Consider the following 46,192-nt stretch of genomic DNA (forward strand, 5'->3'; position numbering starts at 1 on the left):
TCATCTTATCATATAGTGGTTTAAAAATTTCGTTTTCACTAAAACTAGTACTTTCTAATTCATTAAAATAGTCTTTAATATTTTGAATTAAGAAATTAACTGCTTTATCGGAAAAAACTTGTAATGCAGACACATTTTCTGCAACATTGTAAATACTTGATATTTCAAAACTAGCATACATTTGTTTAAATTTTAACTGAATTGTTGCTTTATAATCAACACGAACTGCTGAAAATAATTCTGGCTTAACACTAGCCGGAAATTTATCTCGTAAATTTTCAACATCAATATAAGTTACTTTTATAACGTTTCTTTCATCATCTAATGTTAATGGCATTTCATTAACAAAGTAATTTGAATATTCATTTTGTAAATCACGATTAACACTATCAAAAATTCTTGTAAAATCGCTAATGAAATAAGTAGCTAACTTATTATCTTCCGAATTGCTTAGTTTTAATTGATAAGGTTCTGTATCTCCTTTGTTTACTTTGGAATAGATTTTTGATAAATTATTTTTTAAACTATCAACATACGTATTACTTTTTATTTTTTGATTAATTTTTTCACTTGCCTTAGTTTGAATCTCATTAAAAACTTCAAGATCTTTTGCACTAATATCAGTGCTATTAGTGATTTTTTTGTTATGACATGAAATAACATTTGGTGTAACAGTTCCAACTAATGTTATTGCCCCCAAAATACTTAATAGTTTTTTCATTTTGTTTCTCCTCTCAACATTGTAATCTCCAATTTTTTAAATTAAAGTTTACAAAAATTTTATTTAAAATTCTTATTAATTTTTTTAATAGTAAAAAATCAGTATTAAATTACCGATTCTTTATAAAACGTTCTTTTTATTATTTTAATTTTATTTCAGATATGGTTTATAATTTTATAGCAGTATTTTTAATAGCTCTCAACATATATATTTTTATTTTTTATTAGTTTTTGTTTTAATTTACTTATAATTTAAAATAACTTCGAGTTAATAATTGCAATAACAATATTACACCTCATATTTTTTATCCCAAGATATAATTTTTATTTGCTTTTGGTTCAACACCAAAAATAAGCCCATTCGCCGGGTTACCATCATAGGTACCATCGCTTGATGCAATTGAATAATATAAGCCTGTATTAAATTCTTCACCAAAAGTGAATAACACGGCTCACGGTTGTTTTCCTAAACTGTCTCAGAATAAACGACGATTAATTATAATGCCTGGATATTTTTTGGGTGTTTGGGGATGAACCATAAAATTAAATAAATCAAGATCTTCTAAATCTTTTGCATCATCAGACCCTTTAAAGTCATCAACTAAAAGTTTAATAACATCTTTTAATCCATTTTTTTGGTTTTTTCGCGATATTTCTTTAAAAAGTTGGTCGGTAACACCAAAAATGTTTTTTACACCATCAATGGTTTTACCCCCATAATATTTGATAAATGTGATAATTATTTTCCCTCAATTTGATAATTTCTTGTCAATTGCTGGTTGAGAAAGATTTATAGTAGCGACTAAATCTTCTCCATCGGTAGTTTGAACATTACCTGATAGGCCCATTCCATAAATATTAATGTAATTTCAATTTATGATAAATGAACCTAAACTTAAATCGGTTGAATTGTCTTGACTAAAGATAGTTCCAACATTGTCGCGATAAAATTTGACAAAATCACTAGTGCTAATCGCAAGATCTTCTCATCCATTTGTTTGTGCTCCAATTCAATTAGATAATGTTAACGCTTTTTGTTTATAGTTATCTGTTATACCATCATAGCCTTTATTTTTACTATTTAAATCTCCTTCCGCTGATTTTGTCATTAAATCAACGTCATTATAAGTTATTTCAATGTCTTTAAATTCTTTTTTACTAGCAAGATATTCTTTAAATGAATGTTTTAAAACATCATCTAACTCCTTACTACTTTGTGAAAAGTCTCATATTCCTTTATCGTACAATGATTTAAAAATTTCATTCTCACTAAAATCAACCGTTTCTAATTTTGCAAAATACTCTTTAACATTTTCTAATAAGAAAGTTGTTGTATTATTAGAGATCGCTTTTAAAGCAGTAGGGTTTTCCGTTACATTATAAATTGTTGATAAATCAAAACGGATAAATAAACCTTTATATTCTAAAGAAATCGATGCTTTATAATCAACTCTAACTGCTGAAAAGGATTCCGGATTAATACCCACCGGAAATTTCTTTTTCAAAGCATCTACATCTATAAAAGTGACATTAATATCATTACGATCATCATCTAATGTTAATGGCAATTTATCAGCAAAATAATTTGAATATTCATTTTGTAAATCATTATTAACATTATCAAAAACATTTTTAAAATTATTAATAAAGTAAGTACCTAATTTGTTATCCTCACCACTGCCTAATTTTAAATGATACATTTGACTAGTGCTATTAACTTTTTTGAAAATATTTTCTAAATTATTTCGTGCACTATCAACATACATATTTGATTTAATTTTTTCAGCAATTTTTTTTGTTGCTTTTGCTTCAATTTCATTTAATACTTCAAGATCTTTAGCAGTCCCAGCATCATCATTATTGACAACTTTTTTGTTATGACATGAAATAACATTTGGTGTAACAGTTCCAACTAATGTTATTGCCCCCAAAATACTTAATAGTTTTTTCATTTTGTTTCTCCTTTTTTAAAATATTTTTACCTAGTTTAAAAAATTATTGGCGGTGCAATATCAATTATTGTCTCTTAAATTTTAAATTTTTATTATTTAATTCTTGGTGGAGCATGTCCTTTTTTAAATTGACTAATATACTTAGAATTGCGAAAATTAGTAAATAATAACTCAATTCGAAATTTAAAAATTCTTGATAAAAAAATATTTAAAATAATTGCTAATGTTATTTGATTTCTAATCGCCAAACATTGGAAGAAAAAAACTTGAAATTGTTCAGTACTTTTTTTAATATATGTAAAAAGCTCAATCTTAGTTTTAAGACAACACATAAAAAGAAACATTATAACTGATGAATAGTAAAGATGATTATCAATTGCTAAATCATCATCAAAAACGGTTGAATTGTAAACAACATAAATAACAACCAAAATAAAATATAAAATTAAATACCCTTTAAATAATTTACTTTTCATTAGTTTTTCTTCCCTTTTTACTATTTATTATATTTATAACAACTATTTTTAAAAAAACAAGGGCAAAGGGCTTTTTCTGTAATAAGTGGGAAAATATCAGAAAAAACTTAAAAAATAACAAAATAAAAAATCTAAGAAAATCTTAGATTTATACTTCATTAGCATTAACTTGTTCTTGAATACTCATATGATTAATTTTATAAGTCGAAATCCAATAAGTAACTAAGTAGATCGCTGCCATTAAAATAAAGGTAATTGGTAGTGCTATTCATGGGAAACCAAACGGAATAATTATTTTGGAAATTGAAGTAAAACCATAAACTCCCAACCACAAGATTAATCACATAATAGCAACCCCTAACATTCATGCTAAGAAAGCAAAAGGAGTAAAAATACCTAATGTTAAACTGTTAATTTCACGGTTTGAATAACCCAATGCTTTCATTACTGCAATAAATTTTAAAAATGTATTAACAAAAGATTCTGTCATAATATAGACAATAATAACCGCAGTAATAGTTGTAATTACAACAAAAATGACCGATAAAATACTTGAAATTCAAGCAAGTTTTTGGATAACTTGTGCTTTAATAATTAAATAATCAGTGTCACCAACTCCGCCACTTAACTGACCATTCATAAAGTCAATCATTGAGTAGGAACCATCTGGTGAAGAAAGATTAAAGCGTGTTGTTTGGTCAACTTGATCTTGATACTTACTAAATTTGCCATTAAATCATAATAATGGATTATCATTTGTTTTATCATACATTTGACTACTATTTGTGGCAAAACCAAGAATGTTATTAGCTAAAACTTGGTTAACATATGCTCGTGGTTCATCATAGGAATTTTGAATTCCAATGATTTGATATTTAACATTTTTAGTTGTAGTTCCAATTTTTAACAAGCCCTGTCGTAGTGCTTCACGATATCAATTAGTTGGAAAACCACTAGTTAAATCACCAATCCCATTAATCTCCTTATCAAATTTATTATCAAATGGATGAATAATATAGTAATTCCCAGTCGGACTTAGTTTCACTACTTGCTGGTCTTTTTGTGCCGGGTTAGGATCCAATAATCCTGGTAAAGTTCGTCCTGTTGTAACAGAAGTTGTCGTATTTAAAAATTCTCCTGGTTTAAAGGCGTTAACTGGCAACTTTAACACAAAATTTTTAATATTATAGTAATCTTGCACTGTACCATTTTTACCGGTAAAACCAAAGCGGTTTTGTTTACCAACTGTCAATTTTGTTAAATCAAGTGTAAACGGATTAATATTATCATCAACAAAACCAGTTGGAAGCTCATATGATCATGCTGTAATAGGAACAACACAATCATTTGCATTCTCACAGTACTGTAATTGTTTAACATTGGTTGTGGTGTTAACGATGTTATTTACTTGTAAATTATATTTACTCTGCGCAGCTTTATTAACAATCATTGGAATCTTATCAGATTTAACATTTAAATTTTTACTATCATCCAATGCTTTTTTAAGTTTTTGATTAGGAAAAATAATTGTTTTATTATTTGCATTAATTCCATATGTTGAAAGACCAAAACTTGAATCTAATATTTTTGCCGTATATCCCGTATAAACATCCTCATTTTTAGAATTATAAGTTGAAGTTCCAAAAGTAAAATTAAATTGTTCTTTTGCTAATTCATTTTTTAATCACATCGCCCTAATTTTTCCAGGCATAATATCACTTGTCGCATATTGAGCACAATAAGTTCAGCGATCAACAATATTTGGATCTGTTGGATGAACTGGTTGTTTTCCGAACGCACGAGGCATTGTCGAACATAATAATGTATCAATTTGATTTCCAATATCAACATTTTGACCATAACGATTATACATATCATAAAAGGTCCCAATTGATAAACTAGCTCCCTTCCCAACCATAAAATTAAAAATAATCATATTATTTAATTGTTGCGCATATAAGTGCGCATTATCAGCATTAATATCATTTGCTGTTGAAAGTCAATTCCCATTATACAGATAATCACTAACTAAAGAGTTTTTTGCAAGTGGATATGCTGGACTATTAGAATACTCTGGACCATTTCAGTCATACATTTCATAACGACTAAACGGAATGTTACCAACAACATTAGTATAATTATATTCGTTGTTATAATCTAAATTAGAATAATAATCTTTACTAAACTTATTGATTGCGGTTGGAATTAAAGTTGCAAATGTTAATGAAAGACTAGCAATAAAAAATGTTAAGAAGAACCAACCAATCTTTTTCATTGATACTGCCATCATGACAAATCGAAACTTAGTTGTAAATTTTTTGAATGAAAAACGATTACTAATTGAATTAACTAACTTTGAAGTCTTAACATTCTTATTTGGATTTAATAAATCTAATGGGCTAATAATTAACTGACGAATTGCTGTTGTCAAAATTGATAAAGCACTAACCACGCCAATTATTCCAAAACAAATGGCAAACGGAATTAATGAAAATGAGTAGTTTGTTGGAATAACAAAATAGTTATTAAAAACACTCATAATTGGAAATTGGAGAACAACACCAATAATTCAACCAAGAGGAACACCAATTCCTGTAACAACAATTGCATGCGCCAAATACGAATTTGCAATTGTTAAACCACTGTAACCGTTTGCTTTTAAAATTCCATTTTCAATTTTTTGCTGGTTAATAATTTTTTTAATTAAAATTACTAAGGTAAAAATTAAAATAATCAAGAAAACTGCTGATAAAATAATGGTAATTGTTCGATAAACACTAATTGCTGTCCCTAACAAACTATAACGAAGATAAACTAATTTTGTTTCATCACGGCTTTGCAAACCGGCATTTTTATCATTTGGTTCATTCAAACTTCGAAAATCAGCTGCTAAAAATTTTTTAAAAGTTGCAACATCTGTATTTTCATCTTTTCCTGTATGTGTAAGATACAAAGTTGAACTTTCATCAATCTCTGCATTTGCAATAATACTTTCTCCCCGATAAATATTTTCAGAAACATAAATAATTCCATCTGTTTTTGGGTCAGGAAAAATATCGGTGTCATAAATTGTTGGATAAATGTTAGCGGGATCACCACCAATTGCTCCAACAAAGAAATTAGAATTTTCACCAATTTTAATTGAATCCCCAACTTTTAACTTTTGACTACGTGCAAATTGTGGTGTTATAACAACATAAACATCATTAGTTGGATTGGCGGGATCAAATGATGAATATTGTTCAATAATTTTTAATTGATTATACTCTAACAATGGTTGTCAATTAATTATTTTATACTTAATATTAGAAACTAAATCTCAATATTCATATTCTTCACGCAATTGGTGTGAAAAATTAGAAACTTTTGCAACTAAAGCATAATAAGATTTTGTAAAACCATCGGGTCCATATGGTTGATTTTTAAAAAGATTATTCTTATTATTTTGATTATAAAAATCATTAACACTAAAAACAGCATTCCCAACATTGTTATTATATCCAACATCAAGATTATTATTGGTAGTTGGTGAATAATAAAGATTAATTTTAATTAAAGATTGTGATGTATCTTTTGTTAAAAAACTTAAATCACCATTTAATCCGTTAGTAAATAATTGTTGTTCAATATCTTCTCTTTTTGGAATATTAAGTGGATCACCTTGTTGCAAATTAACATCCTTATCTCATTGTTTCGTTCCAGTATTAACAAAGTTAAGAACTGCTTGTTTTAATTTTGTTGAACCCTCACCTTTAGGATTAATAAATTTTTGATTTAAATAATCAATAATTAAATTTACTGTATTTTGAGAAATATCACTATGTGTAAAATTATTCATAAATGCTTCAATTAAACCTAAATTATTATGGTCAAAAAGATTACCGTTTTGATCATATAATTGTCCAATTAAAGATTTCTGAAAAACTTCACTTTGATAATTAAAACGATATAAGCCATTATTTAAAAAAACAGGTGCTCTAGAATCTAAGTTCTTAAATTCAATACTACTAATCTTATTTGTTGATGCATAATTAAATGTAACTTCAACATCGTTATCATCTATTGCTTTTAAGGCTCCATCTAAGCCAAGATGCACATATGGTAACGTTGTTTTTTCACCATTAACATCAGTGATTAAATGATAATCATTACTAAAAGCAAATCAGGGTGTAATTGTTTCAACGTTAGACCCCGTTTTCTTTTTACCATTAAACTTTAATAAATAATCATAGTTAAAAGTTCCTTGTCCCATAAATGAATATGCATCCGTTAACCGAGTGTTAACAATTCATGATGAAGTGGCTAACAATGTTAAAAGAGCAGCTAATACTATAAAAATAGTTAGCTGTGCTTTTTGTTTAAACATACTTTTTAATGTTTGCCAAAATAACAGCATTTTTTAACCTCTCCTTCTTTCGTTTAACTACTAATAGTAACGTGTGTTGTTATAGTATCAGGCAAAATCACTTAATAAATATGAATTCTTTGTCAAATCATCTTTAATTCCTGGATTGTATAAAAAGCGGGCCTGATTATCAAATTCAACAACATAACTATATTTAATATTTTCACTATTTTCTAAATAAGTATCCCCTAACCCATCATAATCAAATCAGTCTTGGTCAGCTCATGTTTGCCCTTCGGGCGCAATATTATGACGTTTTGTTGGGTCATTTTGTTGTGCAACATATTCTGGTGAATTTCCTGATGCTGGATCACTATATCCTAACGGTTTCGTATGACGAGCTAACTTGGTTGAAGCGTCTTTTGGACCGTAATAGTCTAACTGATATCTAACTCCCGTTACGCGTCCGTCAGTTATTACTGCCCCTAATGTTTTTCCATCAGCACCTTTGCCAGAAGCTGTAATATATCATTTTCGATCCAAAAAGATATTATCAAATCAATCATCCGCCATAACTTGATTAATTTGGTTTGTTAGTACTCCAATATAACCATTTTGCGAATCTAAAATTTGAGTAATAAATTTATGCATGGCTTCATGGTCAGGATAAGTGTTATTCCCCCCATGTGATCAAGTATTAATCATATCAAATAATGACCCTGATTTATATTGATTTGTTTGTTCATCAAAACCATAGTTCTCTAAAATAAATTTAGCATATTCACTTTTTTTATCAACAGCCATTAAATCATCACTATAACCAGCTTTCTCAGGACCTTTATTGTAAACATCATCAATCTTCTGAACATTTTCAACATTTAAATTATAATGTCCCTCATCATCACTAGTATAGAATCAGTTTGCAAATCCAGCAATACCTTTTAATAAATTAAACATATCAAAATTGCTTGAATTTAACATTTGTAATAATGTTCGCATTAAGGCAACAACAGTGTCTTCTGCAAACAATCCTATTATGTTTTGTAATCCTTGAAGACCTTTATAAACTGTTTTTGACATTACTGTATTAAATTTTTTTACATCAAATTTTGAGCCTTCTTTTGCTAAAGCTGCTGTGAATCAATTGCCTAATACTGAGTATCATTTTAAAAAGGCATTTTTGTGATCTTTATTACTACTTGTTAAATCCAAATATTGTGGTGATTGGCTTGTAATAACTTTCATTGCTGTTCCCATAACAGGACTTGATAAAATATCATATAAATTCATATTTTCAATCGTTTTAGTAGGATTATCAACCTCACCATCACTTTGTGCTTCAACTTTTAGCATTGTCTTATCAATCGTATCACGATCAAATACTTCTAACAATGGACTACCATCTTTAACTTTTCCAGTACTAGAATCAAATAATTCACCTTTAATGGTACTTAAAATAACAAAAGGAGCAGCTAAAAAAATCCCTGCCGTTTTTTCACCATAACGATTATTTTGAACAATTGGCAATAATTGTGCTAAAGAATATGAAACTTCTAATTCTAAACCTGGTCCAAATTGCCCTAACATTGTAATTGCTTCATCAAAATATTTTAAACCAAACAAGTCATATAACGAACTTGACTGGCTCGCGATTGCTTTTCCAAATTTAGTTTCTGTTCCACCATCTTTATATGAAAGTTCTGATGTAGTTGGTGGATTACTCAAGGAATTATGATACAGAATATTTGACGCATATGGTCCTGTTGATGAATCATAATAATTACTTCATCCTTTGGTTCTCTGAATATAAGCCTTAACTGAATCTGACTTTTGTGATAAGATGTTTGCTAACGCCCCAGTATCATATTGAGCCCATCCTAAATTTTGATTTACTTCAAATTCAGGATAACGATTAGTTTTTGGGTCTTTATCTTTATTAGGGTGTCCTTGATTTTCTTTCGTGTTTCATTTTGCAAAATTTGTCATTGCAACAAGAGAAGACATTAAATTATAATTATTTCGCTCTGGCTCATAACTTGTATTTCTTGCACTTCAAGGATTATAAAAAATATTATTTAATTTCTTATATTCTTCAACATAATCTTTGATTTGAACTTCTTTTCCACTTTTTGTTTTAAAAGTACCTTTTAAATTTTTCCCAATATTATTTAAAAAATATTGTAAAGTTGGAAAAGCATATGTATTCATATTCTCATGACGTGAAGCAATTAAAATTTTTGCAATTGTACTAGTATATTTAACCTGATTCCTAATTGTTGGATCAATTTTATTAATTTCGCTATCAAAATAATCATTATTTATTCCTGTTTTTCCTTTTGAACAAGCAGCCACACTAAAAACGCTTGTTGACGTTAATGTTGTTACTCCTAAAATAGAAAGTAATTTTTTCATTTTTATTCACTCCTTTTTATTGAATTGTTACAATTATTAAAATAATAAATTTATTAAAAATTAATATAAAAGATTAAATTGTTAGAACCTGCTTATAACCATTAAGAATAATTGTTGTGTATTTAATTGTTTTATTCATTATTAAAGTATCATTTTTAATTGCCAATACAAAAAACTTTAAATTCTCTTCACTTTGTTTTTCATTTTGAACCTCTGAATCGTTACTTTTCATCAGCACAACATGTCAACCTCAAATTCAAAGTAAAATAAACATAAATATATTGCTAAAAATTGTTGACAATTTAATATCTTTTGTATTTTCAATAAATTGAAAATTTAAAATTAAGATTAATAAAATTAAAATAAAACCAAAAAATAAACGACGAAAAATTTGTTTTAACTCTGTTGTATTGTTATTAATAATGATAGTACCAATTAAGGCTACATACGAAAACACTCATAATATTAAATAAAATAAATGGTGTTTTGTTTTCACTATTGTTTGAAGAATTAAGATAAAAATAATTGGGGCGAAAGCGACTAAGAAGAAAACAGCAATAATCTTATTAAAAATTACAATAATATCAAAATATTTTGTTTTTGTAATAATAAAAAATAATACCAAACTAGAAAAAATAATATTCAATAAAACAAGTGTTGACCCTGATACTCAAACTAGATAAAACTGTGTAAGGATATTAAGAACACTTAAAATTAGAATATTACTAATAAAAGTAAAAATAAAAGCAATAATTTCAATTCTATTAAAACTATTATTAAGAGTTTTAAGAGATTTTGCTTTTAAAAAAGTAATACGAATAAAAATGCTAATACTGAAACAAATAAAAATTCAAAATGCTATTGATGAAAAAATATTATTCATTAAGGTAATAAATTTATAAAATTTACTATTAAATAAAAAATCTATTAACATTTCTATCGCTCCCATTTATACATAATATAATTTTACAAAAAAAAAAAAAAAAAGCAAAGGGGTACCCCTGCTTTATTTTAATAAAATTAAACTATTTAAGTTCAACTGAAGCACCAGCTGCTACTAATTGTCCTTTAATTTCTTCAGCTTCTTCAGATTTTACTTTTGATTTAATTACTGCTGGTAGTTTATCAACAATTGCTTTCGCTTCCATTAATTCTTTTCCAGTAATTTCTTTTACTAATTTAATAATTGCAACTTTACTTGCTCCTGGATCTGTTAAAACAATATCAACTTCTGAAGGTCCGGCTGCTGCCCCACCTTCTGCTGGTGCTGCAGCAGTTGCAGCAGCAACAACTCCAAAATGATCTTCAATTGCCTTTACTAATTCATTTAATTCTGATAATTTCATTTCTTCTAATGCTTTAATAATATCATCTTTTGATAATGCCATAATATTTTTCCTCCTCGTTAAGAATTACATTTTTATAAAATATTGAATAAATTAATTACTCACTTTTCACTTTAGCAATTTCTTTACCTGCTATTGCGAACATACGTAATGGGTATAATAAGCTTGATGCAAACATTGCAAGTAATTCGTCTTTTGTTGGTAATAAAGCAATTTCAATAATTGCTTTTGTATCCAAGACTTTACCCTCATAAATTCCGGCTTTTAATTTCAAAGCTGGATGTTTTTTTGCAAATTTTGCCAAAGTTTTTGCGGCAGCCATCTGTTCTCCTACACCAAACGCAAAAGCATTAGGACCCGTTAAATATTGATCCAATTCTGCAAATCCCGTTTCTTTGGCAGCCAAGCTCACTAAGTTATTTTTATATATTTTAATGTTTACATCTTCTTTTGTAAGCATTCTTCTTAGTTCTGTAAATTCAGCAACTGTTAATTTTTGATATTCAACAATAACTGCTGAGTTCGCAGTTTTAAAGTTATTAGCAATTTCACTAACAACTGCTGTTTTAATTTTCATTGCTGGCTTCATTCTTCGCCTCCCTATAATAATTCAATAAAACAAAGACAATTAACCAAATAGATTAATTGCCTGAAACATTATTTTAATAATATAAAAACATATAGTTGTTCTATATATCAATAATGCCTCGGCAACATAATTAAGATTTAAGAAAATCCGTTGCTGTCTCTGGTATTTTGATGACTAAGGTACAATACCAATAATTATCATATTATAATTTTGCTTAAAAGTCAAATAAATAATATTATAAATATATAAAAACTATACACGTTTAAAACCACTAAATTCTTTAATAATTATTATACTATAAAATAAAAATAATTTTTAAATTAGTACTTATTAAATAACTTTATTATTTTCGCCGGTTCTTTTTATAACGATACTTATTTCATAAATATGTTCCTAAACAAGATAGCCCAACAGCACCAGAAGTACCCAAAAACACATAACCTAAAACCTTCGCAACCACCATATCTTTTTGTTTGACAATTGGATCAGGAACAATTGGGGGATTATACACTTGAAAGATAAAAGGACCTTCATTATTACTAACAAAAATATTATCTTTAGCATCAATCGCAATCGTTTGAACTTCTCGGCCAAATAAATTAGTTTTAATAACTTGGTTTTCTCCCTTTTTTAAAAAATAAACACCATCTAGAAAACTACAATAATAAATATTATCTTTAGCATCGACCGCAATCGAATATATGCTGCGATCCCGTAAATTAATTTCTTTCAACTCATTTGTTTTGGTTTGATAAATATAATTTCCTAAATAAATATTATTAGTCTGGTCAATTGCCATTGCATAAATTAATTCATTTAAATTTTGAATTAATACTAGCGGATCATCTTTACTTTGTTGGTAAGAAAAAAAGTCTCGTTTATTAGTTGTAAAATAAACATCATCTTGATGATCAATTATTAACGCAAAAACAACATAATCACCTCAATTAACTTTTTCAGCAACAGTTTTCCCTGCTGGCAAATAATAGATTCCAGCGAGTGTTCCTAAATATAAGTTATTCATACTATCTAAAGCAAGCGCAGTGACATCAGCATCAGCAACAAGTCCCTCAATTTGGACAATTGAGCTATCGTTTTTATAAATAAAAATATCATTATCTTCTGTTGCAAAATAAATGTTATTATGTTGATCAATTGTTAAAAAAATAACTTTATCATCAATACCTTTAATTTTAGTTGCTTTATTATCACCATTCATTAAAACATAAAGACCACGTGAAGAACCAAAATAAGTTTTTTCCTTACCAAAGATAATTGCGTTCCGAAAAATATTTTCAACCCCTTCAATTCTTGTTTGAACATATTGTTTATTGTTAAAAGGAAAAGGAACATTTTGAAGAATATTATCTGGTCCTATAAAATTATGAAAAAAAACAGAACTTATCATTACTACTCATATACATATTCTTTTCATCTTACCTCTGCCCACTTTGCTAATAGTATTTTATTAAGAACGACTTTACAACAATAACTATATAATTAGTTTAGCAAAAAATAATACATTATATAAAATTTAATAACTTTTTAAGAAAAAATGTTATCCAATTTTAAAAAATGGATAACATTTGGTTTTACTCTAATGTAATATTTACTAACTTGTTTCTCTTAATTTTTCAAATTCCAACCGCAATCACTAATAATAGAATTATTCCAATTGCTAATGTTGCAATTGAAACAACATAAAAGGAAAAGGAAGGAATTAAAAGCATTCCGGTGCTTTTAAAGACCACGTTAGCAATTAAACTTCATAATAATTGTGCAATCACATAACTTAAGATATAACCAATAATAATTGCTAATAGATAAAATCCTAATACAATTGAAATAATTTTTCATGTTGGATATCCAAGTACTTTTAAGGTTAAAATTGTTCGCCGGTTTTCATCAAGCACCATTGAAATTAAAACTGCAAGAATCAAAGCAACAATTACAATTGTTAATCCTTCTAACACATTAAGAACATCACGGACCGTTCGCATTCCTTGCGAATAATTTTCCCGTAATGTATCAAATGGTCAAATCTTATTTAACCCATTTAATAATTTTAGATTTGTTCGTAAATCAAGGGCATTAGTAAAATCAATTTTTTTATTATTATCAAACATTGTAAAATCATAATTATCCGTTAATGAAAATGCTGACATAATACGATAAGGTTGCAAAGACATTCCACTTGGGCTAGCGCGAGAAGCAACGACATTATAATATGAATTAGGTGCAAACACAATTCCCTTTCCGGTTGCATTAACTCATTGATTCATAACAGTAACTAAGGAATCTTGATTCATATAAATATTCCCCGAACTAATATCAGCATCATCTGAACCAACTACTTTAAAAGCAACAGGAACATATCCAATGGCATTCGTAATGCGAACATTTAGTTTAAAAATATCACCCGGATTAATGTCCATTGCTTGATAAACTCGTTTTGCCAAAATAACTGGGATTGGTTCATTAATTGGCATATTCAAATCATGTGCTACTGGGTTCTCACTAATTTTATAACCAAAAACCTCTTTTTGAGCAACATCAGCGGAAGTATTTTGGGAACGATAGTTTAACAACTGGTTTCGTTCTGTTTCATTGCTTGATAAACCAACAACATTTAATTGTGAAACAGGATTTTTAGCATTCTTTGTATCATCTGGACTTCAACCAGCTGACAAAAAGACATATGGAAAATCATAAACTGGATCATACACCATATTTGGTCCTAAATAAATATCGGGATATTGTCCATTGGTTGATGAACCCAAACTATTAATCATATTAATTCCAGTGATAATAGTTTGAATATCTGCTTCGGTTAACCCTTGACTAATTAAATTCGGCTTTATAATATTTATTATTTCAATTAATCGATCTCACCCATTAATTCATTCCCCAGTTTTGCTATCTTTAACTTTATAGTTAACAATTGCCTTAACTGTTTCAGCATTTAAATAAGGGTATTTATTAGTTTTGGCATCATATTTAATCTTACTTTCAACAAGAGTTGGACCACTTGGATCACCAACAATATTCAACAAATCACCACAGCTTTGTTTTACACCAGTAGGATTAGAACTTGATAATTTTAAAAAACACATTAATGGATCTGGAAAATTAAAGGTTTTATCATCATCTAAAACTTGTGCGCGATAATAATGTTGGTCACGTTCATCTGTTGTAATTCAATTATATGGTTTACTATTATCGGCCTCTTGAACAATATCTTGTTGATCAGAAGATGCAATTAAATATGATTTTATATCATCTTTAAAATATCGGAAGGAATCATTAACAATCCCTTGTGCCATAACTCCAGCATCTAATTGAAAGATTAATAAGAAGGATGAAAAAGCTAAAACAACTAACACTGTCACTCATTTTCCGAATGATTTTAGAGCAAAGGTAAACGATAAATGAATATTAAAGGACAACCCAAAGTGTGCATATTTTCTCCCCCTTCTTACTTTTTTAACTCGGAAATTTAAATTTGATCCTTTTAAATCATAAATTAAATCTAATGCTGTTCTGCTCAAAAGAATAAATGAAATCAAAAACGCCATAGCAATAAAAATAAGGGGAATAATAATTGTTGCTGTAATAAAAATAATCGGATTAAAATAAAAGAGTGATAATGGTAAACCAATTGAATATAGGTTTGAAGAAGTAAAATACATTTGTAATGGTAAACTTAATGCTCATCCTAATAGACAACCAATTAAAGTCGTAAATACAATATTAAAAGTAAACACAAAGGACAATTCATATCGACGATATCCTAGTGATTTTAAAACTCCGATTTGTCGTTTTTGATGAGTAATATCCTTTTTAATGAAAAAGGCAATAATAATTAAAATAATAATTGAACAGGCAATAGCAATTGAAGTATTAATAATAAAACCGGTATTTGTTAACATTACCACTTGCCCTGGTAATGATGATTCAAAAGCAACAATAGCATTATCTGGGGCAACAAAATAATTACTTAAAACCTTACGCAACAATGCTATTTTTTGCGGATCAGTTAAATCACCATTAACATTAATAAATCCTGTAAACTTTTCTTCACCATTAGAAAAGTTTTGTTTAATCGTATTATAATTTATGTCATTCATAAATAATAATGAACCATTCCTTAAATCAATTATTTTACCACCACTAGCAATTGTTGATAAACTCGCTAAACTAGGATAAATATTACTATATTTAGCACCATAACCAGCAATCTTAAATTGTAAATTTGAATTATTTCCTAAATTAAAATTACCTCCAACATTTAACAAATTATAGTCCGCATATTGCTTACTTAAAATAATATTATTTTTACCTAACTCAGTAACTGCTTCTCGACTTGTTACATCAAAAACACGATTAAATGGAGTATAAAAAACATTATTTCCTCTTCAACTATCACCATTAAATAGCAAATTTTTATCTTTGCTAACGGCAACAGCATTAAAATACTGCGTATCTTTGGCCAAATTATTAGCAACAAACTGATAACTAACATCATAACTAAGATTTAAAGTAATATTGTCATCATCAATTAAAGCTCTTAATTGGCTTTGGTTAGGATGATGAACAATGTAACTTAAAAATGCTGAAGAAATATTACCACCAAAATTTTTAACTAAAGCAGTAAAAGATGCTGTCCCTGTTTGCTTATTCAAATATGGTGGCTCTTTTGATCATGTACAAATTTGATTATTTGTTAAATCACAATTTAAACCTAAAACATCCGCTCTAATATTATTAAAAGTTAAGTGATTATTATCAATTTTAGTTTCATCATAAAATTGTGCTAAAAAAGCTCGATTGTTTTCGTTTATTTTTCAATTCGGATTTCTTTTATAAACATTATTATCAATGTTCAAACTATCCATTCGAATTTCATAATGATAGGGAATACTGTTTTTCTTAACATCATTTAACCCATTTTTAACTTGAAAAACAGTCGAAAAAAGTGCCGTAAAAGTTAATAGTGCCCCAATGATGAACAAAATTAACCCAATAAACTGAGTTATTTTTTTTGTAAACCCTCGCGTAGCCTCTTTTGCAAGATTTAACATATTATCCACCCATTCTAAATATATATTAAGTTTATTATATAAGAAAAATAAAATATTTTTTAAAAATATTCCAAATCTTTAATCAACTAAATAAGCGCAACTAAATCGTTTGATTTGATAAAGCATCCGCACTAATTCAAATCCAACATCTGTTAAACGATAAGAAGAATATATTACATTGTTTTTAGGATACATCTTTTTTTGAATAATATTTTTTTCAATTAAATTATTAAGGGTTTCTGTTAGCACTTTTCTAGTACATTCCTTTAAATGGTTATGCAATTCATTAAAACCATACTCTTGCTCATTCAAAACATTAATTATTTTTAAAGCTCATTTTTGTGAAATAATTTTAACAAAACTTTTAATTGTTGCCACGTCATGATCACAACAACTACTCTCACAACGACAATCAGCCCCACAACAAATTTGATCCTTAATAACACACTGTTTCATTATATTTCACCACTTTTCACTATCTATATATTATAAACCTTAATAAGATAATTTACAATTATGTTTTTTTGACTAAATAAAAATACTTGCCTTAAAAGCAACTATTTTATCGTCCAATGAATTTACGAACACCATCATAAGCCAATAGCAGTAACAATGGTATAACCATCATTCCCAATGATATAATTGACATTTGTCAAGATAATAATGGCGACGTCTCAAACTTATTTTCATTAGCTGTTGATAAAAAGATTAAATTTAACCCTGGCGCATATATTATTAAAAAGTTTAATGCTAAAGCAATTAATGATGCTCCTAATAAATAATAATTGGTTGGTTCCATTTTATGATGGGCTTTAATCTGATAGTTTGGTAATTGAATTGCAAAAGCAAAAATAACCGGTGAACATGCCATCACTAAAATTGTCGCAATTTTAGCATCTTCAACATTATTAAAAACTTCTTTTCCAATAAAAAATGTTGCAATAACAGTTCCCGCCGTAACAAATGCTAAATATAAAATCGTTCCTAAACTATTAGTAAAAAAGGACTCTTTTTTATTTCGTGGTTTATCTAACATTAGACGATTATCGTTATCTCCTAAACCGATTGGAATTGCCATTAATGTTTCAACAACCAAGTTAAATCATAAAATATTAACTGAATCAAATGGCTTAATTTGCGTTGAAACAGAAATAATAATAAATGCCAAAACATTAGCTAACTGTGCTGCACAAACAAAAGCAATTGCCCGTTTAATTTTATGATAAACATTTCTTCCTTCTTCAACACCACGAATAATAGTTGAAAAATTATCATCTTGCAAAATAATATTTGCTGCTTCTTTTGAAACATCAGTCCCAGTAATTCCCATTGCTACTCCAATATCTGCTTTGCTTAAACTTGGAGCATCATTAACACCATCACCCGTCATTGACACAACATAATTCATTGCTTGTAAACACTCAACAATTCTTGTTTTATGATCAGGATTAACTCTTGCAAAAACCGAAACATCTCTAAATTTCTCTTGTAATTCTTTATTATTCATACTATCAATTTGATGACCAGAAATAACATTCGCTTCTGAAGTTGCTAAATTTAAATCTTTTGCAATCGCCAAAGCTGTTGCTTTATGATCTCCTGTAATCATAATTACTCTAATACCAGCTTCATGTGCTCTTTTAACCGCTTCCACTGCTTCTGGGCGCGGCGGGTCAATCATCCCAACTGCACCTAAGAAAATCAAATCACTTTCAATTTTTTTCTTATCATATTCTTTAAAAGCAAAAGCTAATACTCGTAATGCTTGACTTGATAATTCTAAAGCTTTTTCTTGTAATTCTTCTTTCATTGTTGCAGTTAAAGGAATAATTTTATTATTTAAATAAATCTTATGGCAATGTTTTAATAATTGGTCAAGTGCACCTTTTGTATAAACAAACTCTTGTTTATTAACCCGATTAACAGTCGACATTAATTTTCGATCAGAATCAAACGGAACTTCTAAGATTCGAGCATACTGTTCACGATATTTAACTTCACTAATCGTAAACCTTCTTGTAAAATCAATTAAAGCAATTTCAGTTGGATCACCAATTCGTTCTTTTTTAACATTAATAGCATCATTACATAATGTTAAACAATTAATAAAATGAAATGCTGCTCGATTGTCTGTTTCAAAACGAAAAGCACTTTCTTTCATAGTTTCATTATTAAAAATTACTTCTTTAACTGTCATTTTGTTTTGAGTTAAAGTTCCTGTTTTATCTGAACAAATAACATTGACTGACCCTAATGTTTCAACAGCATCTAATTTTTTAACAATAACATTAACACGAGCCATTCGTTTTACTGACAATGATAAAATAACTGACACAATAACAACTAATGACTCTGGAATAACAGCAATAGCAATTGTGACTGATGTCATTAAATTGATTGGTCAACTATTTTCATCAGTCAATAGAAAGAAAACAAAGACAAAAATTGCTAATAAAATGGCAAAAATACTTACTACTTTTGTTAATTTTGTTAGTCTGATTTGTAAGGGTGTTTTTTCTTGTTTGGCCTTAACGACTCCTGCCGCAATTTTACCAATTTCACTATTAACAGCATTAGCAACAACAATCCCGATTGCTCTTCCATTTGTAATAAAAGTTGACATAAAAGCCATATTAGTTTGGTCAGCTAAAACTAATTTTTGTTTTGTTAAAACAATACTATTTTTTTCAATCGGAACTGATTCACCAGTTAAAGCAGCTTCATCAATAAACAAATTACTTGCTTCTAAAATACGAATATCCGCTGGAATATATTTTCCAGCTTCTAAAATAACAATGTCACCAACAACCAATTCGTTGGCTGGAATCTCGATAATATCACCATCCCGTTTTACAACCGCAACTGGAATTGTCATTTTCTTTAATGATTCTAATGATTTTTTTGCTTTCACTTGTTCAATTGTTTGAATAAAAGCATTTAACAAAACAATACATAAAATTACAGCAAAATCAATTACATGAATTTTATTATTAACAACCTTCTGAATAACAACCGAAGCAATACCAGCAATAATTAGAATAATTGACAAAGGGTCTAATAATGAATATAAAAAAATTAAACTTCAATGTTTATTTTTTGGCTTTGGCAATTCATTTTTACCATTTTTAACTAATTTTTCTTGTGCCTGTTCTAATGATAAACCCAAACTTAAATTTGTTTCAAATTCTTGTTCCAATTCTTTATCTGTTTTGTTAAATCATGTCACTTATTGCCGACCTCACTTTCTATTATTGTCTAAAACTAAATTTCTTAATTTCTATTTTGCTTTATAAATTAATTTTATAATATAAATAACTAAATTGTAAGACTAATTAAAAAAATAAAAAAAGTTTTAGAAACTTTTTTTATTTTAAAAATTTATCTTTTAACAACATCATAACGATAACTACTTCATAAATAATAAAACGGCATATAATAAAAGTTTGAACTTCCAAAAACAAAACTGGCGTCACGTCCACCACCATTAAACCAGAAAAGATTATTATTTTTATCATAATCTATTTCTTTAGAATACCAACCGGTTACTTGCTTAAAAGCAACCAAATCTAAGTCTACTAATTTTTGATTGATTACATCTTTATCGCTAGTAAATTCTTTAAATAAAGTTACTGGTAATGAATAATTTGTTAATTTATTAGCCAAATATTTTTCTACTAAATTATTCCATATATTGGTAGAAACATTAAAATGATAACCTCCTTTAAAATTTACTTTGTAATATTTTAAAAAGGCAATAATAATATTAGCAAAATTAGATATTTTTGTTTCCAATTTATCTTTTGTTAAAATAACTGTCGATATAAAGTCAGTATTACTAGCATTAAAATAGCCAGATAATGTCATCCCAAAAATATTAATATAATCTAAGGAAAATTTAAATTGTCCTAATTCAAGTTTTGAATCAGCAGCAAATTTTGGGACTACTGATTTAATATATAAACTAACAAAGTCAACTGGTTTTGCTTCCTCAACATTATTGTCTTTGACTCATTTACTTAATAATGATGCATCAGCTATATCATTACTCCCATTATTATAATAAAAACCACGATCATAGTCACTATTAAACAAAACTGTTTGACTTTCCAAAAATGCTTTATCTTTGTTATAAGTAATCATATCCTTTAGATTTTCATTGGCTTGAATAAAATTAGTTAATATCTTTTTATAAATATTGTCTATTGTAGTTAAATCTTTCTTATAATCAAGATTAAAATTATCATATAAAGTTTTAAAATCACCAGTAGTTACATCAATTTGATCTTTATCGTTATAAAAATCAATGATATTTTGATTAAAATAACTTAAAGCACCCCCTTTAACTAAATTAAATTTTTTCAAATCTGTTGTCATATTAAACGATGCATAATATTTATTATCACTTACTAAATCTTTAAATTTAACTTCGTATTTAACATTAAAATTAATTGCAACTGCTTGTAATCCATCCATATTTGGTAATCCTGACAACTCAATTAATTTTTCAATATCAATAAAATTTAACTCTATCATAACATCGTTTTCACTAAAGGAAACAGGCTCACTATTTGGATAATAATTTGAATACTCATTCTTAATTTCACGATTAACATTATCAAAAACTGCACGAAAGGTTGTTAGAAACTCATTCTTAATTGCTAAATCATCTTGATCTTTATCATTTAATTGATAGGTTTTTTTGCTATCAGAAACTCGTGTATATGCTACTAACATATAAGGGTTATTTCGTTCAATATCTTCTTTAAATGATAAATTTTCAAAACTCGTGCTAACTTTCTCACTAATTTTATTTAAAATTTCAACATCTTTATGACCATCATTAATTTCTTCTGTGCCATCACCATTCTCATTATTTGTTTTAGGGGTACAACTTACAACAGTAATTGCCCCACTTGTGAGCAATGAAAAGACTCCTAATAAATTTAATAATTTTTTCATTTTTTCCTCCAAAAGTAATATACTTTTTCTTTTTTATTATAAAAAAAAAAAAAAAAAAGCAACAAATTTGAAAAAAAACTTAAAAACCTTTTCTAAGATTTTTAAGAATTTTTTAATTAAAAATTATTTTTTTGCTTTTTCAGCTAATTCAATTTCTTGTTGCAATTCTTTACTCATTAGCTCTTTAGTTAAATACTCATCAGTTGTCGGTAACTCTAAATCAATTTTTGAAAAATAAGATATTTCAATAACACCTGTTTCTAATAGAAAATCAAAAATATGACCACCAGTATCTTTTTCCGTACTAATAAAGTGCGAATGAAAACCATGCACTCCCAAAGTATTTGCAAAAGCAGGTGTTCAAAATCCAACAATATCTCCTGTTACATTTTTACTTTCAACAACCGCTTGATGAGCAGTTGCTTTTAATAATGTTGGATATGGTTTTTCTTGACGAGAAACTGTTCGTGTTTTCATTTCTAAAAAGGAACCATTAATCTTAATTCCATAAAATAAATTAGAACTTGGTAAATTCTCAAGAATAATTTTTTGTACTGTTTCATAATTAGATTGTTGTGAAATAACAATTTTTTTATGTTGTTCAAAAAAAGCTACTGAAGCAAAAGGTGTTGTCATATCTAAATTAACTAAATTAACCTTACCATCAGCTTTTAATTGATACGCAACACCATCTAAAACAACTAGTTCACCATCTAAGTGATCAAAAGTTCCTAACCCAAAATCACCTTGTTTTAACAAAGCACGAAAATCAAGAACTCCATCAAAGTTACCAGCTGCTAAACTTGCAATTGTTGAAAATTGATAAATTTTTCCATATTTTTGCATCATAACTAATAAATCTCTTTCTCTAATAATGTTTTTCCTAATAAAATATTTTCACTATAATCAACGGGGATATCAATAACAACAGGTTTGTTAGCAGCAAAAGCTTTTTGCAAAACATCTTCTAATTCACTTGGATGATTAACTCGCATCCCAATTGCACCAAAACTTTCAGCATATTTAACAAAATCAACTGGTCCTAATTCAACTCCTGATGTTCGATTATACTTCATATTTTGTTGAAAAGCAACCATATCAAAAGTTCCATCAGTTCAAATTAAATGAATAATTGGTAAATTTAAACGAACAGCCGTCTCTAATTCCATTGCTGAGAACAGAAAACCACCATCTCCTGACATTGAAATTACTTTTTTACCAGGCCGAACTAATGCGGCCCCAATTGCTCATGGCAGAGCAACTCCTAATGTTTGCATCCCATTACTAAATAATAATGTTCGCGGTTCATATGAACGAAAATGACGAGCCATTCATATATATAATGAACCAACATCAACAGTTACAGTCATATCATCACTAATTAATTTTCGAACAGTATGAATAATATGCAACGGATGTGTTAAATTAGCTTTTTCAATATGTTTTATATTTTGCCCATCTTCTAGTTTTGATTTTAAATCATCTAAAATCTTATTTTCGTTTGATGCTAATGCCAACTTATCAAACCCAGCCGCAAATTTTTGTAGCGTCTTAGCAATATCACCAACAAGTTCTAATGTTGGTTGATAATAATTATCAATATCAGCAATCACTTCATCAATATGAATAATTTTACTATCCTTATTTTTATTTCATACTTTTGGATCATATTCAACCGGGTCATAACCAATGGCAATAACTAAGTCAGCATGGTCTAATAAGATATCTCCTGGTTGGTTTTTAAATAGTCCAACACGACCATAAAAATGTTGTTCTAAATCCCGTGAAATAACTCCTGCTGCTTGGAAAGTTTCAACAACTGGTAATTTTGTTTTTTCAACAATTTTACGAATTGCCGCTGTTGTAACTGCATCAGAAGAACGCATTCCTAATAATAGGACTGGTAATTTAGCTTGATTAATTTCAGCAATTAAATTAAGAACTTTTTCATCACATGCTGATCCTAAATCATAATTTGATGAAAGCACCAATGCCTCATGTTGAATGTCTTCAGCATTAACAATATCTTGTGGCAATGAAACAAAAGCAGCACCTTTTCGTCCCGTTGTTGCTTCCCGAAAAGCATTCGCCAATGCTTCTGAAATATTATTTGGATGAACTACTTCTTTACTATATTTTGTAATTGGTTGAAACAAAGCAGCATTATCCATTGCCTGATGTGTTCTTTTTAAACTATCTTCTCGACCAACATTCCCAGCAATGGCAACAACAGGATCGCCCTCAGAGTTAGCTGTTACTAAACCTGTTGCAAGATTTGAAGCGCCAGGACCACTTGTAACCAAAACAACTCCTGGTTCACCAGTAATCCTTCCAACTGCCGCTGCTATAAAAGCAGCATTTTGTTCATGCCTTGTTAAGATTAATTTTGGGCCACGATCAACTAATACATCAAAAACTTTATCGATTTTAGCTCCTGGGATCCCAAAAATATATTTGACATTTTGGTTGATTAAAGTGTCCACCACAATGTCAGCACCCGTTTTTTTATTTTTACTCATTTTTATTCCTCCTGAGTTCTATAGTAAATACAACATTAACATCATTTAAAAATGAAATCTCAGAAAAAAACATTTCAATTTTGAAATGTTTCCTAAACTTTACCTTTGCAACCAAATCATGTTGTTAACTCATCAAATGTTGCTTTGATTGCTTCATAACCTGGTTTCAATAATTTACGCGGATCAAACCCTTTCCCATTTTCCGGTTTGTCTTTTCCCGCTTCAATATATTGCCTTGTTGCCGCAGCAAAGGCAATTTGTAATTCAGTATTAACATTAATCTTGCTAATTCCTAATGAAATTGCTTTTTTAACTTGTTCTTGTGGAATGCCACTTCCACCGTGTAAAACCATTCCAATTTTAGCAGCAGCTTGGATATCTTCTAACGCTTGAAAATTTAATCCTGGTCATCCTGTTGGATATGGCCCATGAATGTTCCCAATTCCTGCTGCCAAGAAATCAATCCCTGTTGCAACCATTTCAGCTGCTTCTTTCGGATCACCAATTTCACCAGCACCAACAACACCATCTTCTTCGCCACCAATTGTTCCAATTTCAGCTTCAACCGAAACAGCATTTGCTTTCGCATAACCTACTACTTCTTTTGTATTTGTAATATTTTCAGAAAATGGATGATGACTACCATCATACATCACTGAAGAAAAACCAGCATCAATTGCTTTTTTGCAACTGTCCACTGATTGACCATGGTCTAAATGTAAGGCTACTGGAACCGTAATTTCCAACGAGTCTAATAACGCGCTAACCATTGCAACAACTAAGTTATAACCTCCCATATATTTAATTGCTCCTTCTGAAGCACCTAAAATAATTGGGGTATTTGTTGCTTGTGCCACTTCTAATAGCGCTTTGGTTCATTCTAGATTATTAATGTTAAAATGGCCAACCGCATATTTATTCTGATGTGCTTTTTTAATCATTTCACTAGCATTAACTAGTTTTTTATGATATTTTTGTCCCATAATTTTTTTCCCTTCTAAATATAAAATCTCACGTTATTATTATAAACTTTTTATTTTAAAAAATCGTATAAAACAAAGCATTTTCTTAATTTTATTGAATTTACCAAAATTTACCAAAAAAACTAGAAAAAGTAATAATTCTCTAAAATTTTACTCACTCTTCAAAATCCTATGTTATTATGAAATTACTATATGGCAACATATAGTAAACAAACAGAACTTATCATTACCTGATGGATGGGCCTCCTAAAAGGTAATACCCAAAGATAGGTATCCGTTAGTAAATAGTTTTTTCTAAAGGGCACTCCTTATCAAAGGAATGCCTTTTTTTATTTTAATTTCTGACAATAATTACAATAGTAAGTTCCTCGACCATTAACAAAAATTTTATCAACTTGATTTTTACAATTAACACACTCCAATTTATTTCGACCATGTACTTTTAACTGCTGAAAAAATTTCCCATCCATTCCTGGTTCGGGATGATAAGTAGCAATTGTTGTTCCACCTTCATTAATTGCTTTCTGAAGCACAATTTTTGTATTATCAATAATATTTTGATAATCTTGATCAGCTAAGTTTTTGGTTTTTTCACCAGGGTGAATTTTTGATGCAAATAGAATTTCATTTGCATAAATATTACCAATTCCAACAATAACATTTTGTTCTAATAATGTTGTCTTAATTGGTTGTGATTTGCTTTGCCAAGCATTTTTTAAATATGAAACAGTAATTCGTTCATCAAATGGTTCATACCCCAATTTATTTAATGGTGCTTGTTGCAAATAATCACTCTTATCATATAAATGCATTGTCCCAAATTTTCTTGTATCATGGTAACGTAATTGAAATTGATGGTCAAGTTCAAATAAAACCATAATATGTTGTCATTCACCTGGTTCATCTTTTTTTGTAAAAAAATACTTTCCTTCCATTCTTAAATGACTAATTAAAACATAATCATCTAGAATAAAAAGCAAATGTTTTCCCATTCGATCAATTTGATTAATCTTTTGGCCAACAACTTCTTTAATAAAAACTTTTGAATCAATTGGAGCTTTTATTATTTTATTTCAAAAAATTTGACAATCAGTAATTGTTTTCCCCACGACATATTTTGTTAAAATTCGGCGAACTGTTTCGACTTCTGGTAATTCTGGCATATTGTTCCTTCTTTCTTATCAATAACTTAATTTTATTTTTATATATTATAAAAATCAAGATGCTAGTTTAAGAACATTAATTAAAAAGCAAATAATTACGCAATTGTTTATAATAATATGCAATTAATTTGATATAAATTATTATTAATGGCATTTCAGTTGCTTTTTGCATAAAATAAAGATATGCTTTACAGATAACATTTAGATTATAAAATCATAGAAAGGAAATGATTAATTATGAAAGAAAATAAATATGTTTTTTTAAAAGGAAATTTAACCAACTATCATCCGACAGTAAGAGGTAATCCTCATTTCGATTTAGAAATTACTGATAAAAATGATCAGTCGTATACTGTCAACATTAATGTTCGTTCACGAATTAAACCGCATGATGTTTTATATTTTATTAAGCAAAATTATCAAAACGATATTGTTGACCGCTGTTTTGCTTTAGATGATACTGTTCATTCGAATTTGACAACAGGAAAAGATGGTTACTGCTTAGATTATTTAAAAGGTAATTTATTTGATTATCGTTATATCACTATTTTGCCATATGTTGGGGACGAAGAAACAAGTGAACTAGAAACTTTATTTAAACAAATTGTTTCGCCTGCTTTAAACAATTCAAAATATCGAATTGGAATTTGAGGAATGGGCTATGGTAATCCAATTGATGGTGTTCACGATGTTCATATGAATCAAGGAAACAATGGCAGATTCGAAGAAGAAAATGGTCCTTGACAAGACGGAGCGTTTGCCATATACAATGTTGAAACAAAAACCGTTGAAAATATTATCTTTATTATGTTCCAATCACAATGTACAACAACCGATGATGAAGGAAATTGTCTAAATAATTAATAAAATGTCTTATAAAATAGGACAATGTTTTTCAACTGTGAATATATAAATAGAAAATATAAATTTATGATAAAAAATTTAAAACTAGCTTGTTCAAAATGTATATTATACTATACATTAATTTAAAGGTATTAAGATATAATACAATTAAGAGTTAGGAGGGATAATATGCCAGAATGAGGAATTATTATCTTAGTTATTAGTGTTATTATAATCTTTGTAATTGCTATTTATGTCCCAATTTTATATCGAATTAGAAGTGCAAAATTTAAAAAGGAACGAACAATTGATCGTAAAATAACTGTTGATAAACCCAACGATCACCATCGTCACTTATTACTAGAAAAGTCACTTAATCGCCCTTTTTACACCAAATATTTTACTAATTTAACAAATGAATATGAAGTTAAAGCATTAAAAACAAAAATTGTTTTTAATTTGGATCTTTTTGAAAGTGACTATACAAATATTATTGAAATGTTAGTTAAAGCAAGCGATAAAAAGTATCAATCATTAATTAGTTATTTAATTGATACTGACTTAAATTTATTAATAACAAATATCTTTTCAGAAATTACTAATTACTTTATTATTCCTAATTTAGAAGCTCTAAATGAAGAATGAGAAATTATAAATGATGTTTCTGACGAATATTATGCCCAATGAATTTTAGATTTTCGCCAACAAACAATTGATTTTATTTGTAATACTTATTTACCAATTGTTTATCAAAATATCCTTGCATTAATCAAAACTAAAGATATCACAAAATATGTGGATGAAATTCAGACAATAATTTCAACAAAATATCAGACAATAATTTTTAATAGTTTAGAAAAGAAATTTATTAGTTTAACAAATGAAATGATTACGAATTTTGAAAAAATTAATAATACTATTGATAATGAAAAAGCAAAAGCAAATTTATTAACTGTTGCACAAAAATTTAAAGTTAATTTTGAAAAAATATATAATAAAAATTTTAATATTAGTAAAATTGAAAAACTGCTAGAAAAATAAAATATATAATAAAAATACTAATAAATAATTAGTATTTTTTAATTTTTATTTAAAAACAATATATTAAAACTATTTTTTAGATATAATATTTAGAAAAAGGAACCACTTATTATGCAACAATATCATTTAATTTTAGAACAGAATAAAATTATTGAAACTGAACGTCTAATTCTGCGCCCAATCACCCTTGCAGATGCTAATAATATTTTTGAATATAGCAAAGATATTGAAAACATACAATTTTTAGAATGGGGACCCCATCAAACTATTATGGAAACAGAAAACATAATTGCGCAACTCTTTTTAAACCAACCACTAGGTAAATGAGGCTTGGAATTAAAAGATACCCACCAAATGATTGGAATTATTGATTTACGCTTAGATCCAATTATGCCAAATGCAAAAATGGGTTATATTGTTAATAAAAAATATTGAGGAAATGGCTATATTGTTGAAGCCGGGAAAGTAGTTATCACCTTAGCTTTTAAAAAAATGAAATTAAAATGAATTTTTGCTGAATGCGATGTTGAAAACACTAACTCAGAACGAGCAATGATTAAAATGGGAATGGAATATTTAGGAATGTTACCATGCCAAATTACAACAAATTATGGCCAAAATCGAAATCATAAAAATTATGGCATAAAAAATGTTGATATCATTTAATTTTATTTTAAATCATATCAACTTAAACCTGTTTTCATATCAACTAATAACTTAACATCTAACACCGTTGAATCTTCCATTAAAGTTTTAACAATTGATTTAACTTGTGCTAATTCATTTTGTGGAATTTCAAAAATTAATTCATCGTGAATTTGTGCAATTATCTTTGCTTTTAAATTTAATTTTAAAAATTCTTGATCAATGTTTTTTAACGCAATCTTAATGATATCTGCCGCACTGCCTTGAATTGGCATATTCATTGCAATTCGTTTTCCAAATTCTCTTTGCATATAGTTACGATCATTAATTTCGGGAACATATCGTTTTCGATTAAAAATAGTTGTAACGTAACCATTTTGTTTGCAAAACTCAACTTGACTATCAATAAAAGCTTTAATTGTAGGGAATTGTTGGTAATAATTATTAATAATTTCTTTTGCTTTATAAACAGGGATATTTAAATCAGTTGCCAATCCAAAATCACTAATGCCATAAATAATCCCAAAGTTAACAGCTTTAGCGCTACGACGAATATTAGACGTAATTTCTGCTTTTGGCAAATTAAAAATTTTCATTGCCGTATTAGTATGAATATCTTCATTATTATTAAAAGCCATAATTAAATCTGAATCTTTTGACATATGAGCTAAAATTCTTAATTCAATTTGTGAATAATCACATGATAATAAAATATTATCTGTTGCTGAAACAACAAATATTTTTCTAACCTCTTTTTGAACTTCATCACGAATACTAATATTTTGCATATTTGGTTCAACTGAAGAAAGGCGACCCGTATTTGTTAACGTTTGTTTATAAATCGTATGCACTTTACCATCATTAAAAATATACTTTTCCATCCCTTTTAGATATGTTGAATATAATTTTTGATACTTCCGATAATCTAAAATTTTAGGAATAATTTGATGAGTATCCTTTATTTCCTCTAAAACTTCCTGCGCTGTTGATCCTTTTTTTCGATCAGGTAAAGAAAAATCACAATATAATAATTCTGATACTTGTTTTGGCGAATTAGGATTAATTTCTTTTTGGGCAATTGAGTTAATTTCATTATTTAATTCTTGAACAATTTTTTCAATTCGTAATGTTTGAGCCGTTAACTCTTGTTGGTCAATTTTTACCCCATTAATCTCCATTCGTGCTAACGCAAAAGCTGTTGGTAACTCAATATCATAATATAAATCATATTGTTGATTAGTTTTTAATAATTTAATAATCTTTGGCTGTAATTTATTAATATAAAATGCTTTTTCCCCAATAAACTGACTTAGTTTAATAATATCAGCTGGGATTTGTTTTTTAACTCCTTTCCCATAAAATAAATCATCAGTTAAAATCTGTTTCTTTTCAAATAAATTAATGTAAGTATCTAGCGTATTTTTTGCATTAGAATTATAAACATAACCAGCTAACATCATATCATAACTAATATTTTGCACAATAATGTTGTCCCGAGCTAAAGCAACAATTAAACTTTTGGCATGATAAGTTATTTTTTGATATTTTGGATCATGTAAAAACTGATGCCATAATTTGTCATGTTTAGCATGAATATAATCAAAATAAAAAACTCCTTTGGAATTAACAATTCCAAAGCCAATGATTTCTGAAAGATGATAATTTTCATCAAATAATTCTAAATAAACAGTAGTATTATCCTCATTATATCCTTCTTTTCATTCTTCGATAATTTCAACTTTTAACTCTGAATTTTGAAAATCATCTTTGTTACTAAATAATTTTGTTATAAAAGAATTCATATTATATTTTAAATAAAATTGCATTAAAACATCATGATTTGGTTGAAATGGGGTAAATGCAAACTGTCTTAAATTAATATCACAAAAAATTGTGGCAACTTTTTTACATAATAACGCATCTGCTTTATTATTTAATAAATTTTGTTGTAATGTCCCTTTAATTTTATCAATATTATCATATAGGTTTTCAATTGAATGATATTCTTTAATTAATTTTATTGCTGTTTTTTCACCAACACCAGGAACTCCTTTTAAGTTATCAGAAGGATCTCCCATTAATCCTTTTAAATCAGGAACTTGTAATGGTTTAACTCCTCATTTTTCTGCTAAGGCCATCTCATCAATGACATCGGCAGTATCGCCTTGACGCGGAACTAAAATATTTGTTTTATCACTTATTAATTGATATAAATCTTTATCACTTGAAAAAATATCAACATAAAAATCTTCTTTCTCTGCTTGTTGTGCCAAACATCCTAACAAATCATCAGCCTCATACCCTTCTTGTTCTAAATACGGAATCTGATAACTATCTAAAAATTCTTTTACAATTGGAAATTGCACAATTAATTCCTCTGGTGTTTTACTGCGACCATCCTTATAATCAGCTAATAAATCATGGCGAAAGTTCTTTTTTCCTTTGTCAAAAGCAACAACAACACTATAATAATTATTTGCCTTTAAAATTTTATTTAGCATATTAGCAAAAGCATAAACTGCATTAGTTGGAGTTCCGTCTAAACTTTTTAACATTTCACCATTATAAGCCGTAGCATAAAACGCTCTAAAAAGTAAAGCATTTCCATCAATTAACAATACTTTATTCATTTTATAATCTCCTCATTTATGTTAAATTATAGCCTAAATTAATTTTAAAATATACTTTAAAACTATATTATCATACTAAAAAAGCACCACCACTGCCCGATAACATCACATTGTAGTGTTCTTTTTTTAATGTCATATAAAATTTTTTTAGCTTTGGATTAATTTTAAAAGCGGGTTGTTGCAGCATATTATAATAGATATTAGTATTTTTCTTTACTTTATAATATTGATAATTATGATCAAATTCTTCATAAACATCTTTTGTAATTGATGAAATTTTTGAATTAATAATTTTAAGATTAGGAATTTCATATTTTTTAATTTGGTTCGATGTTAAATACGTAATTCTATTACCATAGCCAGAAATAATTGCTGGTTTTTCTAAATAAAAAAATAAGGCATCTGAACTAAGATTTTTAATTAATTTTTTAACTTTTTTTGAATAATAATTAATTTTAAAAAAATTACAAATTATTTTAATAACAGCAACAGCATTACTAGAAGAATACCCTAACCCTGAGCCAATTGTTGTATTTTTAATTAAATTAATATGTAAAGGAATTGTTTTAAATTTAGGAAACACTGTAACAAACTTATGATAAGCGTCTAAAACAGTATTATTATTTCAATCAAGTTCTTTCTTATTACAAGTAAAGATTGTTTGATTACCTTGATAAGGTAGAACCTCAACCATATCATATTCTAATTTGTAAGGAAAAATAATACTTTGAATTCGATGCATTTTTTTTCATTGATTCTTACGAAAGACTTTTAATGTTAAATTAAATTTACCATATGATCTAATTTGCATTATTAACCTTCTTTCTCATTTTGTTTAACTTCATTATATAATATATAAAAATCATTTAAGGTTAAACTTTCTGATCTTAAATTTAAAGCATAATTTAATTTCAATAAAATATTTTGTGCTAATGTTTTGTCATGCAAAATAGTTGCTAAATTATTTAAAATTGTTTTTCGCTTTGTTGCAAACATGGCTCGAATAAAGCTAATAAAATCTTCCTCATTTTTTAAATCAGGATATTTTTGATTTAATTTAAATTTTAAAACAACACTATCAACTTTAGGCACAGGAACAAAATTATTTCGTCCAACTAAACAAACTTTTTCAATATCACTATAAAATTGGCAAACAATAGAAAGATTATTGTACACCTTTGAATTTGGTTGAGCCATAATTCTTTCACCAACTTCTTTCTGCATCATTAAAATAATTTCTTTTACCTTTGGGTTCTTTATTTTTAATAATTTAAAAATAATCGGTGAAGTAATATAATAAGGAATATTTGAGATGATACTAATTGGATTATTATCTGAAAATTCAGTTGCAAATAAAGTTTCTAAGTCAAGGGTTAAAATATCTGCTTCAATGATTTTTAAATTTTGATTTTTGAATTTTATTGTTAAATACCTTACTAAATCTGGATCAATTTCAACACAAATAAATTTATTTGCTTTTGCTAAAATTTCATTCGTTAAAGCCCCCATCCCCGGACCAATTTCTAAAATATTGGTTTTTGGAAATTCAAATGCACTATCAACAATTTTATTAATAAAATAAGCATTTGTTAAAAAATTTTGGCCTTTACTTTTTTTGGCAATAATCCCTTCTACTCACATTTCCTGATTTTGTTTTTTCATATCCTTATTTCTCCTCTAAAATCTTAATTAAATCATCTTTTGTCACATTCATATAATTTAAACACTTAAATGTTGTTTTATTATTAGTGGGTGCTAAATTATAATAATTGATAATTTTTTGACGTCTTAATTTTGAATCAACTAAATTAATATAATCACTTCATAACAAACTATCACCAACTGTGTTGCTAAATGTAATTAGATTACTAATACTATTCTTAATTGCTAACGTAGAAGCTTCAGCAACTCCTACTTTTTTTCCTTTAATTGCATCGGTCTTATTGATAAAAGCATGAATACAATTGTTATCTAAATAATCACTAATCATCTGACGTAATTTTTGACCAGGATGATCAGGGTCAGTAAAAATTATCACTTTATTATGTAAACTAATTTTTTTAATTAATTCTAGCTTTTCTGTTGTAATTCCGCTCCCACCAGTTTCAATGATTTTGAGGTCCGGAAAAATACTTTTCAATTTTGTTGCATCTGTCTTGCCTTCTACAATAATGAATGTTCCCACTGTTGCCTTTTCCCCCATAAAAATCTTTTTGGTTTAATTTATCATAATTTTATAGTATAATTATACTAGACTGTTATATTAAAATAATGATAAATTTTAAATATAGGAGTAGGAGGCAAAAGAAATATGGCTAATTATAAATTTGGAAAAGATTACTCGTTCTTAGCTTTAGACCTAGGTACAGCTAATACAGTAGCATATGTTTCAGGACAAGGAATTGTTTATAACGAACCTTCAATGATGGCATATGACACCTTAAGTAACTCATTAATTGCCTTAGGAAACGAAGCATACAAAATGGTTGGAAAAACACATGAACACATTAGAATGGTAACACCATTAGTTGATGGAGTTATTTCAGATATGGATGCTGCCCAAGATTTATTAAAACACATTTTTAGTAGATTAAAATTATCAGGAATTTGAAAAAATTCTCTAGTAATATTAGCATGCCCAAGTGGAGTTACAGAACTAGAACGTGGTGCTTTAAAAGCAATTGCAAAAGATATGGGAGCAAGTCACGTTTTAGTTGAAGAAGAAGTTAAATTAGCAGCATTAGGAGCTGGTTTAAACATCGGATTAGCACAAGGAAACTTGGTAATCGATATTGGTGGAGGAACAACTGATATAGCAATCATCTCAGCAGGTGATATTGTAATCTCAAAATCAGTTAAAGTTGCTGGAAAACACTTAGATCAAGAAATTCAAAAATACATTCGTGCCGAGTATAATGTTTTAATTGGAATTAGAACCGCCGAACAAATTAAAAAAGAAATTGGAGCATTAGTTAAAATAATTAATGAAAAACCCGTTCGTGCCTTTGGGCGTGATATTATCACTGGACTACCACGTGAAGTAATGATTAAACCCGAAGAAATTAAAAACGTTTTATTAGCACCATTCTCAAGAATCACAGACTTGTTAGTTGAAGTGTTAGAACAAACACCACCTGAATTAGCGGGAGATGTTATTAGAAATGGAATCACAATTTGTGGCGGAGGAGCTTTAATTCGTGGAATTGTTAAATATTTTGAATCAATTTTCCAATTAAAAGTAAAAGCTGCAAATGACCCATTAATGTGTGTAATTGATGGCGCTAAAACATATGAAAAAAACTTAGGTGCTGTAATTGAAAGAATTCAATTGTTAGAAGCAAATGAATATAAAATTGCATAAAAATTAAAAGTATATTAAAATGTACTTTTTTTGTACTTTTTTTCTAAAAAAGAGAGTAAAATAAAATAAAATGCAAAAAAAAAATTAAATTGCTATTTTTAATTGCAAATTACTCTGGATTTTATATAATAAAATTACTTGATATTGAATTTTTTATTACAATTTAAGGGATTTAATATTTAAGAAAATTATTATGTTATTTATTATTGCTATGTTTTTAACGAAGCAATAAATGGAAGGAGACATTTTAAAGATGGCAATATCAGACGTATTGAAAAATACATTCAACATCTCACCAAAGCCACCCCGTAAATTTATCGCTATAGATTTGGGGACAACTAATTCGATCGCTTATGTTGCAGGGAGAGGTATTATTTTCAACGAAGCATCCGTAATGGCATATGAAATTGGAACCAATAAACTAATTGCATTAGGAGATGATGCTAAAAAGTTAATTGGAAAAACTCATGATAGAATTGAAATTTATACACCATTACGTAACGGAGCAGTTACAGACTTATCTATTGCTGAAGAATTTATTCAACAAATAGGGAAAAAAGCAAAGGTGGCTGACTTATGAAAGAATGCTATTGTTTTAATTGCGTGTCCAAAAAATGTTACAGAGTTAGAAAAACGAGCAATAATCAAAATGTGTAAAAATATTGGTGCAGATTTTGTTAAAATTGAAGAAGATTCATTAATGGCTGCTCTAGGAGCCGGAGAAAACATTTTTGCACCAAAAGGAACTTTTATTTTAGACATTGGTGGCGGAAAAACAAGTTGCGCTATTATCTCAGCTGGCGGAATTGTTGAAAGTAAATCAATTAAAACAGCTGGAAATTATATTGATGAAGAAATTTTAAAATATATCCGTGCTAAACACACAATTTCAATTGGAGTTGTAACAGCAGAACAAATTAAAAAACAAATTGGATCATTATACAAAATGAAAGAAAACAAAAAAATGATCATTTTTGGAAGAGACGTTGTCACAGGAATGCCAAAAGAAGCTGAAATTTTAGATTCAGAAATTAGAAAGTTATTAATAAGTGTTTTTTCATCAATTACACAATTAATAACTGAAGTACTAGAACAAACACCTGCTGAATTAGCTGGAGATGCTGTAGCCAACGGTATTATAGTTACTGGTGGTTGTGGGCAAATTGCAGGAATTAAAGAATTTTTATCAGATTATTTCCAAATTCCAGTTCGTGTTGCTAAAAATGCTGAAACATCTGTTATTGATGGTTGCATTGCATATGAGAAAAAAATTAGAGATGGATTAATTGAAGAAAATAAAAAAAATAGATAAACAAATGTTTATCTTTTTTTATGACAATGACAATAATTTTTATAAAAATGATAAAATAACAATATATAAGGTGTGAAACAAGAATGAAAAAACTACTATTATTTTTAACAGCATTAACAATCACAGCATCGACAGCAACTGCTGTTGTTAGTTGTTCAACAATTGATGTTAGAATTCGGCAATCATTTGCAAGTTGAAGTTATACTTCAAAAACTGATCAACCAATATTTGGAGAAGTTTTTAATACCGATAAAACTATTAATGAGCCTTATTTTTCATACTGATTTATTCAACAAGTTTTAACTTCATCAGGACACATGAATACTGATAAACCATGGAATCAATTACTAAATAATAATAGTGGCATTGCTTGGCCTTATCCTAATACAACAAATATTGAAGAAATTGATAGTAATTGATTTTATTACACAATTAATACTATTCAAACTGGCAAAATAAATATTACAGATTTAAAAACTTTTTTTATCTACATGACAATCTATAATCCAATTATGATTTTAGAAAACAGCCAAATTTTTAAATATCAATATAGTCGTGAGAAATCAGCTATTAAAATAGAATATTTATATAAAACAACAAATGATATTGAAAAATATATTGAAACAATAAATAGCAAATATACTACTTTTTATAAAGAAACTGTTGAAGTTAAATATTTAAAATTAGTCCCATATTTTTTACCAATTGAAGAAGCAAAACAACGAATTAAAAATTTAGTTAATACTTTAATTCGAATTTTAACAATTATGTCCCCTACTTTTGTTGTTCCGTTAAACGTTAACACTAATCGCTACTAAAACTAATTATGGAAATAATTTTAAAAAAAAAGTTAAAAAAATATGTTATAATTAACTCGTATTGTATTCTTTATTTACAATCAAATATAGAATTGCAATTCATTTTTACTGATTAATCAAATATATTAATCTAACTAAATAAAACAAGAAGAAACAGGAGGACAAAATTACATGGCTTTATTTAATAATAGCACAAAGAAACCAGCTTTCGTTTCTATGGACTTAGGAACTGCTAATACATTAGTATATGTTTCAGGTTCAGGAATCGTTTATAATGAGCCTTCAATTGTTGCTTACAGAATTAAAGAAAACAGAATTATTGCTGTAGGTGCAGAAGCTTACAAAATGATTGGAAAAGGAAACAAGTCAATTCGTATTGTTAGACCAATGGTTGACGGAGTTATTACAGATATTCGTGCAACAGAAGCACAATTAAGATATATTTTCACAAAACTACGTATTACAAAACAATTAAAACATTCAATTATGTTATTGGCTTGTCCATCAGTTATTACTGAATTAGAAAAAGCTGCATTGAAAAAAATTGCAATGAACTTAGGAGCATCTAAAGTTTTTGTTGAAGAAGAAGTTAAAATGGCTGCTTTAGGTGGAGGTGTAGATATCTACAAACCTGCTGGAAACTTAGTTGTTGATATGGGTGGAGGAACAACAGATATTGCTGTTATGGCCTCAGGAGATATCGTATTATCTAAATCAGTTAAAGTTGCTGGAAACTACTTAAACGATGAAGTACAAAAATTCATCCGTTCACAATATGGTCTAGAAATTGGATCAAAAACAGCTGAACAAATTAAAATTGAAATCGGATCATTATCAAAATATCCTGATGAAAGAAGAATGAAAGTTTATGGACGTGATGTAGTTTCAGGATTACCAAGAGAAATCGAAGTAACACCTGAAGAAATCAGAGAAGTATTAAAAGTACCAGTGTCAAGAATTATTGACCTAACAGTACAAGTGTTAGAAGAAACACCGCCTGAATTAGCAGGAGACATTTTCCGTAATGGAATTACAATCTGTGGGGGTGGAGCCTTAATTAAAGGAATTGACCGTTACTTTACAGATACATTACAATTACCATCAAAAATCGGTGAACAACCATTATTAGCCGTTATTAATGGAACTAAAAAATTCGAATCAGACATCTTTGATATCTTAAGATTAGAATCAATGCATGTAAAAGAATTAAATTACTAAAATGGCTATTAATAAGTTATTATTAATATAACTATGAATAGTTATTAAATCGTTAAGGAGGAAAAAAACGTGAGACCAGAAACTAGACCATTTATTTCTCTTGACTTAGGAACTGCTAATGTTTTAGCATATGTTTCAGGACAAGGTGTAGTCTACAATGAACCATCATTAATGGCTTATAACAATAAAACTAATAGTTTAATTGCCTTAGGAAAAGCTGCCTATGATATGGTTGGAAAAACACACGGAGATATTAGAATGGTAACACCATTAGTAGATGGGGTTATCGCAGACATGGAAGCTGCACAAGATTTATTAAAACACATCTTTTCAAGAATGAAAATGATGAACATTTGAAAAAATGCTATTGTATTATTAGCATGTCCAAGTGGAGTTACAGAATTGGAAAGAGAAGCTTTAAAAAATGTTGCTAAAGAAATGGGTGCTGAATTAGTTATTATCGAAGAAGAAGCTAAAATGGCCGCTTTAGGAGCAGGAATTAATATTGAATTACCTCAAGGACACTTAATTATTGATATTGGTGGAGGAACAACTGATTTAGCTATTATTTCATCAGGTGATATCGTAGTTTCAAGATCAATTAAAGTTGCTGGAAACCACTTTGATGATGATATTCGTAAATACATTCGTTCAGAATATAACATTGCTATCGGACAAAAAACAGCTGAAGATGTTAAAAAATTTATTGGTTCATTAGTTAAATACCATAACGAAAGATCAATGCAAATTTATGGACGTGATATTGTTTCAGGATTACCAAAAGAAGCAAAAATCTCTTCAGAAGAAATTAGAAATGTCTTATTAAATGCATTTTCTAAAATTACAGACTTAGTAATTGAACTATTAGAAAATACACCACCTGAATTAGCAGGAGACATTATGAGAAACGGGATTACAGTTTGTGGTGGAGGAGCCTTAATTAGAAATATTGATAAATACTTCTTTGATATCTTCCAATTACCAACAAAAACTGCTTCAGATCCATTAAATTGTGTTATTGAAGGAACAAAAATCTTTGAAAAAACAATTAAGAAAAATATTGAAAATGGTTTGTATAATTTCCAAGAAAAAGGATTATTATCATCATTAGGTAAAAAAAGAAAATAAATTAAAATGAAAAAAATATTAGAGCAATCTAATATTTTTTTTATTTCAACTTTTGGTATTTAATTTAAAAATTATTCAAGATTAAATAATTTACGGGCATTCTTATTTGTAATACGAATCATTTCTTCAACGGGCATGCTTTTTAATTCTGCTAGTTTTTTAACTGTATACATAATAAATTTAGGATAATTTTTCTTCCCACGGTATGGATCAGGAGTTAAATATGGTGCATCTGTTTCAACCAAAATTTTATTTAGCGGTACCATTTTAGCAACTTCACGTAACTGCTCGGCATTTTTAAAAGTAATATTTCCTGCAAATGAAAGATAAAATCCTAAATCTAAAAATTTTTTTGCCATTTCAATTGTTCCATTATAGCAATGCATCAAACCATTTTCGATTTTCTGTGTTTTTAATATTTCATAACAATCTTCATAAGCATCACGACAGTGAATTGCTACAGGAAGGTTATGTTCCTTTGCTAATTCAAGTTGTTTAATAAATCAATGTTTTTGTAAATCTGGTGAAACATTTTTATGATAATAATCCAAACCAATTTCGCCAACAGCAATTACTTTATCACTATTTAATAACTGATCTAATTTTGTTAAATCTGTCACGCCATATTCAGCAACACCAGTTGGGTGAATCCCAATTGTTGCAAAAACATTATCATATTGCATTGCATGGCGAACTGCTGCTTTACTAGATTTTAAATCATACCCAACATTATTAAGCCAATAAACGCCACTTATTTTTGCATCAGCAATTATTGCTGAAGTCTCTTCGTTTTCATATTCATGTGACATTAAATGACAATGTGTATCAAAGATTCCTTGCATATTTTCCTCCTATTTTCCTAGGCAATATCTACTAAAAATTGTTGTCAATAAATCATCTTCATAATTTTCACCTAGAATTTCACCTAATATTTCCCAAGCCTCATGTAAGTCAACATTAATAATATCAACTGGAAATCCACTCGTAGTATTATTATATGCATTTTTTATTGAATTTGCTACCTTCTCTAACAAAGAAATTTGTTTTATGTTTGATAGAACCAACTGATCATCCTTAATAAGATGTTCAGTATTATATAATATTAAAATCTTATCAATTAACGCTTTAATATCTCGATTTAAAGCAGAAATCCCAACTAAATGTTTATCTAAGTTGGGCTTATTAACATTAAGTAAATCAATTTTATTGAGAACTAATAAATACTCTTTATTTTCAATTAACGCTTTAACATCAACATCTAATTCAACTAAATTTAAATAATTATCTGCAACAACTAAAACTAAATCAGCATTCTCAACTTGTTGTCGTGCTTTTTCAATTCCGATTTGTTCAATTTTATCAACTGTTTCACGTAATCCAGCAGTATCAATAATGTTCAGTGTTAGTGGTCCTAAGTTAATTTTTCCTTCCACAATATCTCTTGTTGTTCCTGGTACATCAGACACAATGGCTTTATCTTCGTTCATTAAAGCATTTAACAACGACGATTTCCCAACGTTTGGTTTACCAAGAATCAAAACATTAATTCCCTCATTAATAATTTTACCAACTTTACTGATTTTAACTAAATCATTAATTTTCTGCTCTAAAACAAGTAACCGTTGATTTAATTCTTGTGTTGTTAAATCACCAACTCCATCATACTCTGGATAATCAATATTTACTTCAATGTTAGCAATAATATCTAATAATTCATCACGATAAGCACTAATTAAATGCGTGTTTTTATTTTGTAAATTATTCAAAGCTATTCTAGCACTAGTATCATTTGTTGCATTAACCAAATCGTTAATCGCATCTGTTTGCACCAAATTAAGTTTTCCGTTTAAAAAAGCTCGTTGGGAAAACTCTCCTCGATTAGCTAACCGTGCTCCATTTTTTAACAATAACTTAATAATTTTATTAGTAACTAAAACACCACCATGACAATTAATTTCAATGATATCTTCGCCAGTGAACGAATTTGGACTTTCAAAACAAACTAAAATAACTTGATCAATTGTTTCACCATTTTCAGTTAAATAACCATAGCAAACTTGGTTCCCATTAGGAACAACTGTTTTTGAAAAAATTTTATTAATAATTTTGTAACTATCAGACCCTGACATACGAATAACTGAAATTGCTTGTTTCACCATTGCTGTTGCTGGGGCAACTATTGTATCTTCAAACATTTTTTGAAACTCCTCTTTGCTTTATTAAATTATATCAAAATTAAAAAAATAAAATAATCATTATTTTTTATTAGTATACTTAATAACAATTTGACGGGCATTTTCTGGCCCAATTGATTTTGAAATTAAGTTTTGTAACTTTAAAATACTTTTATGCACTAATTTACGCTGATTTTTGTTCATAACTGGTAAAATATAATCTTTTTGTGATAACAAAACTTTATTAACTATTTTTCGAAGACTTTCAAACAGAATTGATTCGTTATAGTTAAAAGCAATAATAATTTTAAAATTATTTTGAAATTTTCGACTAATATATGTATGTAATAGATTTTCTAAAATAAAAATAAATTCAAAAATATTAATATTAAGCGTTAAATCTTTAACATCTAACATAATTAGAATTTGTTTATTATGAGATGAAAAAAAAATCTCATAATCTTTTGATAATAAGATATCTTTAATAATAATTTTTAAATGCTCTTCACAAAAAGAAATAATATCATCAATCTCAAAAAAAGTTACATGTAATCGTTCAAAAAAAATTTTTTTTGTAAATAATTCTGTTTTATAAAAATATGATTCAGATGAATTATTTAAAAATTCTTTAAATTTTTTTTGTGATTTAAATTCTTTAACAAAAAACATTATTTTTTATTTTTTTTCTTACTATGTAAAGAGAATTTTGATTTTTTTGGTTTTGTTTTTATTGGGTTATAAGAAACTTTATTAGTTTCGTTTGTTTTTATTGGCTTTGTTTTTGTTACTTCAACAACTTCTGCGTTGCCAACCGTTGATAACTTTGGTTTATGCACAAATAAATTTTTAATTTTTTGTCATCCTGATCCACTATTTTTATTTTTTTTGCTTCGCTTTTTAACTCGTAAGAAATGAAATCCTAAAGTTTGTAAAATTTGAATTACCGCAGAAAAAATCCAATAAATAGCAACCCCCGACGCAATCGAAATTGTAACTACAAAGAAAACAATAATCATTACCCCTTGCATAATAAACTGACGTTTACGAGCTTTTTTCTGCTCTTTAGTAATAACTTTTGTTTTACGAAGATTTAAAATTGTTGGTAAAATCATCGAAAGAACTTGGATTGGTAAATAAACAAATAATAGCGCTAAATAAACATAATTTCCACTTGTAATCATGTCTCAGGGCTTTTCAATCAAAGAAATTTGCCCAATTGTTGCCATTTTTAACTCTCGGGTTGCTCGTACAACAGTATACATCGCAATTAAAAATGGAATTGATAAAAACGAAGAACCAATCGTTGATAACGGAGAAACTCCTTCTTTCCGATATAATTGCATCATTTCCATTTGTTGTTTTTGTTTAGCAGCAGGATCCTTTGAACCTTTATATTTTGCTTGGATTTCTGCTTGCTTAATTTGCATCAACTGCATTTTGTCTTGATTCCGCTGGGCTTTTCAACTGAACATTAAAGTAATTAATCGAACAATTAACGAAGTTAAGAAAAGTGCACCAATAATTCCAGCACCATTGTCTAAACCACCAAACCCATAAATTAAATTAACTAAAATTCAAGCAACTGGGAAAACAAAACATCCATAAAATGGTGATGTTGTTTTTACAAAAGCATCAGCCCATGTTCTAATAGCTAAATAAGGGTATTCAAATAATTGTCCATTTTCAAAATGAAAAAAGTGTTCTTTTCCAACGTTAGTTTTTCCTAAAATAATTTCAAAGAAAACTCCCGGTTTATATACTCTTTGACCAGAAACATCTAAAATTTGCGCTGTTCCAAACTTAGGAACCATCATTTGTCCACAGCCTCACAACATTGATATAATTAAAAAAAGATACAAAATTAATTTTGTTCATTTCCAGGCAATTGAATATCAAGGTTTTCGTGTTCTTTTCCCATCTGAGAAAATATAATCACGATAGTTCACTATTACGCCTCCTTTTTACATTTTGATTTGATTTAATAAAATTTTTTTATTAACTAAATAACTATTACTAAAATATGGTTTTCTAACAATAATGATTTGGTCATAACCTTCTGTAGCTGAAAAGTCATATGATAGGATAGCTCTAATTTGTCTTTTTACTTTATTTCTAACAACAGCATTTCCTAATTTTTTACCAACGGATATTCCAAACCGATGATAATTAAGATCATTTTTTTTAAAATAAATAAAATAAGTGTTAGTTTTAATGAAAGAACGATTATTTATTATCTTTTGAAATTCATAATTCTTTTTAACAATAAATTTTTTTTTCACATTTTTACACAAATAGAAAAATAAAGTATGTCACCAACTAAATTAAGCTGATAATACTTTTCTTCCTTTCGCTCTTCTTCTACTTAAAACTTTACGGCCTGAAGCTGATTCCATTCTTGCTCGAAAACCATGTGTTCGCTTGTGTTTGATTTTACTTGGTTGTCATGTTCTTTTCATTACTAGCACCTCCTTATGATACAAATTATTAAGACATCATATAAATAATATATGAATTAAAAAGAAATATCAATTAAAATAACATTTTTTTAAAAATATTAGATATTTTAAAACCTGATTTTTAGCAAATCAGGTTTTAGAGATTAATCTTATTTTGTGTAATTTGGTGGTTCTTTCGTAATTGCAATGTCATGTGGATGTGATTCTTTTAAACCATTATTTGAAATTTCAACAAATTGTGCTGTTTTTTGTAATGTTGCAATATTTTTTGCACCACAATAACCAAGACCGCTTCGTAAACCACCAATAAATTGGAAAAGAATATCACTTAGTTTTCCTTTTAATAAAACACGACCTTCAACTCCTTCGGGTACTAATTTACGGTTCTTATCTTGAAAGTAACGATCAGCACTTCCCTTCTTCATTGCTGCTAAAGAACCCATTCCCATATATGTTTTATATTTTTTACCTTCAACAATCATTTCCTCACCAGGTGCTTCAAAAGTTGCTGCAAAAACTGATCCCATCATAACAGCAGCTCCTCCGGCTGCTAAAGCTTTAACAACATCACCAGAATACTTAATTCCACCATCAGCAATAACAGGAATCCCTTTTGGCCCACAAACCTCATAAACATCATTAATAGCTGTAATCTGGGGAACTCCCACCCCAGCAACGATTCTGGTTGTACAAATGCTTCCTGGTCCTACTCCTACTTTAATAGCATCAGCACCAGCAGCTATTAAATCTAATGCTCCTTGTGCTGTAACAACATTCCCAGCAATAAGATCAAGTGTTGGAAAAGCTTTTTTAATTTTACTGACCATAGCAATAATTCCTTGACTATGACCATGGGCAGAATCAACAACAATCACATCAACACCAGCGCCAACAAGTTTTTCAACCCGCAACAAAGTGGTTTCATCAATTCCAACGGCTGCTCCTACTCGTAATCGTCCTTGGTTATCTTTACAAGCATTAGGATATTCATCACGATTATTAATATCTTTAATTGTAATTAATCCTTTTAAAATGTTTTTAGCATTAATAATTGGCAACTTTTCAATTCGATTACTTAATAAGATCTCTTTTGCTTGTTCTAAATTAATTTTTTCATGAGTCGTAATTAAATTTTTTACTGTCATAAAATCAGCAACTGGTGCTGATAAATCATGACAAGCTCGAATATCACGATTTGTAATAATCCCTAACAATTTATTTTCTTCATCAACAATTGGTAATCCTGAAATACGATATTGCGCCATAATATTTTCAGCATCTTGAACAGTCATTGTTGGTTTCAAAGTAATTGGGTTAATAATAAAGCCTGATTCATTTCGTTTTACTTTTTCAACTTCTGCGGCTTGGTCATCAATTGATAAGTTTTTATGAATAATCCCAATTCCACCTTCGCGAGCAATTGCAATTGCCAATTTTGATTCAGTAACCGTATCCATTGCTGAAGATAAAAAAGGAATATTTAATTCAATATTTTTTGTTATTTTAGTTCTTAAATCAATCTGATAAGGTAAAATATCTGATTTTTGTGGAACTAATAATAAATCATCAAAAGTATAAGATTTTTTAATTTGCATGTTTTTCTCCTCCAAAAGATTTAATACAAAATTGAATAAAAGAAACACGGTCTTAACAAATTAAAAATAAATTAAGACCTATAGTAATTAATTTAGGGTTAACTGTAGAGACACCAGACCATATTTCTAGTATATATAGGAAAATATATTATAGTATTAAATTATATTGATTATAACAAAAAAATAAAAAGGAACCAATAGAATCTACATTTAAATTGTTTTCCACGAAAAAAGTTTTAAATCACAAAAAATGTTAATAATGTGGAAAAAGATATAATTATCCAATAAAAATAGGGGATTTATAAAAAAATAAAAAAATATTATATGTGGAAAACCATTGATATTCTTTAAATTAAATTATTTTTTACTACTTTTCCACATCTTTTATTTATAATTAATGAGATAAAAACTAATGGAGATGAAGTA

At 28.1% G+C, this 46,192-nt stretch carries 36 protein-coding genes, 1 riboswitch and 1 other annotated feature (1 of these 38 only partly in view); of the genes, 8 read left to right on the forward strand and 28 right to left on the reverse strand.

The window, feature by feature from the left end; all coding sequences use genetic code 4:
• The 17 genes from S100390_RS05170 to mutM form a co-directional block, all read right to left on the reverse strand.
• Positions 1-721, reverse strand: partial view of a lipoprotein gene (locus S100390_RS05170; RefSeq protein WP_070407205.1) — the 5' portion only. 917 nt of this gene lie to the left of the window's left edge; the window shows 721 of its 1,638 coding nt (coding positions 1-721); its start codon is at positions 719-721; its stop codon lies beyond the left edge, outside the window.
• Between the two features lie 304 nt (positions 722-1,025).
• Positions 1,026-2,672: a lipoprotein gene (locus S100390_RS05175; protein WP_070407206.1), complete on the reverse strand. Its 1,647-nt coding sequence runs from the start codon at positions 2,670-2,672 to the stop codon at positions 1,026-1,028.
• Positions 2,673-2,764: 92 nt separating this feature from the next.
• On the reverse strand, positions 2,765-3,148 hold the full coding sequence (locus S100390_RS05180) for a hypothetical protein (RefSeq protein WP_070407207.1): 384 nt from the start codon (positions 3,146-3,148) through the stop codon (positions 2,765-2,767).
• Between the two features lie 148 nt (positions 3,149-3,296).
• On the reverse strand, positions 3,297-7,544 hold the full coding sequence (locus S100390_RS05185) for an ABC transporter permease (RefSeq protein WP_070407208.1): 4,248 nt from the start codon (positions 7,542-7,544) through the stop codon (positions 3,297-3,299).
• A gap of 30 nt (positions 7,545-7,574) precedes the next feature.
• On the reverse strand, positions 7,575-9,905 hold the full coding sequence (locus tag S100390_RS05190; RefSeq protein ID WP_070407209.1) for a lipoprotein: 2,331 nt from the start codon (positions 9,903-9,905) through the stop codon (positions 7,575-7,577).
• A 73-nt stretch (positions 9,906-9,978) separates the two neighbouring features.
• Positions 9,979-10,839 (reverse strand): hypothetical protein, encoded by an 861-nt coding sequence (locus S100390_RS05195; protein ID WP_070407210.1) that lies wholly within the window; start codon positions 10,837-10,839, stop codon positions 9,979-9,981.
• Positions 10,840-10,930: 91 nt separating this feature from the next.
• Positions 10,931-11,293 (reverse strand): 50S ribosomal protein L7/L12, encoded by a 363-nt coding sequence (gene rplL / locus S100390_RS05200; RefSeq protein WP_070407211.1) that lies wholly within the window; start codon positions 11,291-11,293, stop codon positions 10,931-10,933.
• Between the two features lie 55 nt (positions 11,294-11,348).
• Entirely contained in the window at positions 11,349-11,840 is a 492-nt protein-coding gene (gene rplJ / locus S100390_RS05205; RefSeq protein ID WP_070407212.1) for a 50S ribosomal protein L10, read from the reverse strand.
• A gap of 73 nt (positions 11,841-11,913) precedes the next feature.
• Positions 11,914-12,021, reverse strand: a sequence feature (ribosomal protein L10 leader region).
• 162 nt (positions 12,022-12,183) lie between these two features.
• A complete protein-coding gene (locus S100390_RS05210; protein WP_070407213.1) occupies positions 12,184-13,275 on the reverse strand; it encodes a hypothetical protein in 1,092 nt (363 codons plus the stop codon).
• A gap of 157 nt (positions 13,276-13,432) precedes the next feature.
• On the reverse strand, positions 13,433-16,921 hold the full coding sequence (locus S100390_RS05215; protein ID WP_070407214.1) for an ABC transporter permease: 3,489 nt from the start codon (positions 16,919-16,921) through the stop codon (positions 13,433-13,435).
• A 78-nt stretch (positions 16,922-16,999) separates the two neighbouring features.
• Positions 17,000-17,377 (reverse strand): winged helix-turn-helix transcriptional regulator, encoded by a 378-nt coding sequence (locus tag S100390_RS05220; RefSeq protein ID WP_083258405.1) that lies wholly within the window; start codon positions 17,375-17,377, stop codon positions 17,000-17,002.
• 106 nt (positions 17,378-17,483) lie between these two features.
• Positions 17,484-20,147: a cation-translocating P-type ATPase gene (locus S100390_RS05225; RefSeq protein WP_070407215.1), complete on the reverse strand. Its 2,664-nt coding sequence runs from the start codon at positions 20,145-20,147 to the stop codon at positions 17,484-17,486.
• A 152-nt stretch (positions 20,148-20,299) separates the two neighbouring features.
• Positions 20,300-21,880 (reverse strand): lipoprotein, encoded by a 1,581-nt coding sequence (locus tag S100390_RS05230; RefSeq protein WP_070407216.1) that lies wholly within the window; start codon positions 21,878-21,880, stop codon positions 20,300-20,302.
• 123 nt (positions 21,881-22,003) lie between these two features.
• Positions 22,004-22,729: an acetolactate decarboxylase gene (gene budA / locus S100390_RS05235; RefSeq protein WP_070407217.1), complete on the reverse strand. Its 726-nt coding sequence runs from the start codon at positions 22,727-22,729 to the stop codon at positions 22,004-22,006.
• A gap of 2 nt (positions 22,730-22,731) precedes the next feature.
• On the reverse strand, positions 22,732-24,399 hold the full coding sequence (gene alsS, locus S100390_RS05240) for an acetolactate synthase AlsS (RefSeq protein ID WP_070407218.1): 1,668 nt from the start codon (positions 24,397-24,399) through the stop codon (positions 22,732-22,734).
• 92 nt (positions 24,400-24,491) lie between these two features.
• Entirely contained in the window at positions 24,492-25,382 is an 891-nt protein-coding gene (gene fba / locus S100390_RS05245) for a class II fructose-1,6-bisphosphate aldolase (RefSeq protein WP_070407219.1), read from the reverse strand.
• A gap of 329 nt (positions 25,383-25,711) precedes the next feature.
• A complete protein-coding gene (gene mutM, locus S100390_RS05250; RefSeq protein WP_070407220.1) occupies positions 25,712-26,545 on the reverse strand; it encodes a DNA-formamidopyrimidine glycosylase in 834 nt (277 codons plus the stop codon).
• 237 nt (positions 26,546-26,782) lie between these two features.
• Between mutM and S100390_RS05255 the strand changes: the two genes are divergently transcribed.
• The 3 genes from S100390_RS05255 to S100390_RS05265 all read left to right on the forward strand — a co-directional run bounded on the left by S100390_RS05255 (position 26,783) and on the right by S100390_RS05265 (position 29,095).
• Positions 26,783-27,409 (forward strand): DUF2278 family protein, encoded by a 627-nt coding sequence (locus S100390_RS05255; RefSeq protein WP_231918048.1) that lies wholly within the window; start codon positions 26,783-26,785, stop codon positions 27,407-27,409.
• Between the two features lie 168 nt (positions 27,410-27,577).
• Positions 27,578-28,429 carry a hypothetical protein gene (locus S100390_RS05260; RefSeq protein WP_070407222.1) on the forward strand — a complete coding sequence of 284 codons (852 nt, stop codon included), beginning with the start codon at positions 27,578-27,580 and terminating at the stop codon, positions 28,427-28,429.
• A gap of 111 nt (positions 28,430-28,540) precedes the next feature.
• A complete protein-coding gene (locus S100390_RS05265) occupies positions 28,541-29,095 on the forward strand; it encodes a GNAT family N-acetyltransferase (RefSeq protein ID WP_070407223.1) in 555 nt (184 codons plus the stop codon).
• Between the two features lie 2 nt (positions 29,096-29,097).
• On the opposite strand, the gene polA is transcribed toward S100390_RS05265, so the two are convergent.
• The 4 genes from polA to rnmV all read right to left on the reverse strand — a co-directional run bounded on the left by polA (position 29,098) and on the right by rnmV (position 33,889).
• Positions 29,098-31,704, reverse strand: coding sequence for a DNA polymerase I (polA, locus tag S100390_RS05270; protein ID WP_070407224.1), 2,607 nt, complete (start codon positions 31,702-31,704; stop codon positions 29,098-29,100).
• Positions 31,705-31,771: 67 nt separating this feature from the next.
• Positions 31,772-32,515, reverse strand: coding sequence for a GHMP family kinase ATP-binding protein (locus tag S100390_RS05275; RefSeq protein ID WP_070407225.1), 744 nt, complete (start codon positions 32,513-32,515; stop codon positions 31,772-31,774).
• A 2-nt stretch (positions 32,516-32,517) separates the two neighbouring features.
• Positions 32,518-33,366: a 16S rRNA (adenine(1518)-N(6)/adenine(1519)-N(6))-dimethyltransferase RsmA gene (gene rsmA / locus S100390_RS05280; RefSeq protein WP_070407226.1), complete on the reverse strand. Its 849-nt coding sequence runs from the start codon at positions 33,364-33,366 to the stop codon at positions 32,518-32,520.
• A gap of 4 nt (positions 33,367-33,370) precedes the next feature.
• A complete protein-coding gene (gene rnmV / locus S100390_RS05285) occupies positions 33,371-33,889 on the reverse strand; it encodes a ribonuclease M5 (RefSeq protein WP_083258412.1) in 519 nt (172 codons plus the stop codon).
• A 126-nt stretch (positions 33,890-34,015) separates the two neighbouring features.
• Between rnmV and S100390_RS05290 the strand changes: the two genes are divergently transcribed.
• The 5 genes from S100390_RS05290 to S100390_RS05310 all read left to right on the forward strand — a co-directional run bounded on the left by S100390_RS05290 (position 34,016) and on the right by S100390_RS05310 (position 39,541).
• The gene (locus S100390_RS05290; protein WP_070407228.1) at positions 34,016-35,065 is read left to right on the forward strand and encodes a rod shape-determining protein; all 1,050 of its coding nucleotides are present in this window, start codon (positions 34,016-34,018) and stop codon (positions 35,063-35,065) included.
• 253 nt (positions 35,066-35,318) lie between these two features.
• The gene (locus tag S100390_RS05295) at positions 35,319-36,377 is read left to right on the forward strand and encodes a rod shape-determining protein (protein ID WP_070407229.1); all 1,059 of its coding nucleotides are present in this window, start codon (positions 35,319-35,321) and stop codon (positions 36,375-36,377) included.
• An 83-nt stretch (positions 36,378-36,460) separates the two neighbouring features.
• Positions 36,461-37,195, forward strand: a complete 735-nt coding sequence (locus S100390_RS05300) for a lipoprotein (RefSeq protein ID WP_070407230.1) — start codon at positions 36,461-36,463, stop codon at positions 37,193-37,195.
• Positions 37,196-37,366: 171 nt separating this feature from the next.
• Positions 37,367-38,413, forward strand: coding sequence for a rod shape-determining protein (locus S100390_RS05305; RefSeq protein ID WP_070407231.1), 1,047 nt, complete (start codon positions 37,367-37,369; stop codon positions 38,411-38,413).
• A 69-nt stretch (positions 38,414-38,482) separates the two neighbouring features.
• On the forward strand, positions 38,483-39,541 hold the full coding sequence (locus S100390_RS05310; protein WP_070407232.1) for a rod shape-determining protein: 1,059 nt from the start codon (positions 38,483-38,485) through the stop codon (positions 39,539-39,541).
• A 71-nt stretch (positions 39,542-39,612) separates the two neighbouring features.
• Here S100390_RS05310 and S100390_RS05315 read toward each other — a convergent pair whose 3' ends face one another.
• The 7 genes from S100390_RS05315 to guaB form a co-directional block, all read right to left on the reverse strand.
• Complete coding sequence (locus tag S100390_RS05315) at positions 39,613-40,383, reverse strand: TatD family hydrolase (RefSeq protein WP_070407233.1); 771 nt, start codon at positions 40,381-40,383, stop codon at positions 39,613-39,615.
• Positions 40,384-40,392: 9 nt separating this feature from the next.
• A complete protein-coding gene (gene mnmE, locus S100390_RS05320; RefSeq protein ID WP_070407234.1) occupies positions 40,393-41,736 on the reverse strand; it encodes a tRNA uridine-5-carboxymethylaminomethyl(34) synthesis GTPase MnmE in 1,344 nt (447 codons plus the stop codon).
• A 60-nt stretch (positions 41,737-41,796) separates the two neighbouring features.
• Positions 41,797-42,384, reverse strand: coding sequence for a R3H domain-containing nucleic acid-binding protein (locus S100390_RS05325; RefSeq protein ID WP_070407235.1), 588 nt, complete (start codon positions 42,382-42,384; stop codon positions 41,797-41,799).
• The gene (yidC, locus tag S100390_RS05330; protein WP_070407236.1) at positions 42,384-43,661 is read right to left on the reverse strand and encodes a membrane protein insertase YidC; all 1,278 of its coding nucleotides are present in this window, start codon (positions 43,659-43,661) and stop codon (positions 42,384-42,386) included. Before yidC ends, S100390_RS05325 begins: the two co-directional genes overlap by 1 nt.
• A 15-nt stretch (positions 43,662-43,676) precedes the next feature.
• Positions 43,677-43,994: a ribonuclease P protein component gene (gene rnpA / locus S100390_RS05335; RefSeq protein WP_070407237.1), complete on the reverse strand. Its 318-nt coding sequence runs from the start codon at positions 43,992-43,994 to the stop codon at positions 43,677-43,679.
• A gap of 42 nt (positions 43,995-44,036) precedes the next feature.
• Positions 44,037-44,171, reverse strand: a complete 135-nt coding sequence (rpmH, locus tag S100390_RS05340) for a 50S ribosomal protein L34 (RefSeq protein ID WP_070407238.1) — start codon at positions 44,169-44,171, stop codon at positions 44,037-44,039.
• A gap of 149 nt (positions 44,172-44,320) precedes the next feature.
• On the reverse strand, positions 44,321-45,766 hold the full coding sequence (gene guaB / locus S100390_RS05345) for an IMP dehydrogenase (RefSeq protein ID WP_070407239.1): 1,446 nt from the start codon (positions 45,764-45,766) through the stop codon (positions 44,321-44,323).
• Between the two features lie 61 nt (positions 45,767-45,827).
• Positions 45,828-45,925, reverse strand: a riboswitch (purine riboswitch).
• Positions 45,926-46,192: the final 267 nt, after the last annotated feature.

Origin of the sequence: Spiroplasma sp. NBRC 100390, from assembly GCF_001886495.1 — a bacterium.
GTDB lineage: Bacteria > Bacillota_I > Bacilli_A > Mycoplasmatales > Mycoplasmataceae > Spiroplasma.